Source organism: Allokutzneria sp. A3M-2-11 16 (genome assembly GCF_024213555.1).
Classification (GTDB): Bacteria; Actinomycetota; Actinomycetes; order Mycobacteriales; family Pseudonocardiaceae; genus Allokutzneria.
In genome coordinates this window covers 113,016-169,653 of the sequence record NZ_JANAVO010000001.1, presented here as the reverse complement: position 1 = coordinate 169,653, position 56,638 = coordinate 113,016, and the positions used below count along the sequence as shown (strand labels likewise).

General features: G+C 70.4%; 54 protein-coding genes, 1 pseudogene and 1 riboswitch (2 of these 56 only partly in view). Of the genes and pseudogenes, 34 read left to right on the top strand and 21 right to left on the bottom strand.

Features of this window, described 5'->3' with window-relative positions; translation table 11 throughout:
- Both NLX83_RS00815 and NLX83_RS00810 read left to right on the top strand, forming a co-directional pair.
- Positions 1-392: the 3' portion of a glycine cleavage system protein H gene (locus tag NLX83_RS00815; RefSeq protein WP_254232929.1), read on the top strand. Its footprint begins 34 nt before the window's first position; 392 of the gene's 426 nt are visible here — the last part of the coding sequence; its start codon lies off the left edge, out of view; it ends in the stop codon at positions 390-392.
- Between the two features lie 75 nt (positions 393-467).
- Positions 468-1,730 (top strand): DNA polymerase IV, encoded by a 1,263-nt coding sequence (locus tag NLX83_RS00810; RefSeq protein WP_254232928.1) that lies wholly within the window; start codon positions 468-470, stop codon positions 1,728-1,730.
- 146 nt (positions 1,731-1,876) lie between these two features.
- Here the strand turns inward: NLX83_RS00810 and NLX83_RS00805 are convergent, their stop codons facing one another.
- The 3 genes from NLX83_RS00805 to NLX83_RS00795 form a co-directional block, all read right to left on the bottom strand.
- Positions 1,877-3,022 (bottom strand): peptidoglycan-binding protein, encoded by a 1,146-nt coding sequence (locus NLX83_RS00805; RefSeq protein ID WP_254232927.1) that lies wholly within the window; start codon positions 3,020-3,022, stop codon positions 1,877-1,879.
- Between the two features lie 183 nt (positions 3,023-3,205).
- Positions 3,206-3,892 carry a glycoside hydrolase family 75 protein gene (locus tag NLX83_RS00800; RefSeq protein WP_254232926.1) on the bottom strand — a complete coding sequence of 229 codons (687 nt, stop codon included), beginning with the start codon at positions 3,890-3,892 and terminating at the stop codon, positions 3,206-3,208.
- Between the two features lie 122 nt (positions 3,893-4,014).
- Positions 4,015-4,701 (bottom strand): glycoside hydrolase family 75 protein, encoded by a 687-nt coding sequence (locus NLX83_RS00795; RefSeq protein WP_254232925.1) that lies wholly within the window; start codon positions 4,699-4,701, stop codon positions 4,015-4,017.
- A 229-nt stretch (positions 4,702-4,930) separates the two neighbouring features.
- Here NLX83_RS00795 and NLX83_RS00790 point away from each other — a divergent pair, with 229 nt between their 5' ends.
- Positions 4,931-6,148 carry a cytochrome P450 gene (locus NLX83_RS00790; protein ID WP_254232924.1) on the top strand — a complete coding sequence of 406 codons (1,218 nt, stop codon included), beginning with the start codon at positions 4,931-4,933 and terminating at the stop codon, positions 6,146-6,148.
- Here NLX83_RS00790 and NLX83_RS00785 read toward each other — a convergent pair.
- Complete coding sequence (locus NLX83_RS00785) at positions 6,132-6,659, bottom strand: GbsR/MarR family transcriptional regulator (RefSeq protein WP_254232923.1); 528 nt, start codon at positions 6,657-6,659, stop codon at positions 6,132-6,134. The two genes, NLX83_RS00790 and NLX83_RS00785, sit on opposite strands and share 17 nt — an antisense overlap.
- Before the next feature lie 173 nt (positions 6,660-6,832).
- Here NLX83_RS00785 and NLX83_RS00780 point away from each other — a divergent pair, with 173 nt between their 5' ends.
- Positions 6,833-8,056: a glycosyltransferase family 87 protein gene (locus NLX83_RS00780; RefSeq protein WP_254232922.1), complete on the top strand. Its 1,224-nt coding sequence runs from the start codon at positions 6,833-6,835 to the stop codon at positions 8,054-8,056.
- A gap of 172 nt (positions 8,057-8,228) precedes the next feature.
- On the opposite strand, the gene NLX83_RS00775 is transcribed toward NLX83_RS00780, so the two are convergent.
- Positions 8,229-9,869: a peptide chain release factor 3 gene (locus NLX83_RS00775; RefSeq protein ID WP_308209250.1), complete on the bottom strand. Its 1,641-nt coding sequence runs from the start codon at positions 9,867-9,869 to the stop codon at positions 8,229-8,231.
- A gap of 425 nt (positions 9,870-10,294) precedes the next feature.
- On the opposite strand from NLX83_RS00775, the gene NLX83_RS00770 reads away from it, so the two are divergent.
- Positions 10,295-10,693, top strand: coding sequence for a DUF3040 domain-containing protein (locus NLX83_RS00770; RefSeq protein WP_254232921.1), 399 nt, complete (start codon positions 10,295-10,297; stop codon positions 10,691-10,693).
- A 189-nt stretch (positions 10,694-10,882) separates the two neighbouring features.
- On the opposite strand, the gene NLX83_RS00765 is transcribed toward NLX83_RS00770, so the two are convergent.
- Genes NLX83_RS00765 through NLX83_RS00750 form a run of 4 tightly spaced genes read right to left on the bottom strand, consistent with a single transcriptional unit; the run spans position 10,883 to position 15,752 of the window.
- Positions 10,883-11,446, bottom strand: coding sequence for a hypothetical protein (locus NLX83_RS00765; protein WP_254232920.1), 564 nt, complete (start codon positions 11,444-11,446; stop codon positions 10,883-10,885).
- Positions 11,443-13,410 (bottom strand): transglutaminase family protein, encoded by a 1,968-nt coding sequence (locus NLX83_RS00760; protein ID WP_254232919.1) that lies wholly within the window; start codon positions 13,408-13,410, stop codon positions 11,443-11,445. Before NLX83_RS00760 ends, NLX83_RS00765 begins: the two co-directional genes overlap by 4 nt.
- The gene (locus tag NLX83_RS00755) at positions 13,407-14,675 is read right to left on the bottom strand and encodes a DUF58 domain-containing protein (RefSeq protein WP_254232918.1); all 1,269 of its coding nucleotides are present in this window, start codon (positions 14,673-14,675) and stop codon (positions 13,407-13,409) included. Before NLX83_RS00755 ends, NLX83_RS00760 begins: the two co-directional genes overlap by 4 nt.
- The gene (locus NLX83_RS00750) at positions 14,676-15,752 is read right to left on the bottom strand and encodes an AAA family ATPase (RefSeq protein WP_374118615.1); all 1,077 of its coding nucleotides are present in this window, start codon (positions 15,750-15,752) and stop codon (positions 14,676-14,678) included.
- A gap of 466 nt (positions 15,753-16,218) precedes the next feature.
- Between NLX83_RS00750 and mraZ the strand changes: the two genes are divergently transcribed.
- The 4 genes from mraZ (at position 16,219) to NLX83_RS00730 (ending at position 20,309) form a co-directional block, all read left to right on the top strand.
- Entirely contained in the window at positions 16,219-16,650 is a 432-nt protein-coding gene (mraZ, locus tag NLX83_RS00745) for a division/cell wall cluster transcriptional repressor MraZ (RefSeq protein ID WP_030430829.1), read from the top strand.
- Between the two features lie 220 nt (positions 16,651-16,870).
- A complete protein-coding gene (gene rsmH, locus NLX83_RS00740; RefSeq protein ID WP_254232917.1) occupies positions 16,871-17,836 on the top strand; it encodes a 16S rRNA (cytosine(1402)-N(4))-methyltransferase RsmH in 966 nt (321 codons plus the stop codon).
- Entirely contained in the window at positions 17,833-18,408 is a 576-nt protein-coding gene (locus tag NLX83_RS00735) for a septum formation initiator (RefSeq protein ID WP_254232916.1), read from the top strand. Before rsmH ends, NLX83_RS00735 begins: the two co-directional genes overlap by 4 nt.
- 113 nt (positions 18,409-18,521) lie before the next feature.
- Positions 18,522-20,309: a peptidoglycan D,D-transpeptidase FtsI family protein gene (locus NLX83_RS00730; RefSeq protein WP_254232915.1), complete on the top strand. Its 1,788-nt coding sequence runs from the start codon at positions 18,522-18,524 to the stop codon at positions 20,307-20,309.
- A gap of 7 nt (positions 20,310-20,316) precedes the next feature.
- Here the strand turns inward: NLX83_RS00730 and NLX83_RS00725 are convergent, their stop codons facing one another.
- The 10 genes from NLX83_RS00725 to NLX83_RS00680 all read right to left on the bottom strand — a co-directional run bounded on the left by NLX83_RS00725 (position 20,317) and on the right by NLX83_RS00680 (position 28,709).
- Complete coding sequence (locus NLX83_RS00725) at positions 20,317-20,628, bottom strand: hypothetical protein (RefSeq protein WP_254232914.1); 312 nt, start codon at positions 20,626-20,628, stop codon at positions 20,317-20,319.
- On the bottom strand, positions 20,625-21,083 hold the full coding sequence (locus tag NLX83_RS00720) for an LppA family lipoprotein (protein WP_254232913.1): 459 nt from the start codon (positions 21,081-21,083) through the stop codon (positions 20,625-20,627). Before NLX83_RS00720 ends, NLX83_RS00725 begins: the two co-directional genes overlap by 4 nt.
- A 122-nt stretch (positions 21,084-21,205) precedes the next feature.
- A complete protein-coding gene (locus tag NLX83_RS00715; protein ID WP_254232912.1) occupies positions 21,206-21,721 on the bottom strand; it encodes an LppA family lipoprotein in 516 nt (171 codons plus the stop codon).
- On the bottom strand, positions 21,721-23,469 hold the full coding sequence (locus NLX83_RS00710) for an alpha/beta hydrolase (protein ID WP_254232911.1): 1,749 nt from the start codon (positions 23,467-23,469) through the stop codon (positions 21,721-21,723). Before NLX83_RS00710 ends, NLX83_RS00715 begins: the two co-directional genes overlap by 1 nt.
- Positions 23,469-23,759 (bottom strand): hypothetical protein, encoded by a 291-nt coding sequence (locus NLX83_RS00705; protein ID WP_254232910.1) that lies wholly within the window; start codon positions 23,757-23,759, stop codon positions 23,469-23,471. Before NLX83_RS00705 ends, NLX83_RS00710 begins: the two co-directional genes overlap by 1 nt.
- Positions 23,760-23,824: 65 nt before the next feature.
- Positions 23,825-25,858: a neutral/alkaline ceramidase gene (locus NLX83_RS00700; RefSeq protein WP_254232909.1), complete on the bottom strand. Its 2,034-nt coding sequence runs from the start codon at positions 25,856-25,858 to the stop codon at positions 23,825-23,827.
- 94 nt (positions 25,859-25,952) lie between these two features.
- Complete coding sequence (locus NLX83_RS00695; protein ID WP_254232908.1) at positions 25,953-26,687, bottom strand: ESX secretion-associated protein EspG; 735 nt, start codon at positions 26,685-26,687, stop codon at positions 25,953-25,955.
- 4 nt (positions 26,688-26,691) lie between these two features.
- Positions 26,692-27,756: a PPE domain-containing protein gene (locus NLX83_RS00690; protein WP_254232907.1), complete on the bottom strand. Its 1,065-nt coding sequence runs from the start codon at positions 27,754-27,756 to the stop codon at positions 26,692-26,694.
- A 31-nt stretch (positions 27,757-27,787) separates the two neighbouring features.
- Positions 27,788-28,375, bottom strand: coding sequence for a DUF3558 domain-containing protein (locus NLX83_RS00685; RefSeq protein ID WP_254232906.1), 588 nt, complete (start codon positions 28,373-28,375; stop codon positions 27,788-27,790).
- A 1-nt stretch (position 28,376) separates the two neighbouring features.
- Positions 28,377-28,709 carry a hypothetical protein gene (locus NLX83_RS00680; protein WP_254232905.1) on the bottom strand — a complete coding sequence of 111 codons (333 nt, stop codon included), beginning with the start codon at positions 28,707-28,709 and terminating at the stop codon, positions 28,377-28,379.
- 283 nt (positions 28,710-28,992) lie between these two features.
- Between NLX83_RS00680 and NLX83_RS00675 the strand changes: the two genes are divergently transcribed.
- From NLX83_RS00675 to NLX83_RS00605, 15 genes are all read left to right on the top strand, one after another.
- A complete protein-coding gene (locus tag NLX83_RS00675; protein ID WP_254232904.1) occupies positions 28,993-30,564 on the top strand; it encodes a UDP-N-acetylmuramoyl-L-alanyl-D-glutamate--2,6-diaminopimelate ligase in 1,572 nt (523 codons plus the stop codon).
- Complete coding sequence (locus NLX83_RS00670) at positions 30,561-32,018, top strand: UDP-N-acetylmuramoyl-tripeptide--D-alanyl-D-alanine ligase (protein WP_254232903.1); 1,458 nt, start codon at positions 30,561-30,563, stop codon at positions 32,016-32,018. Before NLX83_RS00675 ends, NLX83_RS00670 begins: the two co-directional genes overlap by 4 nt.
- On the top strand, positions 32,015-33,106 hold the full coding sequence (gene mraY / locus NLX83_RS00665; RefSeq protein ID WP_254232902.1) for a phospho-N-acetylmuramoyl-pentapeptide-transferase: 1,092 nt from the start codon (positions 32,015-32,017) through the stop codon (positions 33,104-33,106). Before NLX83_RS00670 ends, mraY begins: the two co-directional genes overlap by 4 nt.
- Positions 33,107-33,111: 5 nt before the next feature.
- Positions 33,112-34,494, top strand: a complete 1,383-nt coding sequence (gene murD, locus NLX83_RS00660) for a UDP-N-acetylmuramoyl-L-alanine--D-glutamate ligase (RefSeq protein ID WP_374118614.1) — start codon at positions 33,112-33,114, stop codon at positions 34,492-34,494.
- Positions 34,495-34,502: 8 nt separating this feature from the next.
- A complete protein-coding gene (ftsW, locus tag NLX83_RS00655; RefSeq protein WP_374118613.1) occupies positions 34,503-35,987 on the top strand; it encodes a putative lipid II flippase FtsW in 1,485 nt (494 codons plus the stop codon).
- Between the two features lie 40 nt (positions 35,988-36,027).
- Entirely contained in the window at positions 36,028-37,143 is a 1,116-nt protein-coding gene (murG, locus tag NLX83_RS00650) for an undecaprenyldiphospho-muramoylpentapeptide beta-N-acetylglucosaminyltransferase (protein WP_254232901.1), read from the top strand.
- Positions 37,144-37,206: 63 nt separating this feature from the next.
- A complete protein-coding gene (gene murC / locus NLX83_RS00645) occupies positions 37,207-38,595 on the top strand; it encodes a UDP-N-acetylmuramate--L-alanine ligase (RefSeq protein ID WP_254236028.1) in 1,389 nt (462 codons plus the stop codon).
- A 173-nt stretch (positions 38,596-38,768) separates the two neighbouring features.
- Positions 38,769-39,410 carry a cell division protein FtsQ/DivIB gene (locus NLX83_RS00640; protein ID WP_254232900.1) on the top strand — a complete coding sequence of 214 codons (642 nt, stop codon included), beginning with the start codon at positions 38,769-38,771 and terminating at the stop codon, positions 39,408-39,410.
- Positions 39,411-39,866: 456 nt separating this feature from the next.
- Complete coding sequence (ftsZ, locus tag NLX83_RS00635; protein WP_254232899.1) at positions 39,867-41,207, top strand: cell division protein FtsZ; 1,341 nt, start codon at positions 39,867-39,869, stop codon at positions 41,205-41,207.
- A gap of 87 nt (positions 41,208-41,294) precedes the next feature.
- A complete protein-coding gene (gene pgeF / locus NLX83_RS00630; RefSeq protein WP_254232898.1) occupies positions 41,295-41,999 on the top strand; it encodes a peptidoglycan editing factor PgeF in 705 nt (234 codons plus the stop codon).
- A gap of 80 nt (positions 42,000-42,079) precedes the next feature.
- The gene (locus NLX83_RS00625) at positions 42,080-42,799 is read left to right on the top strand and encodes a YggS family pyridoxal phosphate-dependent enzyme (protein WP_254232897.1); all 720 of its coding nucleotides are present in this window, start codon (positions 42,080-42,082) and stop codon (positions 42,797-42,799) included.
- A 70-nt stretch (positions 42,800-42,869) separates the two neighbouring features.
- A complete protein-coding gene (locus tag NLX83_RS00620) occupies positions 42,870-43,499 on the top strand; it encodes a cell division protein SepF (RefSeq protein ID WP_254232896.1) in 630 nt (209 codons plus the stop codon).
- A 19-nt stretch (positions 43,500-43,518) separates the two neighbouring features.
- Positions 43,519-43,803 (top strand): YggT family protein, encoded by a 285-nt coding sequence (locus NLX83_RS00615; RefSeq protein ID WP_254232895.1) that lies wholly within the window; start codon positions 43,519-43,521, stop codon positions 43,801-43,803.
- Between the two features lie 51 nt (positions 43,804-43,854).
- Positions 43,855-44,667, top strand: a complete 813-nt coding sequence (gene wag31 / locus NLX83_RS00610; RefSeq protein ID WP_254232894.1) for a DivIVA-like cell division protein Wag31 — start codon at positions 43,855-43,857, stop codon at positions 44,665-44,667.
- Between the two features lie 18 nt (positions 44,668-44,685).
- On the top strand, positions 44,686-45,231 hold the full coding sequence (locus NLX83_RS00605; RefSeq protein WP_254232893.1) for a hypothetical protein: 546 nt from the start codon (positions 44,686-44,688) through the stop codon (positions 45,229-45,231).
- Between the two features lie 437 nt (positions 45,232-45,668).
- On the opposite strand, the gene NLX83_RS00600 is transcribed toward NLX83_RS00605, so the two are convergent.
- A complete protein-coding gene (locus tag NLX83_RS00600; RefSeq protein ID WP_254232892.1) occupies positions 45,669-46,220 on the bottom strand; it encodes an SRPBCC family protein in 552 nt (183 codons plus the stop codon).
- A gap of 61 nt (positions 46,221-46,281) precedes the next feature.
- Between NLX83_RS00600 and NLX83_RS00595 the strand changes: the two genes are divergently transcribed.
- From NLX83_RS00595 to NLX83_RS00565, 7 genes and pseudogenes are all read left to right on the top strand, one after another.
- Positions 46,282-46,875: a TetR/AcrR family transcriptional regulator gene (locus tag NLX83_RS00595; RefSeq protein WP_254232891.1), complete on the top strand. Its 594-nt coding sequence runs from the start codon at positions 46,282-46,284 to the stop codon at positions 46,873-46,875.
- Positions 46,872-47,012, top strand: a pseudogene (locus NLX83_RS00590) (DUF167 family protein); the annotation flags it as partial. The gene NLX83_RS00595 and the pseudogene NLX83_RS00590, both read left to right, overlap by 4 nt.
- A gap of 127 nt (positions 47,013-47,139) precedes the next feature.
- Positions 47,140-48,618: a potassium/proton antiporter gene (locus NLX83_RS00585; RefSeq protein ID WP_254232890.1), complete on the top strand. Its 1,479-nt coding sequence runs from the start codon at positions 47,140-47,142 to the stop codon at positions 48,616-48,618.
- Positions 48,619-48,743: 125 nt separating this feature from the next.
- Positions 48,744-49,403 carry a M23 family metallopeptidase gene (locus tag NLX83_RS00580; protein WP_254232889.1) on the top strand — a complete coding sequence of 220 codons (660 nt, stop codon included), beginning with the start codon at positions 48,744-48,746 and terminating at the stop codon, positions 49,401-49,403.
- Positions 49,404-49,535: 132 nt separating this feature from the next.
- Positions 49,536-49,650: riboswitch (SAM riboswitch) on the top strand.
- A 37-nt stretch (positions 49,651-49,687) separates the two neighbouring features.
- Positions 49,688-51,031: an aminotransferase class V-fold PLP-dependent enzyme gene (locus tag NLX83_RS00575; protein WP_254232888.1), complete on the top strand. Its 1,344-nt coding sequence runs from the start codon at positions 49,688-49,690 to the stop codon at positions 51,029-51,031.
- A gap of 17 nt (positions 51,032-51,048) precedes the next feature.
- Positions 51,049-51,624: a signal peptidase II gene (gene lspA, locus NLX83_RS00570; protein ID WP_254232887.1), complete on the top strand. Its 576-nt coding sequence runs from the start codon at positions 51,049-51,051 to the stop codon at positions 51,622-51,624.
- Complete coding sequence (locus tag NLX83_RS00565; protein WP_254232886.1) at positions 51,621-52,547, top strand: RluA family pseudouridine synthase; 927 nt, start codon at positions 51,621-51,623, stop codon at positions 52,545-52,547. Before lspA ends, NLX83_RS00565 begins: the two co-directional genes overlap by 4 nt.
- A 92-nt stretch (positions 52,548-52,639) precedes the next feature.
- Here NLX83_RS00565 and NLX83_RS00560 read toward each other — a convergent pair whose 3' ends face one another.
- Positions 52,640-53,608, bottom strand: a complete 969-nt coding sequence (locus NLX83_RS00560) for an AsnC family protein (RefSeq protein WP_254232885.1) — start codon at positions 53,606-53,608, stop codon at positions 52,640-52,642.
- A 290-nt stretch (positions 53,609-53,898) separates the two neighbouring features.
- On the opposite strand from NLX83_RS00560, the gene NLX83_RS00555 reads away from it, so the two are divergent.
- The 3 genes in view from NLX83_RS00555 to NLX83_RS00545 are tightly spaced (at most 1 nt apart) and all read left to right on the top strand, a layout consistent with a single transcriptional unit that may run on beyond the window.
- On the top strand, positions 53,899-55,299 hold the full coding sequence (locus NLX83_RS00555) for an extracellular solute-binding protein (RefSeq protein WP_254232884.1): 1,401 nt from the start codon (positions 53,899-53,901) through the stop codon (positions 55,297-55,299).
- A 1-nt stretch (position 55,300) separates the two neighbouring features.
- Positions 55,301-56,203 (top strand): carbohydrate ABC transporter permease, encoded by a 903-nt coding sequence (locus tag NLX83_RS00550; protein ID WP_254232883.1) that lies wholly within the window; start codon positions 55,301-55,303, stop codon positions 56,201-56,203.
- Positions 56,200-56,638: the 5' portion of a carbohydrate ABC transporter permease gene (locus tag NLX83_RS00545; RefSeq protein WP_254232882.1), read on the top strand. 383 nt of this gene lie beyond the right edge of the window; only the first 439 of its 822 coding nucleotides appear in the window; its start codon is at positions 56,200-56,202; its stop codon lies off the right edge, out of view. Before NLX83_RS00550 ends, NLX83_RS00545 begins: the two co-directional genes overlap by 4 nt.

The window sequence follows — 56,638 nt, the reverse complement described above, 5'->3', positions numbered from 1 at the left end:
ACACCTACGACCACGGTTGGATCGCCTACGAGAGCTGGCCGGTGACGGTCGGCATCACCCCGGTCGCCACGGCCTTCCTCGGCTGTGTCGAGCGGGTGCAGCTCCCGCGTCCCGGCAGCTACGTGACCGCGGGCCTGTCCTGCGGCGAGTTCGAGTCCCGCCAGCTCTCCCGGCCCCTCTACGCCCCGGTCAGCGGCGAGGTCGTCGAGGTCAACACCGATGTCCTGCTCAACCCGTGGCTGGTCGGCCGCGACCCGTACCAGGCGGGCTGGTTGTTCAAGGTGCGGCTGACCGAGTGGCCGGAGCACGCCCTCTCCCCGGCCGAGTACAGCCAGCTCACCGAGGCCGAGCCCGAGTACGACCGCGGGCCGGTTGTCGGACTCCCGCAGTAGTCTCGCTCTCGCCTGTCGAAGACCCGCTTGCGGGGTCGAGCATCAGCACCGACAGGCGGAGACGGAGGCGCGGGAATGGGACGCAGCGGCGACCTGCCACGGGGGTTGCTGGAGCGGTTCCGGGCGCGGGGTGGTCAGTGGACCGATGACTGGCCTGATGATTCCGGCTGCACCGTGCTGCACGTGGACATGGACGCCTTCTACGCCTCTGTCGAGATCCGCAGCCGCCCCGAGCTGCGGGAACGTCCCGTCGTGGTCGGCGGGACCGGCGGCCGGGGCGTGGTGTGCTCGGCCAACTACATCGCCCGCGGCTACGGCATCCGTTCCGCCATGCCCACCGCCCAGGCCCGCAAGCTGTGCCCCCATGCGGTCTTCCTCCCGCCCGACTTCCCCGCCTACCAGCAGGTTTCCGCGGGGATGATGGGGATCTTCCGCGAGCTGACCCCGCTCGTGGAGCCGCTGAGCCTGGACGAGGCCTTCCTCGACGTCGGGGGCGCGCTGCGGAGACTGCGGCGCACCCCCGCCCAGCTCGGCGCCCAGATCCGCGAGCGCGTGCAGGCCGAACACGGCGTGACCTGCTCGGTCGGCGTCGCGGCCACCAAGTTCGTCGCCAAGCTCGCCTCCGGCCTGTGCAAACCGGACGGCATGATGGTCGTCCCGGCCGCCGAGATCATGGACTTCCTCAGCCCGCTGCCGGTCTCCGCGCTGTGGGGCGTCGGCGCGCGCACCGCCGAGAAGCTGACCCAGCAGGGCCTGACCAGGGTGGCCGACGTGGCCCGCACCCCGCTGCCCCGCCTGCGCCGGATGCTCGGCAACGCCGCGGCCGAGCACCTGTTCGCGCTGGCCAACGGCATTGACGGGCGGCGCGTGGTTCCCGAGGTCGCGGAGAAGTCGATCGGTGCCGAGGAGACCTTCGACGTCGACCAGACCGACCGCGAGGTGCTGCGCCGCGAGCTGCTGCGGCTGAGCGAGCGCACCGCGGCGTCGTTGCGGGCCAGGGACCTGCGGGCCAGGACGGTCTCGATCAAGGTGCGCTTCGCCGACTTCACCACGATCACCAGGTCGAAGACCCTCCAGGTGCCGACGAACCTGAGCCAGGAGGTCTACCGCACGGCCGCCCGGCTGCTGGCCGAACAGGTCCCGCCGGGCGCGGTCCGGCTGATCGGGGTGCGGGCGGAGCAGCTCGGCGAGGGGGACGCGATGGGCGAGCAGCTGGTGCTGGACGCCCCGGAACGCGGCTGGCGCGAGGCGGACGAGGCCGCCGATCTGGCGCGCACGAAGTTCGGCACGGCCGCCATTCGCCCCGCGTCGTTGTTGAAGCCCCGTCCGGAGCGCTAGCTCCCACACTTTTCCCACACGGCCCCTCTACTATTCACCGCAGTGGACGAGTGTTATACAAATGTACAAGAAATAATCCTCCATTTCGTACTCCCTGCGGGAATGAAAGCGCTTTCCTTGCTCGGTGGGAGTACGAAATAAGGCGATCAGCGGCCAGCCTGGAAGACCTTCCAGGTGTCGGTGCCGACGACGCCGTCCGCCGCGAGGCCCCGGGCGGACTGGTACTCCTTGACGGCGGCTGTGGTGTCGGGGCCGAACTGCCCGTCGATGTCCAGCTTCGCCGCGACCGCCGCGTTCAGCGCGCGCTGCACCCGGCCGACGGCTTCGCCGGAGGAGCCGTCCCGGACCTGCGGAGTGCTGCCCGCTGACAGCAGCGCGGTCCACGTCCTGGCGTCGACCGCTCCGGTCGCGGGCAGCCCCTTGGCGGTCTGGAACTTCTTCACGGCCGTCGCGGTCGCCTCGTCCAGCGTGCCGGTCGGATCGCCCTCGCCGGTGCTGAAACCGTTGGCGCGCAACACACATTGCGCCGCTTTGACCGCATCGCCGGAGGCTCCGGCCGCGAGGGCCGGGTACGCGGCGAAGTCGATCTTCGTGCCGGTGCAGCCCTTGCGGCCCGCGACCAGGTCCGCGGCGGCGGTCGTGCCGCGCGAGACCGCGCTGCCGTGGTTCTCGATCGGCGTCGCCTTCACGCCGGGGAAGAGGATGTAGTCGACGACCGCGCCGCTGACGCCGCCGGTCTTCGGGTTGGGGTTGATGCCCAGCAGCTCCGCGAGCCGGTAGGAGCCCTCGCCGATCGCGCTGGTCGGGCCGACGTCGCCGACGACCGCGTAGACGACTTTTTCCTTGTACACCACGGCTGCCACGGTTCCGCCGGTGATGTTGGCGCCCTTGAAGTTCCACGTCGTGCTGACGCCGGGGACGACGATGAAGGGCAGCTTGTCGGCGATCAGGTACTTCTTGTCGGACTGGGTCCACGCGGTCTGCGGCTGGAACCACGGATCGGTGGTCTTGTTGCACTTCGCGGTCGGCTGGCCGTCGCAGACGATGTCCATGTCGGCCTTCCAGTGCACCGCGTTGCCGGTGGCGCACACCGGCACGGTCCTGGTGCCGCCCGCGTCGTGGCCGAACTTGCCGTTGGAGAGCTGCTTCGTGCACTTGGCCACGGCGGCCTTGAGCTGTGCCGCAGTGGGGTCGGCCGCGGGCGCCTGCTGGGCGGCCGCGCTGGGGGAGGCGGCCACGAGCAGCAGGGTCGCGGTCGCGAGCTTCGCGATCGTCATTCGCACGGTGATCACTCCCGAAATGTGCAGGGGATGAGGAGGGTAACCGTGCGATTCGGAAAAAGGCCAGCCCCTTGGTAAGAGCTTTTACGAACTCCCCCGAATAGAGCAGCCCCGCAAGGGTGTATGCCCTTGCGGGGCTCTGACCTGCAAGTTTACCGTTTGTTAGGCCATTCTTGGCCGTTGTTCGATAAAGGGTCAGCCCACGAGTTTCGTGGCCGCGGCGGCACCGAGCGTCTGCGCGGAAGTCTGATTCTCGATCTGGCTCGCCTTCACTCCCGGGAACAGCACGAAATCGACGACCGAGCCGCCGATGCCGCCGGTCGACGGGTGCGGGTTGATGCCGAGGAGCTCGGCCAGCCGGTAGGAGCCCTCGCCGATGATCGCGGTCGGGCCGATGTCACCGACCACCGCGTAGACGAGCTTGTCCTTGTAGACCACGGCGGCCACGGTCCCGCCGGTGATGCCCGCCGCCTTCCAGCTCCACCTGCTGCTGATGCCGGGGACGACCACGAACGGCAGGGCGGCGGAGTTGAGGTGCTTGCCGTTGGACTGCTGCCACGCGGTCTCCGGCTGGAAGTACGGGTCGGTCTGCTTGTTGCACTTGGTCGTCACCTGGCCGTCGCAGTCGATGTCGAAGTCGGCCTTCCAGTGCACGGCGTCCTTGGTCTTGCACACGGGCACGGTGCTGGAGCCGCCCGCGTCGTGGGCGTACTTGCCGCTGGAGAGCTGCTTCGTGCACTTCGCCACCGCGGCTTTGACCTGCGCGGCGGTGGGGCCTGCGGCGAGCTCGGCGGGCTGCGCTCCCGCGTGTGCCGTGGTGAACGCGGATGCGGCGGTGACCGCGAGCACGGCCACGGCGAACCTGGTGAGCGTCTTGTTCATGGCGACCTCGTTCTTGGCAGGGGAGAACGGCAGGGGCCAGGGGCAGTTCCCCGCCCCTCGTAAGGGTCATTTACCAATACGTGCGCCCGCTTGTCCGTTGCTGGTCCCGCTGGTGACCCCGGTCAGCCCACCAGCTTCGTGGCGGACTTGGCGCCGAGCGTCCTGACCGCGCCCTGGTCCTCGATCTTGCCGACCTTGACGCCCGGGAAGAGGATGTAGTCGACGACCGAGCCGCCGATGCCGCCGGTCTTCGGGTTCGGGTTGATGCCCAGCGCCTTGGCGAGCGCGTAGGAGCCCTCGCCGATGATCGCCTTCGGCCCGACGTCGCCGACGACGGCGTAGACGACCCGGTCCTTGTAGACCACGGCCGCCACGGTGCCGCCGCCGATCCCGGAATTCTTGTAGTTCCACTTGGAGCTGATTCCGGGAACGACGACGAAGGGCAGCTTCTCGGCGTTCAGCGGCTTTCCGTTGGACTGCGGCCACGCGGTCGCGTTCTGCCAGGACGGGTCCGTGCTCTTATTGCACTTCGGCGTTTTCTGGCCGTCGCAGTCGACGTCGAAGTCGGCCTTCCAGTGCACGGCGCCCTTGGTCTTGCACACCGCGCTCTTGCCGGCCCCGCCCGCGTCGTGGGCGTACTTGCCGGAGGAGATCTGGTTGCCGCACTTGGCAACCGCGGCCTTGAGCTGTCCGGCGGTCGGGCCTGCGGCCAGTTCGGCGGGCTGCGCTCCCGCCTGTGTCGCGGTCAGTGTGAGCGCGGTGGTGAGTGCGAAGGCGGTCACTGCGAGCCTGCGAAGAGTGTTGTTCATGGCGATCCCGTTCTCGGCAGGGAAGGGTTCTTTACTAATTAAATGCCGGATCGCCGCGAAAAAGCAACGACGAGTTTTTCTTCGTACCGCGAGGTGCGCCTTTACCCGGCCGTAGGCCAATCTTGGCGGAATTCTCGTAAAGTCCTTCCAGGGTGCGTCCGCGCCCCTACGGGCAACGCTTCCGTTCACAGTCTTCACGAACTTGTGAACCAGGTGTAGCTTCCGAAGCATGGACCCGAACGCGCCCACCGCCCTGGACGGACTTCCGCTGACCCGGCGCTGCCCGCTGGACCCGCCGGAGGAGCTGAGCCGCGAGCACGAGCAGCGCTCACTCGTCCCGATGACCTACCCGGACGGCCACCAGGGCTGGCTGGCCACCGGCAACGCCGCCGCCCGCGCGGTGCTCGCGGACCCGCGCTTCAGCGTGCGCGCCGACCTCCAGCACTCGCCCATCGCGATGGAGGTGCCCGAGTCCGTGCGCAAGCAGCCCCAGCCCGGCATGTTCACGCGGCTGGACGATCCGGAGCACGCGCGCTACCGCAGGCAGCTGACCGGTGCCTTCACCGTGCGCCGCATCAAGACGCTGGAGCCGATGATCGAGCGGATCGCCGAGGAGCTGCTCGACGCGATGGAGCGCGAGCACACCGGGCAGGGCGCGGTCGACCTCGTCGCCGAGTACGCCCTGCCGCTGCCGTCACTGGTGATCTGCGAACTGCTCGGCGTCCCGCACGGCGAGCGGAGCGGGTTCAACGAGGACAGCCGGGTGCTGCTGGCGTTGGACACCCCGATGGAACGGCGGATGCAGGCGTTCGGCGCGGTGGCCCGGCTGCTCGCGCGGCTGGTCTCGGAGAAGCGGGCCGAACCCGGCGACGACCTGCTCAGCGACCTGATCACGGCGGGCGACCTGACCGACGAGGAACTGGTCAACATCGGCACGGTGCTGCTGGTCGCGGGGCACGAGACCACGGCCAACCAGATCGGGCTCGGCGTCTACGCGCTGCTCCAGCACCCGGACCAGCTGCGCAGGCTCCAGGAGGACGAGGCGATCGCGGGCACCGCCGTCGAGGAGATGCTGCGCTACCTGTCGATCATCCACATCGGACCGCTCAGGACCGCGACCGAGGACGTCGAGGTGGACGGGCAGCTGGTGCGGAAGGGGCAGTCGGTGACCATCTCGGTGCCGGTGGCCAACCGCGACCCGGAGCGCTTCCCCGACCCGGAACGGCTGGACCTCGGGCGCTCGGCCACCGGGCACCTGGCATTCGGCCACGGCGTGCACCAGTGCCTCGGCCAGCAGCTGGCCCGCTCGGAGCTGCGGATCGCCTTCACCGCGCTGTTCCGCCGCTTCCCGTCGCTGCGCCTGGCCGTGCCCGCCGACGAGGTGCGGATGCGCTCGGACATGGCCATCTACGGCGTGCACGAGCTCCCGGTCAGCTGGACTCGCTGAGTCCCGTCCGGGCGCGCAGCTGATCGCGCACCTCGCGCCAGCGGTCCAGCAGGCTGGGCAGCTCACCCTGGACGAACTCGAAGAACTCCAGCGTCTCGGTCATCCGGCGACCGGCGGGGGAGTCGGGGCCGAGCACCTCGATTCCCTCGCGCAGGCTGGTTTCCCACCGGGTCAGGGCGCGGTCCTTGCGCACCGCCGCCTCGTACCAGATGTCGTCGTGCACCCGGTAGACATCGCGCCGGGAGCCCGGATCGCGCTCCCGGCTGAGCAGGTTGACCTGCGTCAGGTAGCGGACGGCCCCGGAGATCGCCGCCGGGCTGACCCGCAGCGTCTCGGCGAGCTCGGCGGCGGTGCGCCTGCCGGAGTCCACCGCGAGCAGGCAGACGAACACGCGCGCGGGCATCCTCGGCCAGCCGCTGTCGGCCAGCACCGAGGCGAAGCGCTCGACGAACCGGAGGAACGCCTCCGCGTCGCGGCCCTCGATCCGGCCTTCGGTCGTCTCGGTGGTCACTGATGCCTCCTCACGCTCGCCCGGTAAGACTAGTCGCCGCTGTTCGAGACCTTCGCATCGCGAAGAACTTCCGAAGCGACTCAACCCCACCCCGTTCCCGGCGGTCTGTGCTATCGGGGGCCCGATCCGCCCCGGCTAGGCTGCACGGACTTCGGCTATCGGGAGGCTTCACGTTGCTCACCACCATCTGGGACCGCTTCCGCACCCTGGTGCTCCGGAACGGGGCGTCGCTGGTCGTCGCGGCGGTGGTCGCACTCGTGGCGGTGGTGCTGTTCCGGCTCGCCGACGCCCGGCACGTCTACGAGGACCTCGACGTCTACCGCGCCGCGGTGCAGACGTGGTGGGCGGGCGGCGACATGTACGGGCTGCTCCCGAAGACGGCCGCGGGCAACCACCTGCCCTTCATCTACCCGCCGTTCGCGGTGCTCGTGCTCGGGCCGTTCGCGCTACTGCCCCGTGACCCGGCGGTCGCGCTGAACTTCGGCATCTCCGTGCTCGCGCTCGCCGCCACCCTGTACGTGGTGGTCCGGCGGTTGTGGCGGTCCGGGGGGCCGAAGGGCGCCTTCGTGCTGACCGCGGTGCTGCTGCCGTTCACGCTGCTGCTGGAGCCGGTGACCGAGACCCTGGACTACGGTCAGGTCAACCTGTGGCTGATGGCCCTGGTCGCGGTGGACTGCCTGGCGCTCTCGCCGAAGTGGCCGCGCGGCATGCTGATCGGCATCGCCGCCGCGATCAAGCTCACCCCGGCCGCGTTCCTGCTGTACTTCTTGCTGCGCAAGGACTTCCGGGCCGCGGTGACCATCGTGATCAGCGGAGCGGCGGCCACCCTGGTCGGGTTCGTGATCGCGCCGAACTCCTCACTGCACTACTGGTTGGAGGGCGGCGCGTCCTCGATGAGCGGCACGCCGTTCTCCGCCAACCAGACCATCACCGCGATGCTCGTCCGGTTGCAGCCGCCCGTGGTGCTGATGGGCGTGCTGATCGTGCTGATGTCCGTGCTGGCGATCGGCATGGGCACGGTGATCATCCGCCGCGCCGACCCACCGATCGCGGTGATGGCCAACGCCATCGTGGCGCTGCTGATCTCGCCGACCTCGTGGTCGCACCACTGGGTCTGGATCGCCCCGACCCTGGTGATCATGATCGCGTCCGCGCTCCGGGTGAACGGCTACGTGTGGCTGGCGGTCGCCGCGGTGACCACGGTGGTCTTCTACGTCGGGTGGCACTTCAAGCTGCCGACCTCGGGCAACCAGGAGATGCTCTGGACGCCGGGCGAGCACCTGCTCGGCAACTCCTTCGTCATCGTCGGCTTCAGCCTGCTGGCCACGGGCGCCTACCTCGCGTGGCGCCGTCCCCGCCTGCTCCTCGCCCGCCGCGACGCCGCCTTCCTTCCCTAGCGCCACAAGGGAAACGCCCGGCTCGCATCCCGGGTTGGCCGGTCTTCAAGTACCACGAACCCCGCCGAAAACGGTCGCTAACCGCCCCCAACCCCGGGTGCCACGAGGGGTTGGGGGCGGTTAGCGGTGATCGAAAGGCGGGTTGGGGGTACTTGAAGACCGCGGAAACGGCCTAGGTGTCGGTGCCCGCGACGAGGGCTTCGAGTTTGAGTTCGGGGTGCAGGCGCTGGAGGGAGCCGACGGCCACCGGGTCGGGGAAGAGGGCCAGGTCGACGCCGTCGCGGTCGCGGCGCAGGACCTCCGCGCGGCCGCTGCGGTCGACGATCGGGCGCTGGTCGGGCCGCACCAGGATGCGCGCGATGCGGTAGGGCAGCCGGTCCAGCAGCAGCTTCACGCCGAACTCCGCCTCGATCCGGTGCGCGGCCACCTCGAACTGCATCGGGCCGACCGCGGCCAGCACGGGCGCGGCGTCACCCCGGCGGTCGGAACGCAGCACCTGGACCACGCCCTCCTCCTCCAGCTGCTGGATGCCCTTGCGGAACTGCTTGGCACGGCCGAGGTCGGAGGGGCGGGCCACCGAGAAGTGCTCGGGGGCGAAGCTGGGCAGCTTCGGGAAGCGCACCGCGGGCTTGCCGACGTGCAGGGTGTCGCCGACCTGGAGCGCGTTGGCGTTGACCAGGCCGACCACGTCGCCGGGGAACGCCTCCTCCACCGTGTTGCGCTCGCGGCCGAACATCTGCTGCGCGTACTTGGTGCTGAACGGGCGGCCGGTCTGCGCGTGCGTGACGACCATGCCCCGCTCGAAGCGGCCGGAGCAGACCCGGATGAACGCGACCCGGTCGCGGTGCGCGGGGTCCATCCCGGTCTGCACCTTGAAGACGAAGCCGGAGAACGGTTTGTCGAGCGCGCGCGTCTTCTCCTCGACGTCCGCGCGCGGGGTGGGCGCGGGCGAGAGCCGGACGATGCTGTCCAGCAGCTGCCGCACACCCATGTTGAGCACACCGGCGCCGAACAGGACCGGGGTCGCCTTGCCGGACAGGAAGGCTTCCTGGTCGAAGTCGGAGCCGCTGAGCGAGAGCAGTTCGGACTCCTCGACGGCGCGTTCCCAGTCCGCGCCCTCCTCCTCGGCGGCCCGCTCCGCGCTCATCGTCTCCTCGGTCGCCAGCGTCGCGCCGCCCGCGGTCCTGGTGAAGCGGGTGAACTCGCCGGTGCCGCGGTCCAGCACGCCGCGGAAGTGCCCGGCCTCGCCGACCGGCCAGTTCAGCGGCATCGGGGTGAGGTCGATCCGGGTGCTGATCTCGTCGCACAGTTCGAGGGCCTCGCGGCCGGGGCGGTCCCACTTGTTCACGAACGTGATCACCGGGATGCCGCGGTGCCTGCACACGTCGAACAGCTTCAGCGTCTGCGGCTCCAGGCCCTTGGCCGCGTCCAGCAGCATCACCGCCGAGTCCACCGCGGAGAGCACGCGGTAGGTGTCCTCGGAGAAGTCGGCGTGGCCCGGGGTGTCCAGCAGGTTGATCACCGTGTCGCCGTAGCCGAACTGCAGCGCCGCCGAGGTGATCGAGATGCCTCGGGCCTGCTCCATGGCCAGCCAGTCGGAGACCACGCCCTTGCGGCCCGCCTTGCCGTGCACCGCGCCCGCCTCGGAGATGACCCTGGCGTGCAGCGCCAGCGCCTCGGTGAGCGTGGACTTGCCCGCGTCGGGATGGCTGATCACCCCGAAGGTCCGGCGACGGCCTGCCTCTTTGGGTACTGCCGCGCTGCCGCCGTTGCCGGGGCTCGCCGCCGCGGTCTCCTCGCCTGTCGCCGTCACCCTGAGCACACTCCAAGTCCTGTGAAAATCGCCCGGTGGATCCTAGTTCCTGCCCGGCCGGTCACGTTCGCGATCACCCCGGCTTCACAAAGGCATCACGCCGCGTACCTCCTCCGGGGTGAGTTCTGCGACCTGTTGTGTCGCACCACCGCCAAACGGAGGACGGCCCGCCCGCAGCCGCCGGAGCGCCGGAAACGCGAAAAAGACCAGTTCAGCAAGGCTGTTCCGGAGAAAGCTCCGGGTATCCGCCGCTCCCCCGAGCGGATGACGCTGACAACAGGCTGGCTTCGGCAGCGTGGACCGGGTAGTCGCAGCGTCCTACGGATCGTATCCTCAAGGGTGACGCTCCCAACGGGGGCGCCCGCCGGGTCCGGCGGCAACCGTGACGCCCGGCGCTAGCGAGAAGATGTGCCGGAGGAGGATCCATGCCACTCTCCGAGCACGAGCAGCGACTGCTCGACCAGATTGAGCGCGCGCTCTACGCCGAGGATCCGAAGTTCGCATCGACGGTGCGCGGTTCCCGGCTACGGCGGCCCTCCAGACGGCGCCGCCTGCAGGGTGTCGCCATTCTGATCATCGGTCTACTACTGCTCGTCGTCGGGGTCGCGCTGCCCGTGGCACGGGTCGCGGAGATCCCGGTGCTCAGCGTCATCGGGTTCCTGCTGATGTTCGGCGGGGCCATGTGGGCCCTCTCGGCGGTCGGTCAACGCGACCAGGCCGCGGAAGAGGGTGGCGACAAACCACAGCAGACGACACCACGCCGGAGTTCGTTCGCCCAGCGGATGGAAGAGCGGTTCCGCCGCCGGTTCGACGACAACGGCTAGGCACTGACACAACCGCAACCACCAAGGGCCGCCACACCGCCTCCCTCTCCCGGGACGGTGCGGCGGCCCTTGGTGGTTTCCGCCCCGAACCCTCCCAACCCCAACGCAGCGGGGTTGGGTGCGGTTGAAGACCGTTTCAGCGGGGGTTCGCAGGACTTGAAGACCGGCGGACCCGGTTGGGATGTGGAGTCAGCGCGAGGGCATGGCCGAGCGGGGGAAGAGCTTCGCGCGCAAGGACATCGGCGCGTTCACCGCCAGGCTCGCCAGCACCTGGTCCAGCGAGCTCCGGAGTTCCGGGCTCGCCGAACCGCCTGCGCCGTACCAGGACCGCTCGACCGCGCCGACGAGAACCCGCAGCCCGGCCCGGCCCGCCTCGTCGAGGCTGTGCTCGCGGGCCAGCTTCGTCGCCGCGACGCGGACCGTGTCGGTCTCGGCCACGTCGGCGCCGCGGTCCGCGCTCGCCGCGACCAGTTCCCGCCACGCCGCGTCGGCCGCGTCATCGCCACCGGCGGCCACCGCGTCCAGCCGTTGCTGCCGGAGCGCGCCGCGCACCCAGGACGGCAGCAACGCGAAATAACCGCCGCCCAACAGGATCAGCAGCAGAACCCACGCGAAACCCGGCAGCGCCCACCACAGGGGCAGCAGGACGGCGGTGACGCCGAGCCCCGTCGCCGTGGCGGCCCAGAACTCCGGCAGCACAACGGTCTTCGACAACCGCGCGCGCCACGGCGTCGCGGCCACTGGGGCGCTCATCGCGCGGCCTCCCGATTCCGCTTCCTCCGCGATCGCATCGCCACGGCCGCTCCCACCGCGGCCGCGACCGCGAGCAGCAGCAGGATCTCCCACCACACCACCGCCTGCGGGACCCGCACCGCGCCGAAGAGCAGCACGTGGTCGTCCCGGTCGCCGGGCGCGACCGGCGGGGTCGAGCTGGTGGGCGCGGACGACGGGTTCGACGGGGGAGTCGTGGTGCGGCCCGCGGACGGCTCGTTGCTGCTCTGGTTGCCGCCGCCGGGCCCCTCGGCCTCGTACGGCGCCGTCACGCCGCGCCCGCCGGCCTGGGGCGTGGGGTCGAACTTGGTCCAGCCGACGCCGGGGAAGTGCACCTCGACCCACGCGTGGGCGTCGCTGGTGGTGATCACCTGGTAGCCACCGGCGTCGTAGCCCTGGCTGAAGCCGACGGCCACGCGCGCCGGGATGCCCACGGCTCGCACGAGGACGGCCATCGCCGAGGCGAACTGCTCGCAGTAGCCGGTCTTACCGTTGAACAGGAAGTCCGCCAGGACGTCGGAGTCGCCGCCCGACACCGTCCGCAGGCTGTAGGTGAAGCCGTTGCCGGGATCGGTGAAGTGCTTGCGCAGCGCGAGGACCTTGTCGTAGTTGGTCCGCGCCCCCGCGGTGAGCCGCTTCGCCAGGTCGGAGATCCTCGGGTCGACGTCGAGCTCCAGGTACTCGGCGCCGATCTCCTCCGGCGTCACCCTGGTGCCCGTCGCGCGCAGGGTGTCCGCGGTCGGCTTCGGCAGCACCGTCTGCTGCGTGTAGCGCTCGACGCGTTCCCGCTCGTCTTTGAAGACCACACCGACCTTCGGGTCGTAGAGCCAGCCGTCGGGAACGCCCTCCAGCGCCACCGGCACCCCGTAGACCGGTAGCCAGTTGTCCGTGAGGCCGATCGTCTCGATGTCGATTTTCTTGGGCCTGCCAAGGCTTTCCGGGTTCGTGCCCGCGGTGACCAGCCTGCCGTTGACCGGGGTGCCGCTGAGCGGGCCGTTGATCGACCAGCCCTCCCTGCGGTCGTACCGGCGCAGCGTCAGGGAACGCAGGTACGTCGACTCGTCGAGGCCGCGGACCCGGAACAGCTCGATGGCGCCCTTGCGCTCCAACTGCCCCCGCAACGACGTGAACGGCTTGATGCCCATGCCCGCCGTGCCCGAGGTGCTGCCGACTCCCGGCAGCCTGCCCGCGGTGCCGACCAGGGTCAGCGTGGCACCACCGACGATCGCGACGACCAGCCCGATGGCGGTCACCGCCGTGGCGCTGAACCCGGCACCACCGCGACGGCGGCCGTTCCTGTCGCCGTTCTGACCGCGCGAGGGCAGGCCCAGCCTGCCGCGCCACAGGCGGTGCCGCTGCGCCTCGTCCACCACCAGCAGCAGTGCGAAACCGCCCGCTCCCAACGCGAACGACCACCACGGCAGCATCTCGTCGGCGAGCGAGGCGGGGACGGCGAACACGCACAGCAGCACGAGTCCCGCGGCCGCGGGGGCCTGCGCCGCGGTGGCCAGGGTGTCCACCGCGATCATCACGATGCCGACCGCGATCGCGGACAGGCACAGGATCGCCATGGTCCCGCTCACCGGGGGCACACCGGTGCGGACCTGTTGCACCGACTCGCTGAGCACCCCGCCCAGCTCCTGCAGCGCCTCCGGTCCCGGAAGGATGCCGAGCAGCCCACTGCGGGTGAACACCGCGGTGAGGAAGAACATCAGCGCGCAGATCTGACCGACCGCCACCACGACGATCGGGGCGCGGATCGCGCGCAGTCCGGTGCCGACCGCGACCACCACCGCGATGGTGACCGCGACGAAGCCGATCCACCGCACGCCCTCGATCACCGCGGACAGCGCGGTCGCCGCGCCCAGCACGGAGATCGACGCGGCGATCGATATCGCCGCCCCGTGCTCCGTCGACGGCGCCAGCACCGCGTGTCGTGAGCTCACCAGGCAGCCCCGCCCTTCCCTACGGCCATCCGGTCCGCGGTGCTGTGGCACAGCCGCGTCCAGACGGTGGTCATCGGCGTCCGCGCGTCCGCGATCATCACGCCCCAGCCCGCGGAGGTCAGCAGCCGCGCGACCTCCGTCGGATCGGCCGCACCCTCCTCGCTGGAGCCCGCCCAGCTCTTGACGTTGAGCAGCACCGCGAGGCTGCGCACCGACCGCTGCCGGTACTTGATCAGCTCGTGCACGGCGGACGGGGTGGTCGCGCCGAGCACGGCGATCAGCTCGCGCCCGGAGCCCGGGTCTCCGCTGCACGCCAGGTCCCTGCGGTGGGACGGGCGCAGCGCCGCGAGCGCGTCCAGCACCTCGGTGTCGCTGTGCCCGCCGTCGCTCTGCCCGCCCACGAGCGCGTGCCCGTCCTCGGTGCTCAGCCGGACGTGCTGGCCGTGGCGGTGCAGGTGCAGGCAGATGCTCGCGGTCAGCGACACGGCCCACTCCAGGCTGGAGCTGGGGCCGCTGCCGCGGTGCGCGGACTCCCGCGCGTCCAGCAGCACCGCGATCCCGCCGCGCCACGGGCGTTCCTCGACGCGCACCATCAGCTCGTCGCGGCGCGCGGTCGAGCGCCAGTGCACCTTGCGCATGTCGTCGCCGTGCCGGTACTGCCGCACGATCGCGTCGTCCTCGCCCTGCCCGGTGCGCAGCCGGATCGCGCCGTCGTCACCGGTGCCGAGGCCCGCGCCGACCGGCAGCCCGGACAGCCCGACGATCTTCGGCGCGACGATCAGCCTGCTGGTGCCGCCGAGCTCGCGCTCGAACTCGGCCAGGCCGAAGGGATCGGTGATCCGCGCCCGCATCGGGCCGAGCTGGTGCACACCGCGCAGCACCGGTTGCAGCGGATAGCGCAGGCCGACGGAACTCTTGCGGGGCATGCGTTCCACGACGAAGCGCGGGCGGCTGCCCAGCGCGTACGGCACGCCGTCCTCCAGCAGCAACCCGCCGGACGGGACCCGGCCGGTGCTGCGCAGCTCGACCCGCACTTCCGCGGAGTTGCCCACGTGCACGCGCTCGGGCACCACGTGCCGCAGCGCGACGAGACCGACCCGTGCGCCCGCCGCCAGCGCCGCGGCCAGCATCGGGAGTGCGACGGCGAAAATGGCCACCCGCAACAGGTCCCGCTCGTTGAGCACCAGCGCGCACAGCGCGGCGGCGATCCCCGCGGCGAGCAGGCAGCGTCCGCGGGTGGTGAGACCGGACAGCGCGCCGCGCATCTACCTGGTTCCCCGCAGACCGTTGCGCTGGTACGGCCCCGGCTGACCGGGCCCGGAACCTCCCTGCGGCACCGGAACCCGTTGCAGCAGACCGCGAACGAGGTCGGCCGGGGAGCGGCGCGCTGCCTGCGCCTCCGCGGTGAGCACGAGGCGGTGCGCCAGCACCGGCACCGCGACCGCGTGGATGTCGTCCGGCACCACGAAATCGCGGCCGACCAGCGCGGCCTGCGCCCGCGCGGCGCGAACGAGCTGGAGGGTGGAGCGGGGGGAGGCGCCCAGGCGCAGCTCCGGCAGGCGGCGGGTGGCGGAGACGAGCTCGACGCAGTACCTGCGGATCTCCGGTGAGAGGTGCACCTGGCGCACCGCGTGCACGAGGGAGCGCACCTGCGCGGCGTCGGAGACCGGCCGCAGGTCCGCGAGCGGGTCGTGCCCGGCGTGCTCGTCCACCATGGCCAGCTCGGCCTGCGGGTCCGGGTAGCCGATGGACACGCGCGCGGTGAACCGGTCGCGCTGCGCCTCGGGGAGGGCGTAGGTGCCCTCCATCTCGATCGGGTTCTGCGTGGCGATCACCATGAACGGCGAGTCCAGGGTGAAGGTCCGCCCGTCCACCGTGACCTGGTGCTCTTCCATGCACTCCAGCAGCGCCGACTGGGTCTTCGGCGAGGCGCGGTTGATCTCGTCGCCGACCACGATGTTGGCGAACACGGGGCCGGGGCGGAACTCGAAGTCGGTGGTCTGCCGGTTGTAGATGGACACGCCGGTGATGTCGCTCGGCAGCAGGTCCGGGGTGAACTGGATCCGGCTGACAGTGCAGTCGATCGACCTGGCCAGAGCCTTGGCCAGCGAGGTCTTCCCGACCCCGGGGACGTCCTCGACCAGCAGGTGGCCCTCGGCGAGCAGGGTGACCAGGGCGACGCGCACCACGTCCGGCTTGCCGACGAGCACCCGTTCGACGTTGCCCGCGATCCGGCGGGCGGTCTCGTGCAGCTCGGCCAGCACCTCGGCGGGGCGCGGGGCACCGTCCGGCTCGGGCAGCGGCTGGCCCGGCAGTGCGGTCGGCTGGGTACTCGGCGTCACTCGACAGACCTCCATGGTGGTGCGGCTTCCGCGGTGCCCGCGCGTCACGGCCATGTCGATGCTCGATCCGCGAGCGGAACGTGGGCGGTCGTCTGGCGAACTGACGAGCAGCGTGACACGCAGTGTGTCAAAACCTGGCGAAGGTCCCCACCCCGTCCGGGCACCCCGTCCACCCCACCCCGCCCCACCTGCTCGTCAGCGACCGGATGGCCGCGGCCACCGCTCACCCTAACGGGGGTATTCCCGTTGCTCCCGTCCCCCGGTCGTGGGAAGCCGGCCGGGCGTGGGGCCGCTGTCACCCCCCACGCGGAGTCACCCCTCCCGAGCTGCGAAAACGTCGGCCGCGCAGCCGGAAAGCAGGCCTTGATCGCGTTGACTGTGGTGGAAAGTGGGGTAGTGTGGCGGCCGGTGGGGAGAACGGGGTCCCCGCCGCCGGTCCGCACGGGTCGGTGGGGAGGTGAAGCCGGTGTTTCTCGGTACCCACAACCCAAAGCTGGATGACAAGGGCCGGCTCACGCTGCCGGCCAAGTTTCGCGACGCGTTGGCGGGGGGGCTGATGGTCACCAAGGGACAGGACCACTGCCTCTACGTCTTCCCGCGCGCGGAGTTCGAGCAGATGGCGCGCAAGGTCGCCGAGGCCCCGTTCACCAACGAGGCCGTCCGCGCCTACCAGCGCTACCTCTTCGCCGGGACCGACGAGCAGCGACCGGACTCGCAGGGCCGCATCACCATCGTCCCCGAGCTGCGCCGCTACGCCGGGCTCAGCAAGGAGTGCGTCGTCATCGGCGCCATCACCCGCCTGGAGATCTGGGACTCCTCGGCGTGGCAGACCTACCTCGAGGACAACGAGGAGAACTACGCGAAGGCGAGGGAGGAAGTCCTGCCGGGGATGTTCTGATCCCGGCACGTGGTCGTGGTTCGGGTGCCGTGAGGCCTCGGTCCGCTCGATCTCTCGGTCCTGGTGCACCTTCCCCGGTACCAGGCCCGACGGGCGGGCGGGGACCTGGCGACATCCGGCCACGCGGTTTCCATAGTGGACGTCCACACAGGACAGACAGGGGTAGCGGGGCCGGTCGCGAGAGCGTTGGGCGAAGAGCGTGGGCAAGGGAGGGACCGCCATGGCGGAAGCGGCGCGAGGAGCGCACATCCCGGTCCTGCTCGACCGGACGCTGGACCTGCTCCGGCCCGCGCTGGCTGACGGGCCCGCCGTCGTCGTCGACTGCACCCTCGGCCTCGGCGGTCATTCCGAGGCGCTGCTGAACGCCTTTCCCGAGGCCACCCTCGTCGGCCTCGACCGCGATCCGCGCGCCCTGGAGCTGGCCGGTGCCCGGCTCGCGCCGTTCGGCGACCGCGCCAAGCTCGTGCACGCGGTCTACGACGAGCTGCCCGAAGCGCTGGAGAGCCTTGGCATCGACCGGATCGACGGCGTGCTCTTCGACCTCGGCGTCTCGTCCATGCAGCTCGACGAGGCCGACCGCGGCTTCGCCTACGCCAAGGACGCGCCGCTGGACATGCGGATGGACCCGACCGCCGGGCTCACCGCGGCCGACGTGCTCAACGAGTACGCGCCCGGTGACCTGATCCGGGTCCTGCGCGACTACGGCGAGGAGCGCTTCGCCAAGCGGATCGTCTCCGCCATCGTGCGCGAGCGGACCAAGGAACCGTTCAGCACCAGCGCGCGACTGGTGCAACTGCTCTACGACTCCGTGCCCGCGGCGACCCGGCGCACCGGCGGTCACCCGGCCAAGCGCACGTTCCAGGCGTTGCGCATCGAGGTCAACGGGGAGCTGGAGGTCTGGCGCAGGGCACTGCCGAACGCACTGGACGCGCTGGCCCCCGAGGGCCGGGTGGTCGTGCTGTCCTACCACTCGCTGGAGGACAAGATCACCAAGCGCGAGCTGGTCGCCAGGTCCACCTCGCGCACCCCGCAGGGCCTGCCGGTCGAACTGCCCGGCCACGGCCCGGAGTTCAGGTTGATCACCCGCGGCTCCGAGCCCGCGACGGAGGAGGAGATCGCGCAGAACCCGCGCGCGGCCTCCGTCCGGCTGCGCGCCGCAGAGCGAATCGGGGAGGCGACGTCATGACCGCACCGGCACGTTCCGAACCGCCGACACCGCGCGGTCAGGGCGCCCAGCAGGCTCGCGATCGCGCGGCCGAGCACGCCGCCCAGCACCGGCGCTCCGCCGCCGCCGAGCGCGCCTACGCCCGCCGCGCGCAGCGCACCGGCGCCGCCGCGCCCGAGCGCCGCACCGCGCCCGCGCCGAGGGCACCCTTCGTGCTGCTGGTGATGGGCCTGCTCGGCACCGGCATCGTCGCGTCGCTGTGGCTGTCCACGGCCGCCGCCACCGACACCTACAAGTTGGAGCAGACCCGGCGAGAGGTCCGCAGGAGCGCCGAGGACGTGGAGCGGCTGCGCCGCGAAGTGTCCACTTTGGAGTCTCCGATCGAGCTGGATCGCCGCGCCCGCGAACGGGGCATGGTCCCCGCGGGTGATCCCGCGCGCCTGCAGGTGAAGCCGGACGGCTCCGTCGACGTGGTCGGCGACCCGAAGGCGGCCGAGAAGCCGCGTTCCAGCGTTCGGCAGCACACGCCCCCCGCCGAGCAGCCCCCGGCTCCGCCCGCGGGCCAGCAGCCTCCGGCAGGTGGAGGCGGCTGATGCAGGGCCCGACCCGGCGGACCGGTCGGCCGCGCCCCGCTCCGAGATCGGCGCGGGCCGCGGCCCCGAGACCCCAGCCGCCAAGGACCAAGCCGAAGCGCAACCCGAACGGCATGGGTGACCACCGCGTCCGCGTGGTGGTGGGGCGCGCGTTCCTGGTGCTCGCGCTCGTCGCCGCCGGGCTGCGGCTGGTGCAGGTGCAGGGCTTCGAGGCCGAGGCGCTGTCGCAGAAGTCGCTCAAGCAGCGGGTCACCGTGCAGAACATCCCCGGGCAGCGCGGCTCGATCATGGACCGGGACGGCAACCTGCTGGCGTTCAGCGTGGAGGCGAAGGCGCTCTACGCGCTGCCGCAGCTGATCGTCGAGGAGCAGCGCAAGGCGGGCAAGGACCCCGACGAGCGCAAGCGCAACATCGCCGCCTACATGAAGCAGGTGCTCGGCGACCAGGTCGACGAGCAGGAGCTGCTGCGCAAGCTGTTCTCCGACAGCAAGTGGCTCTACCTGGTGGACCGGGTGGAGCCCGCCAAGGCGCGGATGATCCGGGAGAAGTTCCGCGAGATCGGCGCCGAGTACCGGCAGATCCGGCAGTACCCCTCCGGCAAGGTCGGCGCGGACATCGTCGGCTTCGCCAACTGGCGGATGGAGGAGCGCAAGGCCGCGGGCCTGGAAGGGCTGGAGACCTACAAGAACAACCTGTTGTCCGGCAAGGACGGCAGGCGCGTGGTGGACACCGCGGCGGGCAGCGCCGACGTGACCATCCCCGGCTCCGAGCGCGAGGTCGAACCCGCGACGCCCGGCTCCGACCTCCAGCTGACCATCGACACCGATCTGCAGTTCACCGTGCAGAACATGCTCACGAACTACGTGCAGCGGGTGGAGGCCAAGGGCGGCAGCGCCGTCGTGCTGGACGCGAAGACCGGCGAGGTCATGGCGCTGGCCGACGACAAACCGTTCGACCCCAACAACTTCGCCGACTCCAAGCCGGAGCAGCGCAACAACCGCGCGGTCACCTCGCCGTTCGAACCGGGCTCGGTCAACAAGGTCGTCACCGCGGCCACCGCGATCGAGCTCGGCCTGGCCACCCCGCAGACCGTGCTGTCGGTGCCCGGCAGCATCAAGGTCGCCGACCGCGAGATCGGCGACGCGTGGAACCACGGCACCGTCCCGATGACCTTCACCGGCGTGATCGGCAAGTCCTCCAACGTCGGCACGCTGATGATGGCGCAGCAGATCGGTCAGGACCGCTTCGCCGAGATGCTGGCCAAGTTCGGTCTCGGCGAGCGCACCCGGCTCGGCCTGGCCGGTGAGACCTCCGGCCGCGTGCCGCCGCGCGCCCAGTGGTCCGGCTCCACCTTCGGCAACCTGCCCATCGGCCAGGGCCTGTCCATGACCGTCGTGCAGATGGCGGGCATGTACCAGGCGCTCGCCAACGACGGCCTGCGCATCCCGCCGCGCATCATCAAGGCGGAGATCGGCCCCGACAAGGCCCGCAAGGAAGAGCCGCGCCCCGAGGGCGTCCGCGTCGTCAGCCCCGAGACCGCCCGCACCGTCCGCGACATGATGCGCGCCGTCGTCCAGGACGTGCCCGGCCAGCGCGGCACCGGCCCCGCCGCGTCGCTGCCCGGCTACCAGATCACCGGCAAGACCGGCACCGCGCAGCAGGTCGACCCGAACTGCGGCTGCTACAGCAACTCCTCGTACTGGATCACCTTCGCCGGCATCCTGCCCGCCGACAAACCGCGCTACGTCATCGGCATCATGCTCGACGCGCCCAAGGCCGGTACGTCGGAAGCCACCTCCGCCGCCCCGCTGTTCCACGACATGGCTGACTACGTGGCCCAGCGCTACCGCGTCCCGCTGTCACCGGCAGCCCCCTCGCTGGAACTCCTGCCGAAGCACTGATTCCCTTTCACACCAACGTGATCAGGTGGGTAGTCAGAACGACCAGGTAGAGCGGCGCCCATGCGGCCCACAACCACCCACCGATCGCCCGCTGCCTTGCCAACGCCCTCGTGCCGCCGATGAGCCCGAGCAGCAGTCCCACCACTGCCGCGCCGATGGTTCCCCAGATGACCAGGTCCGGCCTGTCGTCGACCAAGGTCCGGACGCGGGCGTGGTCAGCCCTGCCCGCGTAGAAGATGATCTGCCAGACCGTCGCGACGAAACCAGCGAAGGCCAACAGGCTCATGTGGACGGTGAGTCGGTGCTTCTGGTCTCTCACGGCGTCTTCCCGGCGTTCGCTGGATGTGCCTTCGCTTCCAGGTGGCACCCGGTGTGCAGCATCAGCGTCGTGTTGACGTACGTCCCGAAGGTGTAGGAGGCACCGTAGGCGTCCATTGCGATGACGTCGTGCTGACCCGGGCTGTTCGCTCTGGTGGCGGGCGGTCCGAAACCGTAAGCGCCGGTGACCTCGGTGGCGATCGCGACAGCCCTGTCCCAGTTCTTGTCGGGGATATTGCCGAAGTGGACCCACAGGGCCAGGGTTCGGCTTTCGACGCCGCGAATCTCCGAGTAGCCGGAGCACCCCGCTCTGCTCATCGGATCTTGTTCTTTCCAGTGCAGGGGGCCAAGCTCTGTCGAGAGGCGGTTCCGAAGTTCCGTCTGCATTTTTTCGTATCGCGTCGTCATCGCGTCGATGTCCGGTCGCTGGGTCAGCTCCTGGAACTTGTCCTTCATGCTGGGGCCTCCACAGCCGACGAGGATCACGAGGCAGAGAGTGAGCGCGGCAGCCCGTTTCATCGTGACGGTCCTATGCGGATAGCGTGGCGAATCGCCTGGATCACTCCTGCCCTCCAGGTCTAACCAGCCTCCTTGGGCTGTACGCCAGCCATGCGATGGCAGCCGGTGTGGATACTCAAGATCGTGTTGACGGAGGTTCCGAAGATGAGCGTGGCGTCGTAGGAATCCTTCGCGATGACTTCGTGGTCGCCCGGCTTGTTGACGACGATGCGTGGTGGACCGAATCCGTATGGTTTGGACACCTCGGCCGCGAGGACGACAGCCTTCTCCCACTTGTCGTCCGGAACTGCTCCGAGAGCGCCCCAGTGACCCAGTGTGCGACTCTCCACTCCGGAGATTCCCGAAAATTCCGAGCAGCCGCCTCGGCTCGTCGGGTTTCGCACCGTCCAGTCCAGTGGTGTCAGCTCCGCTGAGACGCGTTGCCGGATCTCTGCGGCCATCTTTTCGTAACGTGCGGTAATTTCCTCGATGTCGGGCCGCTCCGACAGAATCTTGAGCTTGTCGTTCAAGTCAGGCCCTCCGCAGCCGGCGAGAAGGAACACGGATGTGAGCGTTGCGATGATCGCGTTGCGCATCAGTACAGTCCTGGGATCGGTGTCTGGAGCAGGTCCCCGATGCCCATGCCCTTGTCACGCGCGAGCTTGTCGTGAAGTCCGGCGATGACGAGGCTCATGTTGTACTGGCTCGTACTGTCAGGGGCCAGGTAACCGACCTTCTTCGCGGTCGAGTCATGACCGACCGACTCGGTGAATTGCCGTCCGTCGGGCAGAGACATCTCTTTCGCGGACAGGCCACCCACACCCTTCATCTGGTTGGGGTCGATGCCGAAGGCAGCGAAGTCCGCGACGGGGTCCTTGCGCGCTTCCACCGTCCACGCGTGGCCGGCGGGTACCTTCAGCTCCTCGACGTGAGAGGTGCCGAGTCCAGGCGAGCCGAAGAAGACGGCATCGTCGACGCCTGTTCCCTTCTGCAAGGCCAGACCGGTTGTCAGTGAACCGTAGGAATGGCCCAGGGCGGTCAGGTGTGGATCAGTTGTGCGCGAGGCATCGATTCCGTTGAGAAATCCGGACAGTTTGTCTGCGCCCTGTCGCGCGAGAGCATCGGTGGCCACGGACCGGTTCGCGTTCGGGATCTCGGAGAGCTGTGGTGCCTCGTAGCCGATCCACGTGACGGCGGCCACGCTGGACGGTTTCTCCGCACGGAATGCCTCGGCTTCCGCCCGTGACTTGAGATCTTTCATGTGGTCGTCAAACTCGCGAATACTGCCCGCCACCGTTGTCGAGAAGCCTGGCGTGAACACTGAGACGTGTTCGGCGGTGTCCACGTTGCCCACCGCGATGGCGGCCTTGGGTTGCTTGCCAGTCGGATCGAATACCAGAAGCTGTCGGTCGCCGCGAGCCAATGTCTCGTCGATCGCATCCAGCGAGGCGAGTTTCGCTTTGATAGTTGCCAGTTCGGCGGCGGGTCCGGCGAGTTGGCGGGCGATCGACAACTCGCCGATTTCGCTGGTGGACGCGCCGAGCCGCTTGGTGAGAGAGTCGACCAAAGGCTCCAGCTTCGCGGCCTCGGCCAGGAGTCTGGCGCGTTCGCCCGGGATCTGGGCGCGGTTGGCTTGGTCGCGGACGACGGCGGGCAGGCCGTCGAGGTTGCCGATCCAGCCGGGATGGTCCTTGAGCATCGCGGCTCGTTCGGCATCGGAGAGCGAAGACCACCAGCCCGCGTTGTCGCCGGGGGAGCCGCCCTGCGGTGGGCCGATGGTGGAGAGCCCGCCAGCTCCTTGTCCCGCAACGGAAGCATCGGTGAGCGAAGCTCCGGCGCCGTCGTCGATGCGGTCGAGTGCGGCGCGCTCAAGAACGGCGGCGAGGTCGGCGTCGATGTCGTTGGCGCGCCGCAACACCTGCTCGACGCGGTCGACCAGCTCCACCTGGATGGCGGCGCGTTCACGGACCTGGGCCTCGTCGGTGGGGCGGGGATGCGCGGTGTCGACGATCTTGCCGTCGTCGGCGATGGAGAAGCCGTACCGGCCGGCGAGGTGTTCGGCATCGCCGAGGGCGCGCTGGACGGCCTTGACCGCGTCGGCCGCTTCGCCGACAGCGCGGCGCACGGCGGAGATGCCCGCGACGAGGCGGCGCATCCGTTCGGTCAGCTCGCCGTGGTGCTTGGTGGCCGCCTCTGCGGCGGGGCCGGTCCACCCGGCCGGTGACCTCGTCGCGTGCAGCTCGTCGTCGAAACCGACGAGCGTGTCGCGGCGAGAACCGAGTGCTTGAAAGGCGGTGTCGAGGGCGGGCTGCCGCCATCGACGCACATCGCTGACGGAAACCATCAGAACGCCTGGCGCATGTCGTCGCGGGCCTGGGTGTCCTTCTTCTCGTAGAGCGCCGCGCTCTCCTCCAGGCGCTTGGCGTGCGACTGGACGTCGGTCGCCCACGAAGAGACGCTCGACTTCCAATGCCCGGCGAGCTTGGCGGCAGCCGCAGCCGCGGCACCTCCTGGCATCGCCGCCGCGATCTGGTCGGCTTCGGCGGCGACGTTGACCGCTCCCGCGCCTTCACCGGCTGTGCGTGCCGTCCGAGCAGCCTTGCGAAGCGCATCAGTGACAACAGTGAATCCCACGATGTACCTCCCCCGGCGGCCTACGCTACTGCGTCCGGTGCAGCCGCGCGGGGGAAACAGCGCAGCTAGGTCACGGTGAATGCCGGAGAAGTCCCGCTGATCGGGCTCACCGCGCCCGCCAGGTTCTTCGCGTCTCCGCGGTAGACGATGCGATAGCTACCGGGCTGCGCGGTGCTGGGCACGTCCCACGACACGGTGACCCGCGACGCCGCGACTCCCCATCTCGCCCAGCGGAACTTCGTCGACCAGTCGCCGTCGTCGGCGACCCGCTTCCACGTGTTCCCTTCCTGGCGCTGCACTTCGACGAAGGTGCCGTTGCGGTGCAGGTCGTTGTTGGGGTGCGCGCCCGCGAACTCCACGACGACCTGTTGTCCCTTGGCGTAGCTCGGTTTCGGCGCGGTGACCACGTCGCCGAAGTTGCCGCCGATCGGCGGCGCGTCCAGCACCACGCCCGGCTGCAACGTCCACACCGAACCCGACATGTCCGGCGGCGTCGGACCCGCGGCGCTCGCGCGCCCGGCCTTCATGTCCGCGGCGATGCGGGCGAATTCCTGTTGGTAGGCGGGCAGACTCCAGCGGCCGAACATGGTGTGACCGGCCTCGTAGTCCTGCTGGTCGTACTCCTCCGGCGTGGTCAGGTACCCGGCGTAGTCGTTGGCGTAGCCCGCGACGATGACGTTCTGCAGCGGGGCACCGACCTGCTCGGCGACCGTGCGGCGCAGCCGCAGGCCGGTGACGATCGTGGCTTCCTGCGGCAGTCCGATCAGGTAGAGCTGGCCGACGCGGACGAGCTGGACCGGCAGGATCTTCGGCGTCAGGTTCAGTGCGCCGGTGTCGAGCAGGATGTCCTTGGGAGCCTGGCACGTCCGCAGTTCGGGCGAGGCGACGTAGCGCGCTTTGGTGACGAGTTCGATGAGCGGGTTGTTGCCGACACCCTCCTTGAAGATGTCCGGCCCCGGACCGTCCTCTGTGGACCCCGCGGCGAAGCTCGCGCCGAGCGCGGCCTGACAGGTCTTGTGCGCCGCGCCGTCCCCGGTGAACTCGGGGCGGACGGTCGTGCCGCTCATGTCCACATAGGACAGACGAGAGTCGACGCCGCCGGTGAGCGCGCGGCCGGGCGTCGTCGCGAGGGCGCGCGCCGCGTCGGCCTGCCGTTTGCCGAGGATCTGGGTGTTGGCGAACTCGTCCTCGGTGGGGCCGCTGCCCGGCTTCAGGTTGAGGTTGGGCGACATGTCGCCCGCGTTGGTCTGCGCGAAGGCGGTGACCAGGCCGGGCTGCCCGGCGAGGTAGTCGGCGCCCGCGATCTCGCGTTCCCAGTGGTAGGCCGCGTAACCCTTGTTGTCGCCGTTGATCAGCGTGTTGTTGCCGGTCATGCTCGTGTTGTGGGTGGCGAACCAGTTGATCGCGCCCACCGTCCTGCCGCCCCGGTCCATCCGCAGCAGCGAGGTCATCGGGTCGATGCCGTCCGGGAAGGCGGCGCGGTCCTGCGCGGGGTTCTTGTCGAAGGCCCGCCGCGAGCGGTTGGCGCTGGCGTTCTTCAGCTCGCCGTTGGCCAGCGACAGCGAACCGGGCACGAGGTCGTCGTGCGCTCGGTTGATCGACTCGACGATGCCGTCGACCGCCGCGTCGAAGGTCTTGCCGTGGTAGCCGAACGTGGTGATGTTGTAGAGCGAGTAGTGCGACTGGCCGCCAGGTCCCGCATGCGTGTGCGTAGCGGTGAGCAGCACGTTGTCCGGTGAGTACAGCGATCCGTGTTTGGCGGCGAGCTTGCGCAGCACCGCCTGCCGCACGCTGCCGAAGATCATGCCGAGGTCGGCGGTCACCAGTGCGACCCGCTTGCCGCTGGCGGGATCGGCGACGACGAACGCCCGCGAGCGCTGCCGTTGGTGGATCCCGGAAGTGCGCTGGTCGAGCTTGGCGTAGCCCATCATCCCGCGTTCGGCGGCCTCACCGGTGACGTCGGCGATGCCGCGCCCCACCAGGTAGGGGGTGTCGGCGCTGGCGGGTGCGCCGAGCTGGACGAGAGTGGTGGCGCCGACGACGGCAGCGAGTGTCGCGCCGAGCACCCCCCTGAGCCGATCTCCGGACAACCAGTGCACAACGACCTCCCGGGTGCCGATGCTTGGTGACCGTCGTCGCAGCTCACCGGCCCCGACGTTAGCGAGGCCACGGGCAAATGTGAATGCTTCTCGCTTAATTGGCGGTACTGGTCAGCCGGTCGATCTGGCGCACCAGCACCCGCGCATCGGCCGGGCTGACCGTGGTCCACCCGCGGGAGTCCTCCATGAGGTACCGGCCTTGGGCGGTGTCGAAGTAGGCGACGACGTGATCGGCCCGCTTGCGCCCGGTGCTCGCCCCGAACTGGCCGCGCTGACCGGGAGCCTTGATCATCTGGGCCAGCTGTTCCGCGTCCTCGCCGGAGATTTCGCCGCGCAGCGCGGCGGCCAGCGCTCGCGGGTCGCTCCCGGCTCCGCGTGCGGCCCTGGCAAGGACCTCGTTGGGCACCGACACCGAATGACCGGGACCTGGTCCTACCGCGGGGAGCAGTTCCGTTGCCGCGCGCGCCAACCCCGTCGCGTAGATCGGCCGCATGATCAGCCGCCCGCCGCGGAGCACCGCCAGGACTCCTTCGTCTTCGTCCCGAGTCGCCGCGGCGACCGCGCGCACCTCTTCGCCCAGCCACAGCCGGGCGTCGACGAGCCGGTCCGGCGCGGCGAGCATCATCAGCCACCGCGTCAGCCGCTCGTCCAGGTCCGGCCCGGCCACGAGCCCGTCGCTGCGCAGTTCCTGCCACGCCGCCGCCACGACGGCGTCGCGCTCCTCGTGGTGTGCTCCACTGGGATTGACGAGCAATGCCAAGGGCATCTGTTCGAGTCCGAGGTGCTCCCACGCCATCTGATAGGCGGTGTCGGAGATCGTGATCGTCATCGAATCATTCGCCGATCACGGGTGGGGCGACCATCGGCAGTTCGCCGACGATGTCTTCGGTGATGTCGTACTTGCGCTCGTGTTCCTGGTCTTCCTCGCGCTGGCTGGTGCCGAGCGCGGGTTGCATGAACCCCGGCCGCGCTGCCGTTGTCGGCTTGACCGGGGACGGCGTCGGCCTCGGCGGGACCGGCTGGCTCGGCGTGCTCAACGGCCCACCCGCGCGCGGCACCAGCGCGCCAAGCGCCGCACCCGAACCGCCACCGACCGCTGCCCCGCCAGGTCCGGCGACCGACCCCAGACTGCCCCCACCGCCGAGTGCGGGGGGAGGCGGCGTGTAGCCCGCCTGCTGCACCTCACCCAGCTTGTTGTCCGGCAACTCCAGGCCCTGCTCACCGCGCTGATCCGGGATCGGCGGCACTGGGACACCTTCGGCGTCACCACCGATGTCCTGACCCGCGCCGATATCCCCGCCCCTCGGCCGCGTGATCGCCCGCCCGCCGCCGATCGGACCTGGGCCGGGGCGAGGCCCGCCTGGGTCTCCGCCACCGCCGATGCGGGGTGGCTCGTCGTAGTCGGGCACGGGCTTGTTCACCGCATCCGCATACGCCTGCATCACCGCGGCGGCTTGCAGGTGCGCGTTGTGGGCGGAGCGCTCCAGGAGTTCGTGGTCTTCCTTCAACTGGAAGAGATCAGCGAGCGCGTTGCTCTTGCCCAGGTCCTCGAGCGACGGCACCTTCTTCGGCTCCGGCATCGAATTCCGCGCATATACGAACGCGTCCATCCCGCTGAGGATGCTTGTGGTTCGCTCATTGGTGCGGTTGCCCGCCGCGATCGTCCACGTCTGCAACGAGCCGATCTTCCCTGTCGCCAGGTCAGCGGCCTCGCCCTCCCACACCGCGCCCAGCTTGCGCAGCGCGTCGCCCATCGACCGGTAGACGCCGTCCAGCTTCCACGCGAACTTGTTGGTGAAATCCGCTGCGGGTTGATGCCCCGTCGGTCCTGCTCCTCGATGGATCGCGTCGAACAGTTCTTGGTGCGAGTAGTTCATCCAGTTCCGGTTAACGTCCACGTCGTCCCCCCGTGTCGTTCGGCTTGTTGAATCAACTTTGTGCGAGAATATTCCCGAGTGTCAGTTCTGCCCCCCGTGTTGCCCGACGGCATACCTCATTTGTGGGCAGGAAGTGCTGCTCACCCAGCGTCGCGTACGCCACCCGCAGTACTTGGCCGACTGACACGCCGACATTCACGGAGCAGTGCGCTGACAGGGGGTCCTGAGGTTCTGGATTGATCTGAAAACCGGGAAAGTCCAGTATGCGAACGGGGTGAACGGTTCCGGTGGCCCTTTTGGGAGAAAATTGTTCCAGGTCATGCTTTGTGATGACGAAGGTGGTGAGGATGGTGCCCTCTGTGAGATTACTGAAATTGCATGAGTCGGATTTTAGGATTGGGTCATCTCGCTGGCGTGGAGGTCGGGTGATCTTGAGTTCGACCCGCTGCGATTCGCTCAGCAGTTCGCAAGCCTTGAACCGGTCGATCTTCAACTGGCGAGGTCGGTCGACACTGTTCGGGGTGGTGCCGTTCACCGCCTGTGGGTTGGCCGTGCCGACATGAGTGGCCGTGCAGCCGAAGAGCAACGATGCTGTGGCGGCTGCTGTGACAGCTTTGCTGGAGAAGGTCAGGAACCCCACGTCACTTCCCGGAGATACTGCTGCGGTTGGCGTCCTCGATCTTTCGGTAATGTCGCTGTGCCGCCTCCAGGGTGCTGACCGCTTTCGTCAGCTCGCCCTGTAGCTGGGTGAGTGCCCAGATGGCGCCGCGGCCTCCCAGGTGGCGCTCGCTGACCTGTTTGGCGAGCGTTTGGCTGACGTGGTCATCTCCCATCGGCCGGATTTCCTTGGCCACATGGGAGTCCGGCACGAGGTCGTTGATGTCTTCCAATGCGTCGTTGAAGATCTTGATGGCGGCGGGGACCTGGTCGAGGTCGATGCGCCATCCCCCGGCGCGCACGTACTGGTTGGACATGTGAAAACGCCTCCCCTGCGTCACTGGCCCGCGGAGAGCTTAACGAACGCGGTGGTGCGCGGGACGGCTTCGGTGCGCCTCACCGGATCGGACGACACGAGATCGAAGGACCTGATTCCGGCAATTGCCTAGGCGCATTAGGGGTGATTACGCACGGGGTGCGCGCGGCCGGTTGGCGGAGTGGAGTGCAGGGCGCGTCCACGGACCGGGGGATTGACAGTGCGGCGGGGCAAACGCACGGGGGTGGGAGGGCGCGTTCCGAGCGCCGGTAGCCTTTCGCGACGTGTCTCCGGTCGTCTCGCCCAAGACGGCGTCAGCGCCGCCGCGTCCCAGCCACGTCGAGCCCGTCGGCCTGTCCGAGCTCGCCGCGCTGGCGGACGCGCGGTTGGTCGCCGAAGAACCGCTCGTGGTCTCTGGCGCCACGCTGCGCGCGCAGCACGTGCGGCCGGGGGATCTCTTCGCGGCGCTACCGGGCGCGAACGCGCACGGCGCGGACTTCGCGGAGCAAGCGCTGGCGGCCGGGGCGGTCGCGGTACTGACGGACGAGGCGGGAGCGGCCCGTCCGACCCTGCGCGACGCGGGCGTCCGGCTGCTGGTGCACGAGGACCCGCGCGGGGTGCTGGGCGCCTTGGCTGCGCGGATCTACGGGGACCCGTCGAGCAAGCTCGCGATCGTGGGTGTCACGGGCACCTCCGGCAAGACCACGGTCACGACCATGATCGGGTCCGGGTTGCGGGCGGCGGGGCGCACGACGGGGCTGATCGGCACCGTGCAGACGGTGATCGCGGGCGAGCGCCTGGACAGCGCGTTCACCACGCCGGAAGCCCCGGACCTGCAGGCGTTGTTCGCGGTGATGGTGGAGCGTGGGGTCACGCACGTGGCGATGGAGGTCTCCAGCCACGCGCTCGCGCTCGGGCGCGCGGCGGGGACGCGGTTCGCGGTCGGGGCGTTCACGAACCTCTCGCAGGACCACCTGGACTTCCACGCGGACATGGAGGACTACTTCCAGGCGAAGGCCGCGCTGTTCGACGGGCGCGCCGCCAAGGAGGTCGTCTGCGTCGACAACGAGTGGGGCCACCGCCTGGTCAAGGACGGCACCATCACGGTGTCCCTCGCAGAAGCCGCGACGTGGCGGGCCGAGGACATCACGGTGGCGGCGAGTGGGGCGCAGTCCTTCCGCGTCGCCGGGCCGGACGGGATCGCGCTCGACGCGGTCGTGCGGCTGCCGGGGATCTTCAACGTGAGCAACGCGGTGCTGGCCATCGCCTGCGCGCACGCAGCCGGGGTCGCGCCGGAGGACACGATCCGCGCGATCGGTGAGCTGGACGTGCCGGGGCGCATGGAGCGGGTCAACCGCGGGCAGGACTTCGTCGCGCTGGTGGACTACTCGCACAAGCCCGCCGCGGTCTCCGCGGTGCTGGACACGGTGCGGGACCAGATCGACCGGGCGGGCAACGACGGCAGGGTGATCGTCGTGCTCGGCTGCGGTGGTGACCGGGACCGGGCCAAGCGCCCGATCATGGGCGAGGCCGCCGTGCGCCGCGCCGAACTGACCGTGGTCACCGACGACAACCCGCGCGGTGAGGAGCCCGCCACCATCCGCGCGGCCATGGTGGAGGGCGCGCTGGCCGTGCCTGAAGCCCAGCGCGGCGAGGTGGTCGAGATCGGTGACCGCCGCGCCGCCATCCAGGAGGCGGTGCGCCGCGCCCGGCCCGGCGACGTGGTCGTGGTCGCGGGCAAGGGGCACGAGACCGGGCAGGAGATCGCCGGGGTCGTGCACCCCTTCGACGACCGGCATGTTCTCGCCGACGCGATCGACGAGCGCTTCGGCATCTTCGGGAAGGACCACGCGTGATCCCGCTCAGTTTGGCCGAGATCGCTCACGCGGTCGGCGGCCGGCTGCACAACACCGACGGCAGCCCGGTGGTGACCGGCTCCGTCGAGTTCGACTCCCGCCAGCTCTCCTCGGGCAGCCTGTTCGTCGCGCTGCCAGGGGAAAAGGTCGACGGGCACGACTTCGCCGCGAAGGCGGTGGTGGACGGAGCGGTCGGAGTGCTCGCGGCCCGCGAGGTCGACGCGCCCGCGGTGATCGTGCCGCCGGTGAGCGAGGCCCACCACGGCTCCGTCGCCCTCACCGGGGACACCGACGGCTCCGGCGCAGCGGTGCTGGCCGCGCTGGCGGCGCTGGCCCGCCACGTGGTGGACCGGCTCGACAAGCTCAACGTCGTCGGGGTGACCGGTTCCTCCGGCAAGACCTCGACGAAGGACCTCATCGCGCAGGTGCTGAGCCCGATGGGGCCGACCGTGGCGCCGCCGGGGTCCTTCAACAACGAGCTGGGCCACCCGTGGACGGCGCTGCGCTCCGACCCGGACACCCGCTTCCTGGTGCTGGAGCTCTCCGCGCGCGGCGTCGGGCACATCGCCCAGCTCTGCCGGGTCGCCCCGCCGCGGATCGGCGTGGTGCTCAACGTCGGCAGCGCGCACCTCGGCGAGTTCGGCACGCGGGAGGACATCGCCCGCACCAAGGGCGAACTGGTCGAGGAGCTGCCCGCCGAAGGCGTCGCGGTGCTCAACGCCGACGACCCGCTGGTGGCCGCGATGGCCGGGCGCACCAAGGCGAAGGTCGTCCTCGTTGGACAGTCGCCGAACGCCGACGTGCGCGCGGAGGACGTCGAGCTGGACGAGCAGGCGCGGGCGCGGTTCCTCTTGGTGACGCCGAAGGGCAGCGCGCGGGTGGCGCTCGGACTGCACGGGGAGCACCACGTCGGCAACGCCCTCAGCGCCGCGGCGGTCGCGCTCGAACTCGGTGCGACCGTTGAGGAAGTCGCCAAGCGGCTCTCCGGCGCGCAGCGGGTTTCCCAGCGCCGCATGGAGGTCACCACCCGCGCTGACGGCGTGACGGTGGTCAACGACTCCTACAACGCCAACCCGGAATCGGTGCGCGCCGCGCTCAAGACCCTCGCCGCGATGACGCACGGGGAGCAACCCCGGCGCGGCTGGGCCGTCCTCGGAGTGATGGGCGAGCTCGGTGACGATCACATCGCCGCCCACGACGGGATCGGCCGGTACGCCGTGCGGCTGGACATCGGCCGCCTCGTCGTCGTCGGAGAGCAGGCGGCCCCGATGCATCAGGGCGCCTACCTGGAAGGCTCGTGGGGAGAGGAGTCCGTTCTCGTGCCGGACGTCGACGCCGCCATCGCGCTGCTGCGCGACCAGGTTCGCCCTGGGGACGTGGTGCTGGTCAAGGCTTCCAAGGTCGCAGGACTGTGGCGGGTCGCGGACGCGCTGCTTGAGGGGGCTGGCAAGTGAGGAACATCCTCATCGCGGCGGGCATCGCGCTCGTCGTCTCGATCCTGCTCACCCCGTACCTGATCAAGGTCTTCTCGCGGCAGGGCTTCGGCCAGGAGATCCGCGAGGAGGGCCCGCAGCACCACAAGACCAAGCGCGGCACGCCCACCATGGGCGGTGTGGCGATCATCGTCGCCATCTGGGCCGGGTACGGCGGCAGCCACCTGTTCGTCCAGCTCACCAACCCCAAGCCGGAATCGGGTCCGACCGCCTCCGGCCTGGTGGTGATGCTGTTGACCACGGGCCTGGCGCTGGTCGGCTTCCTCGACGACTTCATCAAGATCCGCAAGCAGCGCAACCTGGGGCTGAACAAGACGGCGAAGCTGGTCGGCCAGTTCGTCGTCACCATCGCGTTCGCCCTGCTGGCCCTGCAGTTCAAGGAGGCCAGGACCGGGCTGACGCCCGCGTCGGTGCACCTGTCGTTCACCCGCGACATGGCCATCGTCTCGTTCGGCACCGTCGGCTTCGTGGTCTTCTGCTACCTGCTGGTCAGCGCGTGGTCGAACGCGGTGAACTTCACCGACGGCCTCGACGGCCTGGCCGCGGGTTCGTCGGCGATGGTGCTCGGCACCTACGTCGTCATCTCCTTCTGGCAGTTCCGCTCGGACTGTTCGGTCAAGTACGACCCCGGCTGCTACTGGGTGCGCGACCCGCTGGACCTCGCGGTGATCGCCGCCGCCGCGATGGCGGGCTGCGTCGGCTTCCTCTGGTGGAACGCCGCGCCCGCCAAGATCTTCATGGGTGACACCGGTTCGCTCGCGCTCGGCGGCCTCGTGGCTGGCCTGGCGATCAGCACCCGCACCGAGCTGCTGATGATCATCATCGGTGGCCTGTTCGTCATCGAGGCGATGTCGGTGGTGCTCCAGATCGCGATCTTCCGCACCACCAGGAAACGGTTGTTCCGGATGGCGCCGTTCCACCACCACTTCGAGCTGGCGGGCTGGGCGGAGACCACGGTGATCATCAGGTTCTGGCTGATGGCCGGGATCTGCTGCCTGCTCGGGCTCGGCGTGTTCTACAACGACTGGCTCTCGCTCACCGGAGGCTGACCGTTATGTCCGTTGGGGAGAACGCCGTGGACGGTATGTACGCGGGGAAGTCGGTCCTGGTCGCCGGAGCCGGTATCTCCGGCCGCTCGGCCGCCGCGGCGCTGCTCGCCGAGGGTGCGACGGTCACGGTCACCGACTCCGCCCCGGACCGCTTCGGCGGGCTGGACACGGGGATCGGCACGGCGGTCGGGCTCACCGCGCCGCCGGAGGGCACCGACCTGGTGGTGACCAGCCCCGGCTGGCGGCCCGCCGCGCCGCTGCTGGTCGCCGCGGCCGAGCGGGGCGTCGAGGTGATCGGCGAGGTCGAGTTCGCGTGGCGGCTGGCGCAGCGGCGGCCGAACCCGCCCGCGTGGCTCGCGGTCACCGGCACCAACGGCAAGACCACCACGGTCACCATGCTGGCCTCGATCCTGCGCGCGGCCGGAGTGCACGCGGTGGCCTGCGGCAACGTCGGCCTGCCGGTCGTCGCCGCGGTCCGCGCGGGCTACGACGTGCTCGCGGTCGAGCTGTCCAGCTTCCAGCTGCACTGGTCGTCCTCGTTGCGCATGAACGCCTCGGTGGTCGTCAACGTGGCGGAGGACCACCTCGACTGGCACGGCTCGATCGAGGAGTACGCGGCCGCGAAGGGCCTCATCTACGCGGGAGACGGCGTCGCGGTCTACAACGCCGACGACGAGTGGTCGACGCGGTTGAGCGAGGGCAAGGACCGCCGGGTGGGCTTCACCCTCGGCGAGCCCGGTCCGGGACAGCTCGGCGTGCGCGGGGATTCCTTGGTGGACCGTGCTTTCGAGGACGGCGCAGTTCTGGCGGACCTCGCCGACGTGAACCCGCCCGGTCCGCACAACGTCGCCGACGCGCTCGCCGCGGCCGCGCTGGCCAGGGCGCACGGCGTGCCCGCCGAGGCGATCGGCAAGGGCCTGCGCGACTTCACCCCGAACCCGCACCGCTCCGTGCTCGTCACCGAGCACGAGGGCATCCGCTGGATCGACGACTCCAAGGCCACCAACCCGCACGCCGCGGCCGCGTCCCTGGCCACCCACGACCGGGTGATCTGGATCGCGGGCGGACTGCTCAAGGGCGCGGTGGTCGACGACCTCGTCGCCGGGGCGGCCGATCGGCTGGCCGGGGTGGTTCTGCTGGGCGCCGACCGCGCGGTGATCGCGGACGCGCTCGCGCGACACGCACCCGAGGTTCCCGTGCACGAGGTGACGGCGGGGGACCATGGGGCCATGACCGAGGTGGTGCGCGCGGCACGCGCAATGGCTCGACCGGGTGACGTCGTCCTGCTGGCGCCCGCGGCCGCGTCGATGGACATGTTCGAGGACTACCCGCACCGCGGACGGGTGTTCGCCGAGGCCGTCAAGGATCTGACCGACCGGGCCGGGTGAGCGACGCGATGCCGCGAAGCGCCAAGGAGAACACAGCGAACACAGCGAACGCGACGACGGCGACGGCGAAGAAGACCCGCTCGATCCGGCGCGAGCGGCAGGGGCGGGCCTCGTCGATGCGCGGCGCGCTCACCGCGTGGCTGAGCCGCCCGCTGGCCTCGTTCCACCTGATCCTCGCCGTGTTCGGCCTGCTGACCGTGCTCGGCCTGATCATGGTGCTGTCCGCCTCCAGCGTGGAGTCCTACAGCAAGGAGGGCTCCTCCTACTCGGTGTTCGTCAAGCAGCTGGCCTACACCCTGGTCGGGCTGGTGCTGTTCTGGCTGATCCTGCGGATGCCGCTGCGGATGATCCGGCGGATGACCCTGGTGTTCATGGGGATCAGCGTGGTGCTGCTGGTGCTGGTGCTGCTGCCGGGGCTCGGCGCGAAGCTCAACGGCGCGCAGAGCTGGTTCAAGATCGGCCCGGTGTCCTTCCAGCCGGTGGAGCCCGCCAAGATCGCGCTCGCGCTGTGGGGCGCGCACGTCCTGGCGACCAAGCGCGCGCTGCTGCACCAGTGGCGGCACATCCTGGTCCCGGTGATGCCCGCGGCGCTGCTGATGTTCGCGCTGCTGATGCTCCAGCCGGACCTCGGCAGCACGGTCACGCTGGTGATCATCGTGCTGGCCCTGCTGTGGTTCGCGGGCGCGCCGATGCGGCTCTTCGGCGTGCTCGCGCTCGGCGCGGCGACCGGCTTCGGCGTGCTCGCGGTGACCGCCGGCTACCGGCTGGACCGGCTGACCTCGTTCTTCGATCCGGAGAACGCCTCGGGCGACTCGGTCTACCAGGCGTCCCAGGCGCTCTACGCGCTCGCCGACGGCGGGCTGTTCGGCGTCGGGCTGGGCCAGGGCAGCGCCAAGTGGCGGTACCTGCCCAACGTGCACAACGACTTCATCTTCGCGGTGATCGGCGAGGAGCTGGGCCTGGTCGGCTGCCTGCTGGTGCTGACGCTGTTCGGCCTGCTGGCCTACTCCGGCCTGCGCATCGCCATGCGCAACACCGACCCGTGGATCCGCCTGGTGTCGGCGACCTTCACGGTGTGGCTGGTCGCCCAGGCCGCGATCAACATGGGCTACGTGGTCGGCCTGCTCCCGGTCACCGGCCTCCAGCTGCCGCTGATCTCCTCCGGCGGCACCTCGCAGGTGATGACGATGGTGGTGTTCGGCCTGCTGGCCAACTACGCCAGGCACGAACCCGAGGCGGTGGCCGCACTGCGTTCACTGGGACCTGGCAGAGTGGGCCGCCTCCTGCGGCTGCCCGCACCGGAGCCGTACCGGCCCCCGGCCCGCCGCAGGACCGCCAGGGCGGGCGTCCCGCCCAAGCCGGCGGGCAGGCCCGCGGTGCACCGCGGCAGCGCGACGCACCAGCTCGACGACCGCCGCAGGACGCGGCGCAACCCGGCGGCCGCGGACGCCAGGCGGCGCGGGAACTGGCGGCAGGGGCAGGACTACCGCTGACCGCACCGGTCCGGCGGCGACAGACAGGAGAGCACCACTCGTGAACGGGCAGGACGACGGCACCATCAGCACCACGGGCCCGTGCGTGGTCGTGGCGGGCGGCGGTACCGCCGGGCACATCGAGCCGGCGCTGGCGCTGGCCGACGCGGTGCGCAGGCTCCGCCCGGACGTGCGGGTGGTCGCGCTCGGCACGGCGCGCGGCCTGGAGACGAAGATCGTTCCCGCCCGTGGTTACCAGCTGGAGCTGATCCCGCCGGTGCCGCTGCCGCGCAAGCCCAGCCCCGACCTGCTCAAGCTGCCGCTGAAGGTGCGCGGCGCCATCAAGCAGACCCGGGAGATCTTCGAGCGCCACCGCGCCAGCGTCGTGGTGGGCTTCGGCGGCTACGTCGCGCTGCCCGCCTACCTCGCCGCGCGCGGCCGCGTGCCGATCGTGGTGCACGAGGCCAACGCCCGCTCGGGCCTGGCGAACAAGGTCGGCGCCAAGTTCGCCGCCGCCGTCGCCGCCGCGGTCCCCGGCAGCGGCCTGCCGGACGCGCAGGTGCTCGGCATCCCGCTGCGCCGCTCGATCACCTCGCTGGACCGGATGGCGCTGCGCGCGGAGGCCCGCCGCCACTTCGGCCTGCACCCGACCGCGCCGACGCTGCTGGTGGTCGGCGGCTCGCAGGGCGCGCAGTCGCTGAACAACGCCGTCTCCGGCGCGGCCGTCGCGCTCGGCCAGGCCGGGATCGGCGTGCTGCACGCCCACGGCCCCAAGAACACCCTCGCGGTGCAGGGCGTGCCCGGCGCCCCGATCTACCAGCCGGTTCCGTACCTGGAGCGGATGGACCTCGCCTACGCCGCCGCCGATGTGGTGCTCTGCCGCTCCGGCGCGATGACCGTCGCCGAGGTCTCCGCGGTCGGGCTGCCCGCGGTGTTCGTGCCGCTGCCGCACGGCAACGGCGAGCAGGCGCTCAACGGCCAGCCGATCGTGGACGTCGGGGGCGCGCTGATGATCAACGACGCCGACCTGACGCCGCGGTCGGTCACCGACACCGTGATCCCGCTGCTGCGCGACGCCGAGCGCATCGCGAAAATGGGCGCGGCCGCGCAGGGCAGCGGTCACCGCGAGGCCGACGAGGCGCTGGCCCGCATGGTTTTCGGCGTCATGAAGGGCTGAACAGTGACAGATCTCGACCTGAGGCTGACCAGGACGCACCTGGTCGGCATCGGCGGCGCGGGGATGAGCGGGATCGCGCGCATCCTGCTGGCCAGGGGCGCCCAGGTGTCCGGCTCCGACGCCAAGGACTCGCGCACCGTGCTGGCGCTGAGGGCGCAGGGCGCCCACATCGGCCTCGGGCACGAGGCGTGGCACCTCGACCAGGTGCCCGGCGGGCCGACCGCCGTGGTGGTCTCCACCGCGATCCGCGCCGACAACCCCGAGCTGGTCGCGGCGCAGAAGCGCGGGATCACCGTGCTGCGCCGGGCGGAGGCGCTGGCCGCGCTGATGTCCGGGCACCGGGTGGCCTGCATGGCGGGCACCCACGGCAAGACGTCGACCACGTCGATGCTGACCGTGGCGTTGCAGCACTGCCGCCTCGACCCGTCCTTCGCGATCGGCGGTGACCTCAACGAGTCCGGGGCGAACGCGCACCACGGCTCCGGCGGGATCTTCGTCGCCGAGGCCGACGAGAGCGACGGCTCGTTCCTGGTGTTCTCGCCGTCGGTGGCGGTGGTGACCAACGTGGAGGCCGATCACCTCGACCACCACGGCACGGTCGAGAAGTACGTGGCGGTCTTCGACTCCTTCGTGGAGCGGATCACCCCCGGCGGCGTGCTGATCGCCTGCGCCGACGACGCGGGTTCGGCCGCGCTCGCCGACCGGGCCGAGGCCGCGGGCGTCCGGGTGCGTCGCTACGGCCGCGCCGCCGCTGGCGAGAACGACGCGCAGATCCTGGGCTACGAGCCGGCCGACACCGGCGGCAAGGTCACGCTGCGGCTGCCGAAGCAGTTGGCGGACAACGGTTCCACCGATCCGATCACCGTGGACGTGGCGGTGGCGGGGGAGCACATGGCGGCCAACGCGGTCGCCGCGCTGCTCGCCGGGCTGGAGCTGGGCGCCCCGCTGGACGGGCTGAGCGCCGGGTTGGCCGCGTTCGGCGGGGTCCGGCGGCGCTTCGAGTTCAAGGGCCAGACGCGCGGCGTGCGGGTCTACGACGACTACGCCCACCACCCGACCGAGGTCGCCGCGCAGCTCACGGCGGCGCGCCCGGTGGCGGGCGAGGGCAGGCTGATCGTGGCCTTCCAACCGCACCTGTACTCCCGGACCCGGTTGTTCGCCAAGGAGTTCGCCGAGGCGCTGGCCCTGGCCGACCACGTGGTGGTGCTGGACGTCTTCGGCGCCCGCGAGGAACCGGAGCCCGGCGTCAGCGGGGCGACGGTGGCCGAGCTGGTCCGGCTGCCGGAGGGCAGCGTGCACTACGAGCCCTCGATCACCGACGCGCCGAAGCACCTGGCCGGGGTGGCCCGGCCGGGTGACCTGGTGATCACCATGGGCGCGGGCGACGTGACCATGCTCGGCCCCGAGGTGCTCGCCCGGCTCGACCAGGAGTCCGAGGAGAACGCTGAGTGAGCTCGCCGACGCGCGGGGCCAGGGGAGCCCGGGAGGGTGAGCCCCCGGCACGGGACCGTTCCGCCGCCCGGCGGGGTGCTCCCCCCGCGCGTGGCGGGCGCCGCCCACCTCCCCGAGGGGGCCGGGGTGGGCGCCGTCCGGTCCGCCGCGTCCGGTCCCGGGTCCGCCCGTGGATGGTGCTGCTGGTGGTGCTGGTCCTGCTCGCGCTCGGCTACGTGGGCCTGTTCACCTCGGTGCTCGGCGTCCGCACGGTAGAGATCGCCGGGACGAAGACGATCACCGCCGAGGAGGTCCGCGCCGCCGCCGCCATCCCGGACGGCCACCCGATCCTGCGGCTGAGCAGCGCCGATGTCGCGGCGCGGGTGAAGGCGCTGCCGGTGGTGGAGTCGGCCGAGGTGGACTGGTCCCTGCCGTCGACGGTGACGATCTCGGTGGTCGAGCGCACCCCGGTCGCGGTCTTCCCGGCCGAGGACGGCACGAAGCTGGTCGACCGGAGCGGGACGCCCTACGCCACGGTGCCCGCCGCGCCGCCGGGACTGCCCCTGCTCAAGCTGGCCCGCATCGCCCCGGACGACCCGACCACGCTCGCCGCAGTCGGCGTGCTCACCGCGCTGCCCGAAAAACTCCGCACGGAAGTGCAGGTGATCAGCGCGGAGAGCCCCGGTGACATCCGGCTCGCGCTCTCCGGGGACCGCGAGGTCCGCTGGGGCGGCACGGCCGACTCGCCGCGCAAGGCCGAGGTGCTGCTGGTGCTGCTGACCCGGCAGGGCTCGACCTACAACGTGTCCAGTCCGGACCTGCCCACCGTGTCCTGAATGGGCGGACTGATTCTACTGTCTACAAAGGACATCGTGGAGCAACTGCATGAGCTGCAAGAACTTTCCTACCGGTCGGTCGGTCTGCTGGGCGGTGGCGAAAATCCGGACCGACCGCGAACCCCGCACCGCGCCGCTCGGTAACGTATGGGGTGGTTGGGATCTGGTTCGCGCCTACCGAGGGGGTCTCGGGCTTCTCGATCTCCGTGGGGAATTGCCCTCCGGAGTGACCGTCGCGTGACCCTCCGTGGCCCGGGCCAGGGATTTTCGTCAGGCTGGTCACGGGTGTGGACACACGCGGCGTGGCTACTGGACCTCGCGTCGAGGCGTGCTTAACGTCCGGACGGAGGGACATGGGTTGACAAGTGTCCGGGCTTGGCGCCGGGTGGCGAGGAGTCCAGCCCGCAACCACCGAAGTACTCCATGCACACGAGCCACGATCAGGAAGGCGGACCGATGACGCCCCCGCACAACTACCTCGCGGTGATCAAGGTCGTCGGCATCGGCGGCGGCGGGGTCAACGCCGTCAACCGCATGATCGAGGTTGGCTTGAAGGGTGTCGAGTTCATCGCGGTGAACACCGACGCCCAGGCACTGCTGATGTCCGACGCCGACGTCAAGCTCGACATCGGCCGCGAGCTGACCAGGGGCCTCGGCGCGGGCGCCAACCCCGAGGTCGGCGGCAAGGCCGCGCACGACCACAAGGAGGAGATCGAGGAGGTCCTCAAGGGGGCCGACATGGTCTTCGTGACCGCGGGCGAGGGCGGTGGCACGGGCACCGGCGGCGCTCCGGTGGTCGCCTCGATCGCCCGCAAGCTCGGCGCGCTGACCATCGGTGTGGTCACCCGGCCGTTCTCCTTCGAGGGCAAGCGCCGCGCCAAGCAGGCCGAAGAGGGCATCCAGCAGCTGCGCAACGAGTGCGACACGCTGATCGTGATCCCCAACGACCGGCTGCTCCAGCTCGGCGACGTCGGCGTGAGCCTGATGGACGCCTTCCGCTCCGCGGACGAGGTGCTGCTCTCCGGTGTCCAGGGCATCACCAACCTGATCACCACGCCCGGTCTGATCAACCTGGACTTCGCCGACGTCAAGAGCGTCATGTCCGGTGCGGGCAGCGCGCTGATGGGCATCGGCTCGGCCCGCGGCGAGGGCCGCGCGGTGCAGGCGGCGGAGAAGGCGATCAACTCGCCGCTGCTGGAGGCGTCGATGGAGGGCGCGCACGGCGTGCTGCTGTCCATCTCCGGTGGCTCCGACCTCGGCCTGTTCGAGATCAACGAGGCGGCCTCGCTGGTCCAGGAGGCCGCGCACCCCGAGGCCAACATCATCTTCGGTACGGTCATCGACGACTCCCTCGGCGACGAGGTGCGGGTCACCGTGATCGCCGCGGGCTTCGACGGCGGCGGACCCACGCACAAGAAGCTCGAACCGACCACGATCGTCAGCCGTCCGATCGCCTCCGGCCAGGCGGGACACGTCGGCCAGCACCAGGAGCCGGTGCAGCAGCCACCGCCGCAGCCCGCCCCGATCCAGCAGGCGCCCGTGCAGCAGCAGCCGATCCAGCAGCAGCCGGTCCAGCAGGCACCCGTCCAGCAGCCGGAGCCGCAGGTCAGCACCTACCAGCCTGCCAACCCGACCCCGCCGGTCGAGCCGCAGGCGCAGCAGCGGACCAACCCGACCCCGCCGGTCGGGCTGCCCGGCCACGGCCTCGGCGGGCACGGCCTGCCGTCGCGCTCGGTCCCGGTCAGCGACGACCCCGAGGACGACGAGGTCGACGTCCCCCCGTTCATGCGCCGCTGAACCACCCGTCACGTTGCCGGCCGGACTCGCTTCGAGTCCGGCCGTTTTCGTGGTGGAGAATGAGGTTTCCTCGTGGAAGGAGCGGGTGTGCGGGTTCGTCGGGTGATCACGACCAGGCAGGGCGGCGCCTCCGTCGCGCCCTACGAGTCGTTCAACCTGGGTGATCACGTCGGCGACGATCCGGGCGCCGTGCGGGCCAACCGGGTGCGCCTCGCCGAGGGGATCGGCCTGACCCCCGATCGGCTGGTCTGGATGGAACAGGTGCACGGCCGCACGGTCGGCGTGGTGAAGGGCCCGGTCGCCGAACCCCTTGAGGCCACCGACGCGCTGGTCACCACCGAACCCGGGCTGGCGCTGGTCTCGCTCGTCGCGGACTGCGTTCCCGTGCTGCTCGGCGACGCCGAGGCCGGGGTGATCGCCGCCGTGCACGCCGGGCGCGTCGGCGCGCGGATCGGTGTGGTCCCCGCGACGCTGGAGGCCATGCGCGAGCAGGGCGCAGAGCCGGGCCGGATCGAGGCGCTGCTCGGCCCGTCGGTGTGCGGCGAGTGCTACGAGGTGCCCGCCGCGATGCAGGCCGATGTCGAGAAGCACCTGCCGGGCAGCGCGTGCAAGACGCGGTCCGGCACCCCCGGGCTGGACCTGCGCGCCGGGCTCTGGCAGCAGCTCGCCGACGCCGGGGTGGGCCGGATCGGGCTCGACCCCCGGTGCACCGCCGAGGACCAGACCCTGTTCAGCCACCGCAGGCAGGCCCCGACCGGCCGACTGGCCGCCGTCGTCTGGATGGAGCAGTGAGGTCTTGACCGTTCGGCGCAGCAGCCGCGCGGACGGACGATCACGATCTTTGTGACCCGAACCACGACAGGGGGTGGAGCATGACCGACGACCGCCGGGCCGAACTCGCGGAGGCGCTCGCCGGGCTGCGCGCGCGGATCGACGCCGCCTGCGCGGCGGCCGGGCGCCGTCCCGGCGAGGTCCGGCTGCTGCCGGTCACCAAGACCTTCCCGGCCGCCGACATCGCCCTGCTCACCGAGCTCGGGATGACCGAGTTCGGCGAGAACCGGGACCAGGAGGCCCGTGCGAAGGCCGAGGAGCTGCGCGAGCTGGCGCCGCGGCTGCACATGATCGGCAACGTCCAGCGGAACAAAGCGCGGTCGGTCACCCGGTGGGCCTCGGTCGTGCAGACCGTGGACAGCCCCAGGTTGGCCGACGCGTTCGCGAAGGCCGTCGCGGCCGCCAGGGAGGCGGGGGAGCGGGACGGGCCGCTGGAGGTGCTGATCCAGGCCAGCATCGACGGAGACCCGGCGCGTGGTGGCTCTCCGTTACCGGAATTGCCCGCGCTGGCTGACCATGTAGCCCGTTCGGAGCAACTGCAACTGCGAGGTGTGATGACTGTCGCACCACGTTTCTGGGAGCCCGAGCGGGCCTTCGCCGCACTGGCCGAGTCGGTCGCGAAAGTGCTCCTCGATCACCCGAATGCCGTGGAAGTCTCGGCCGGGATGAGCCAAGATCTGGAAGCGGCGATAGCTCACGGCTCGACCTCGGTGCGTGTCGGAACCTCCCTGCTCGGAGGTCGGCGGTTAGCCTCGCTCTAGCAAGTCGACGGGGCGGCGCCGCTGCTCTCGGCGGTGAGGAGTCGCGTCTGACGACGGGGAAGGGCTGGCGATGAGCGGGCTGCAGAAGCTGAAGGCCTACTTCGGGATGGTCCCCGCCGACGAGGTGGACTACGACCGGGACTACCGGCGCGGCGACTACTCCGACGATCACAGCGCCTACGCCGACGACGACTACGAGCCGTACCCGGAGCGGTCCTCGCGCCGCCGCCGGTTCGGCCGCTACCAGCCCGAGCTCGCCGACGACTACGCCGACGACGCGGGCGACTACGACGTCGAGCCGGACCGCACGCGGAGTAACCGCTGGGCGGGCAGCCCGCCCACCCGCGGCGCGCTCGCGGTGGAGCCCGAGCACGAGCCGGTCGGCCGCGTCCGGCCGCCGATCGAGCACCCCGCGCACCCGCTCAGCCGCATCACCACGCTGCATCCGCGCAGCTACAGCGAGGCGCGGACGATCGGTGAGCACTACCGCGACGGCATCCCGGTGATCATCAACCTGACCGAGATGGACAACGCCGACGCCCGTCGGCTGGTGGACTTCTCGGCCGGTCTGGCGTTCGCCCTGCGCGGTGCGTTCGACAAGGTCACCAACAAGGTGTTCTTGCTCTCACCGCCCAACGTGGACGTCACTGCGGAGGACCGGCGCAGGATCGCTGAAGGCGGCTTCCTCAACCGCGGCTGAGAAGTGGCAGAGTAGAAGCGTGAATCCGGTCTTTGTCGTCCTGTACTACCTGCTGTTCTTCTTCTGGTTGTTGCTCACGGCGCGGGTCGTGGTCGAGCTCGTGCGCGCGTTCGCGCGGGAGTGGCGACCGGCCGGCGGGGTTGCGGTGACGCTGGAGACCATCTACACAGTGACCGACCCACCCGTACGAGCGGCCCGTCGAGTGATCCCGATGGTCCGAATCGGGGGTGTCGGTCTGGACTTGTCGATTATGGTGCTGCTGCTGGTCGTGTTCATACTGATGCGACTGGTAAGCCCCGGGTAACGGGGAACCCGAGGCTGACCAGCAGCCAGGAGTGCGTGAGGTGATCTGAGGATGCCGTTGACCCCCGCCGACGTTCATAACGTCGCGTTCAGCAAGCCGCCGATTGGTAAACGCGGCTACAACGAGGACGAGGTCGATGCCTTCCTCGACATGGTCGAGAGCGAGCTCGCCCGGCTGATCGAGGAGAACAACGACCTGCGTGCCCAGGTCGAGGAGCTGGACGCCCAGCTCGGCTCGACCCGGTCCGAGCTCGACGACGCGCGTTCGCGCTCGGCGTCGGTCCCGGCCGCGCGCTCGATGGACGAGCCGCGCCGCCTGGCGCCGGTCCCGCCGCCCAGCGTGATGGAGCAGACCTCCCCGGGCAGTGGCGACCACCACGTGCAGGCCGCCAAGGTGCTCGGCCTGGCCCAGGAGATGGCCGACCGGCTGACCGCCGAGGCCAAGGCGGAGTCCGACGGCATGCTGTCGGAGGCCCGCACCAAGTCCGAGCAGCTGCTCTCCGAGGCCAGGGCCAAGGCGGACAGCATGGTCAACGAGGCGCGCACCCGTGCCGAGACGATGCTCAACGACGCGCGCACCCGGTCGGACACCCTGGAGCGCAAGGCGCTGGAGAAGTCGACCGCCCTGGAGCGCGACGCGCAGCGCAAGCACGCCGAGGTCATGGGCAACATCACCCAGGAGAAGAACACCCTGGAGAAGGAGATCGACCGGCTGCGCACGTTCGAGCGGGAGTACCGCACGCGGCTGACGACCTTCCTGAAGTCGCAGCTCGGTGAGCTGGAGGGCCGTTCCTCCGCAGCACCGTCGGAGGGTCGCTCCGGTGGGGGCTACACCTTCGGCAGCCGTGCCGCGGAAGCCGGCTGAGCCGGTCTGCCCTGAGAAGTGCTCTACGTAGTCCTGCTGTTGGTTCTGGCCGCTTTCGGCCTGTTGGTCCTCGCCCTCGCCTCCGGAACGACCGGATGGGCGTGGGGTTCGGTGGCGCTGAGCGTGGCCGCCGCGGTGGTGCTGGTCCTGGACTGGGCACGCCGTAGGCGCCGTGACGCGACCGCTGGGGCGGACGAACGGGCCGGGGAGGCGAAGACCGCCGACACCGTGTTCGATGCGGTGGCGGGCGCAGGGGCGAACTCCGGCCCCGATGACGCCGCCGCCGAGGCGGTGCCGGAGAGCGACAGCGGACGATCTCGGCGGGAGCCCGCCGAGGAGGACACCGACGCGGCCGACCTGCTGGTCGTGGCGGGCCTGACCGATGAGGTCCTGGTGGTCGACGAGCGGCCCAGGTACCACTTGCCCAGCTGCGAGTGGGTCCGGGGACACGCGACGATGCCGTTGCCGGTGCGTGAGGCACGCGAGCTGGGGTTCACCCCGTGCGCGCTGTGCACCCCGGACGCGGTACTGGCCACCGTGCACCGGACCTCGCGGGCCAGGTAGGGAAGAAGACGTGCGGTGGGGTGGGACTGCCCAGGAGAGGCGGCCCCACCCCACTGACTCGTTCCCGGCCCCGGCCCCGGCTCGTTTCCAGTCGTCGCGCCCCCGCCCCCGACGCGTTTCCCAGCCCCGGCTCGGTCCCAGCTCTGACGCTTTCCGGCCCTGGGTCACCTTCCAGCCGGGGTTCGGCCGTCTTCAAGTACCGCGAACCCCCCTCTGGCACATCGCCAACCACCCCCAACCCCCGCAGGGCCGTCCCAATCGCGCCCCAAAGCGCACGTGATCGCGGCCGTGCGCCCTGAACGACCCGTTCAGGGAACCTAACGCCCCGAATGCGGCTTTCGTTGAGTGCGGCGGAGGGGGCAGAAACGGGGTCGTTCCGGGGTTCGGTTGGGCGGGGCGGTGTGTGTGGCGGGCCGTCACGCGGGGGTTGGGGGTGGTTAGCGGTCGTTGGGGGTGGGGTTGGGCGTGCTTGAAGACTGGGCAACTCGGGCTGGGGTTGTGGGCTTGGGCTCGATGAAGCGGTAGCAGAGGCGCGTCCAGAGGGGCCAGCGCGCGGGCTGCGCAGGGGGATGGCCGACGGCCGTGGCGGCGCGGTCGAGGAGGTCCTCCAGGAGCGCGTCGTGCAGCCAGCGGATCGCCAGCGGCCACAGCAGGCGCATCAGGCCGACGGTCCGGCCTGTTGCGGTGTGCCGGAGTAGAGACGTTCCCGGGCGCGGGCCGGGCAGCACCTCCAGCGCCTGCGTGCCCTTGAGCCCCATCTTCGGCGTGAACGTGAACTCGACCAGCCTGCCCGGCTCGTAGGCGGTGCAGTCGTAGCGGATCGGGCCGTGGCCGCCGCGGGCGCCGACGCCGAGCGGGCGGTCCATCGCCATCGGGGCCCATCGGTCGACCGGCCAGATCGTGCGGTCGAGATCGAGCAGGTCGTCCAGCAGTGCGCCCGCCGTCGCCGTGTCGACCGGCAGTTCGCGCTCGTGCACGTTGTGGATCATGTGCCACCTCCACGTTCCATACGCTACCGTATGGTGTTGACCGTACGGTAGCGTATGGAACGTGGTCGTGGAGCGTGACGTGGCACCCAGGAAGCGGCTGGGGCGGCAGGATTGGACGGCGGCGGCGCTGCGGGCGCTGGGCGAGGGGGGCCTGCGCGCGGTGGCCATCGAACCGCTCGCCGCGCGGCTGGGCGCCACCAAGGGCAGCGCCTACCACCACTTCCCGAACCGGGACGCGCTCGTCGCCGCGATGCTGGAGCGCTGGGAGGACGAGCACACCGACGCGGTGATCACCGCCGTGCGCGACGAGCCGGACCCGCTGCGCAGGCTGCGGCTGCTGATCACGAAGGTGATCACCGAGGACGAGGACCCGTCGATCGAGCTCGCGCTGCTGGCCGCGGCCGACGATCCGCTGGTGGCACCGGTGCTGCGGCGGGTCACCGAGCGGCGGGTGGACTACATCGCCGAGATCGTCGCCGAGCTCGGCCTCTCCCCGGCGAAGGCGCGGCGGCGGGCGCTGGTGGCGTACTCCACCTACGTCGGGCACACCCAGCTCGCCAGGATGAGCGCGTCGATGTTCCCGGAAACCCGTGCGGCGCAACGGGTCTACCTGGACGAGATGGTCGACGTGCTGAGCAGTGGGCTGCCCGGATGAGGTTCGCCGTCCGGGTGAAACCGGGCGCCCGCAAGGACTCCGTCGGCGGGCGGTGGGACGCGGGGGAGCGCCCGGCCCTCGTGGTGGCCGTCGCGGCGCCCGCGGTTGAGGGAAAAGCCAATGAGGCCGCGCGGCGGCTCGCCGAACTGCTCGGCTGAGGGTTACACCGCTTTCGAAACCCGAGAGCGCAGCGCTGTCAACTCCGGATTCTTGCAACGAGCGGCGACAATGGTGTCTCAGGACGCTTGATGAGCTGGAGGCGGAGTGGCGGAGCTGTCGCTGGGACTCGGGATCGGCGCACTGGTCGTGCTGATCGCCGTGCTCGCTGTGCGGGCCTCAGTGCGGCTTGGTTTGCCGTCCCTGTTGCTCTACCTCGGGATCGGGCTGTTACTCGGCGAGGCGGGCTTCGGCATCCTCTTCAGCGACGCCCAGCTGACGCAGTACCTGGGCATCGCCGCCCTGGTGGTGATCCTCGCCGAAGGTGGCCTGACCACGCGGTGGCGCAACGTCCGGCCCGCGCTGGGGCTGGGCATCGCGATGTCCACTGTGGCCGTCGCGGTCAGCATCGGGGTCACCGCGACCGGTCTGCACTACCTGCTCGATCTTGAGTGGCGGACCGCCTTGCTGTGGGGCGCGGTGGTTTCCTCGACCGACGCCGCGGCGGTGTTCAGCGTCCTGCGTGGACTGGGCGTGCACCGGAGGATCTCCGGCACCCTGGAACTGGAGTCGGGGCTCAACGACGCTCCGGTGTACATCGCGGTCGTCCTGCTCGCCAGCCCCGATCCAGCCAGTTGGTGGACACCGGCGCTGGTGGTCTACGAGTTGGCCGTCGGCGCGGTCGTCGGCATCGCGCTCGGGTGGATCGGCAGCCAGGCGCTGCGCCGCGCCGCGCTCCCCGCGACCGGTCTCTATCCACTTGCGACGGTCGCGGTCTGCGTGCTCGCGTACTCCGCGGGCCAGGAGCTGCACGCCTCCGGACTGCTCGCCACCTACGTCGCGGGACTGGTGCTGGGCAACGCGAAACTCCCGCACCGCGGCGACACGCTGTCCTTCGCGGAAGGGCTCGGCTGGCTCGCGCAGATCGGGTTGTTCGTGCTGCTCGGGCTCTACGCGTCGCCGGGGCGGCTGCCGAGCGTGATCATCCCGGCGTTGATCACCGGCGCGGTGCTGGTGCTGGTGGCCCGCCCGTTGTCGGTGTTGGCTGCGGCGCTGCCGTTCCGGGTGCCCTGGCGGGAACAGGTCTTCCTGTCCTGGTCCGGGCTGCGCGGCGCGGTGCCGATCGTGCTCGCGCTGATCCCGGTGACCCGGGACTTCCCCGGCGCCCAGCAGCTGATCGACGTGGTGTTCGTGCTCGTGGTGGTGCTGACCCTGGTGCAGGGCACCACGCTGCCACTGGTGGCGCGGATGCTCGGGCTGGTACGGCGCGGTGAGGCGCAGGAGATCGAGGTCGACTCCGCGCCGCTGGACGAGCTCGGCGCGGAGCTGTTGCAGGTGCGCGTTCCCAAGGGGTCGAAGCTGCACGGCGTCTACATCAGCGAGTTGCGGTTGCCGGTCGGCGCGACGGTGAGCCTTGTGGTGCGTGACAAAGCCGGTTTCACCCCGCAGCCCACCACGCGCGTCCAGGTCGGCGACCAGTTGCTGATCGTTGCCACCGAAGAGGTGCGCGCGGACGCGGAGCGGCGTATCCGCGCGATCGACCGCGCGGGCCGCTACGCCAGGTGGAAAGGCGAGCTGGGCGAGTGATTTCGGCCGTTCGGTCGACGTCGTTCGCCGCTTTTCTCGATCTCCGCACGGGTGGATTCTGTGCCGTGCGGCGCCGTACGACCCCTGCCTGAGGCGCCGCGCCCCTGCGGATCAAAGGAGCTCCGATGGAGCTGAAGCATGCGCTTTTTTCCTTACGCGCCAAGGTGATAGGCGTCCTTATCGGATCGGTTCTGCTGTCCTCGGTCCTCGTTGTTCCCGCCCAGGCCGCGGCGATGCCGTCGATGGCGCTGCCGTTCTCCGCGGGACAGCGCGCGTATTCGGCCGGTGTGCACTCGGACAACGGCCAGAGCGGTGTGCGCAACGCCCTGGACTTCTCGCCCTCGGACGGGCTCGCCCGCGCCGCGGCGCCGGGCACCGTGCGTATTCAGCGGTGTGCGCGCGGCAACTGGGTGACCGTCGACCACACGGACGGTTGGCGCACCGGGTACTACCACCTGGAGGGCATTCGAGTCAGTGACAACCAGCAGGTGGCCGCGGGTGCCGTACTCGGTCGCACCGGCAACGCCCTGCCTTGCGGTGGAAGCAGTTCCGGCGCGCACGTGCACTTCACGCTGTGGCAGCTCGGCGCCTTCGACGCGGACGACTGGAGTGGACTGTCCTATGAGGACTTGAGCACCCGGGTCGCGGCGGCCAACGGGGTCGCCGTGCACGGCAAGGTCTTCGGCGGCTGGCGGGTGAGCCAGGGTGCCTCGCAGTACTCCGGCAGCCTCACCAGAACGCGTGACGGATTCACCGTCCGACTGCCCGCCTGGTTCCAGAGTTAGTTGTACACCTTGGTGTTGCGCGTTGTTTCCCTTGGCGCGCAACACCTTTTGGCCACTGTGGCGCAGGTCGCGTTCCAGAATCTGGACAGGGGGCTGGCGTGCCGGTGCCTCCTCGGCTACTTTCGGTCGCAAGGTCATGAGTGCCAGCGACAAGCCCTAGCTAGCTGGTCGGCAACCCTCCAACCGCGGTGGGGTGCCCTAGGTGAGGACCTGGTTCGCCGCGAGGTGCGGCGGGCAAGCGCGGGCTCCCTCCAGGCGAGTCCCACGGACTCACGGAGATCGCAATGTCGCTCGCGTTCGCCCCCATCCGCTCCTCGGTTCCCGCCGTCGTGGGCGCGCGGCTCACGGTTCCGCTGGTCACGGGCGAGTTGGTGCCCTACGCCAACCTCGACCACGCGGCCAGCGCGCCCTGCCTCGAGCAGGTCCGCGACGCCGTTGACGAGCTGCTGCCCTGGTACGCCAGCGTGCACCGCGGCGCGGGCTTCGCCTCCCAGGTCTGCACCCGCATCTACGAGCAGGCCCGGCACGCCGTGCGCCGCTTCGTCGGGGCGCGGCAGACCGACGCCGTCGTGTTCACCCGCAACACCACCGACTCGCTGAACCTGTTGGCGCGCAGCCTTCCCAAGGGCACCAGCGTTTTCGTCTTCGACACCGACCACCACGCCGCGCTGCTGCCGTGGCGGGGTCCGCGCGTGAACCGATTGCAGACCCCGGCGACACCCGCTGAGGCCGTCCGCGTGCTCGACGAGGCGCTCAAGTCCGCCCCGGTCGGCCCGCGCCTCGTGGTGATCACCGGGGCCTCCAACGTGACCGGCGAGGTGTGGCCGGTCAACGACCTGGTCCGGTGCGCGCACTCGCACGGCGCGCGGACCGTGCTCGACGCCGCCCAGCTCGCGCCGCACCGGGCGGTGAACGCCAGCGCCGCCGAGGTGGACTACGTCGTGCTGTCCGGGCACAAGCTCTACGCCCCGTTCGGCGCGGGCGCGCTGGTCGGTCGCTCCGACTGGTTGCAGCAGTCCGAGCCTTACCTGATCGGCGGCGGCGCCACCCGCAACGTCGTGGACTGGGGCGACCACCTCGGCGTGAGCTGGTCGAAGGTGCCGGAGCGGCACGAGGCCGGCTCGCCCAACGTCGTCGGCGTGCACGCGCTCGCCGTGGCCTGCGGGGTGCTCGCGCGGCAGCGCTGGGAGGACGTGAAGGCGCACGAGGACAAGCTGTTCACGCAGCTCAAGGCCGGTCTGGCGACGGTGCCCGGGTTCCGTGAGCTGACCCTGTTCGGCGACGACGCCCCGGACCGCGTCGGCGTTGTCAGCTTCACCGTCGACGGTCACGACGCCGGGCTGCTCGCCGCGATCCTGTCCGCGGAGTACGGCATCGGCGTGCGCGACGGCGCGTTCTGCGCGCACATCGCGACCAAGCGGCTGCTGTCGACGAGCGGTTCCGACGGTGTGCGGGCACTGCGCGTCAGCCTCGGGCTGGGCAACAACGCCGAGCACGTCTCGCGCGTGGTCGGCGCGCTGCGGCGGATCGTCGCGGACGGGCCGAAGTGGGAGTACGAGCTCGTCGACGGCCGCTGGACCCCCAGGAACGACCCGCGGCCGCTGCCGCCGTTCCTGGCCGATCTCTGATCAGGGACAATGGCCGGGTGAGCGACAATGACCCGGTGAGCCCCGAGAGCAGCCCCCCGCTTCCACCCCGCAGGCTCGGCCTGTTCGCCGGGCTGGCCGTGGTCGTGCTGGCGCTGGACATCGTCACCAAGCTGTGGGCGGTCGCCGCGCTGGAGGGCCAGGAGCCGGTGCGGCTCCTCGGCGGCGGGCTCTACCTGGTGCTGGTCCGCAACCCCGGCGCCGCGTGGTCCATCGGCGCCGACTACACCTGGGTGCTGTCGCTGATCATGGCGGCGGTGGTGCTGGCGATCCTGTACTTCGCTCCGCGCCTGCGCTCCGGCGGCTGGGCGGCCGGGCTCGGGCTCGTGCTGGCCGGAGCGCTCGGCAACCTCGGCGACCGGCTCTTCCGCCCGCCGGGCTTCCTGCACGGGCACGTGGTCGACTTCCTGTCGCTGTTCGCCCCGGACGGCTCGGTGTGGCCGGTGTTCAACGTGGCCGACTCCGCGATCTGCGTCGGCGGCGGGCTGATCGTGCTGATGGCGCTGCTCGGCCGGGAGTACGACGGCACGCTGATCGAGAAGAAGTCCAAGTCGAAGAAGGAGACCCAGTCGTGAGTGCGCGCACCCTGCCGGTGCCGGACGGCCTGGAGGGCATGCGCGTCGACGCGGGCCTGTCGAAGCTGCTCGGCCTGTCCCGCACGGTCGTCGCCGGGCTCACCGAGAAGGGCGACGTGCTCGTCGACGGCCAGCCCGTCGGCAAGTCCGACCGGCTCACCGCGGGCTCCTGGCTGGAGATCACGCTGCCCGAGCCGGAGCGCCCGATCGAGATCCAGGCGATCGCCGTCGAGGGCATGGTCGTGCTGCACGAGGACGACGACATCGTCGTGGTGGACAAGCCGGTCGGCGTCGCCGTGCACCCCAGCCCCGGCTGGAGCGGCCCCACGGTGGTCGGCGGGCTCGCGGCGGCGGGTGTGCGCATCGCGACCTCCGGCGCCGCGGAGCGCCAGGGCGTCGTGCACCGGCTGGACGCGGGGACCACGGGCGTGATGGTGGTGGCGAAGAGCGAGCACGCGTACTCGGTGCTGAAGCGGGCGTTCAAGGAGCGCACCGTGGACAAGGGCTACCACGCCCTGGTGCAGGGGCATCCCGACCCGTCGCGCGGCACCATCGACGCGCCGATCGACCGCCACCCCAAGCACGACTACAAGTTCGCGGTGATGAACGGCGGCAAGGACTCCGTCACCCACTACGAGGTGATGGAGGCGTTCCGCGCGGCGTCCCTGGTCGACGTGAAGCTGGAGACGGGGCGGACGCACCAGATCCGCGTCCACTTCTCGGCGTTGAAGCACCCGTGCGTCGGTGACCTGACCTACGGCGCGGACCCGGTGCTGGCGAAGCGGCTCAAGCTCACGCGGCAATGGCTGCACGCGCGCACGCTCGGCTTCGACCACCCGGCGGACGGCCAGTGGGTGCAGTTCGTCTCCGAGTACCCCGCCGACCTCGCCGACGCCCTGGCCCTCCTCCGCTCAGAGTCCTGACCCCCGCGCCTTGTACCCAATGTGGCATTGGTTTCGTCAGACGTAACCAATGCCACATTGGGTACTTCAGTCGGCGCTGAGGGGGTTGAGGGTCAGTCGAGGGTGGACCAGGTGAGGCTGCGCTTCTCGTCGTCGGAGCGGGCGCTCCACTTGACCGCGACGACGTCGGTCGACTCGGGGAGCACGTAGACGGTGTGGCCGCCCGCGGTCTCGCCCGGGTTGACGCCGATGCGGTGCGGCGGCCGGGAGGACAGCGAGACCGGGGCCTTGGAGATCTGCCTGCCGTCCTTGGAGATCAGCACCAGGTAGAGGTCGGGCAGCGAGGCGAACGGGATCTGGCCCCGGTTGGTCAGCTCGGTGTGCACCACGACCGCGCGCTCGCCTTCCTGGAGGCGGTAGCCGGCGGCAGTGAACAGGAAGTCGGCCGGGTCCACCACCTCGACCAGCTGGATGCCGAGCTGCTCGCCTTCGAGGCCGATCGTCTCCAGCGTGGTGCCGATCTTGCCGGTGCGCGGGCCGGTCGGGGTCGCGGGCTGCTGGTCGCCGCGGGCCCAGGACGAGCTCTGCGGCACCCCCCACGTGCTCAGCACCGGGTCCGCGGGCGCGGGTGGCTGGGCGGGGAAGGGCGTGCTCGGCGGGTGTTGCTGCACGGGGAACGGCGTGCTCTGGGGGAACGCCTGCGGCGGGTGCGCGCCGGTGTGCCCGGGGTGCGCGGGATAGGGGCCGCTGTGCACGGGATAGGGCCCGCTCTGGACCGGGTACGGCCCGCTGGCGCCCGGGTAGGGGCCGCTGGGCGTGCCGTGCACGGGTTGCGGCCCCGGGTGTCCCCAGTGCTGCTGTTGCGGCGGTGGGGGCGGCGGGGCGAGGGCGGCGCGCAGGCCGTTGGGGTCGCACTCGACGCCGACGAGCAGCGGGAGACCGGTCGCGGAGAGCGCGACCAGCCGGGAGGCCACCTCTCGGGCGTCCATCCCCGCTCTCGCGGCGATTTCGTGCACGGCCGCACGGCCCACCTCCGCGACCAGGGCGAGCAGACGGGCATCGACGGGATCGGGCACAGCCACGCACGGCACGCTACCCCGTCACCGAGATCAACGCGCCGACGCCCACGCCGGGAAACGCCGGGCAGAAGTAGAGCGCGCTAATGGATTCGGTCTTCCGCCCAGGCCGAAGTGTGCGCGTGCAGATACCTGTCTTGCCTGGTAGAGGCCCCTTGAGCAATCAAGTCGGATGCCGCGACAGCACAGGAAACGGTCTGGGAACAGCCCTTGTCATCGTTGTCGTACTGGCCCAGGATGACCGACCTCAGGGGTGTGAACGCCCAGGCCCACTCAGTGACGAGGAAGGTCCGAGGATGCGACGGAGAGCCGCGCTCGTGGCCGTGACCGCCATGACCATGGTGCTCAGCGGATGCCTCGGGCAGCCGCAGAACGCCGACACCGCCCGCAACGCCGACGCCAAAGAGGTCACGCTGACCATCACCGGCAACGCGGTCGCCGGTGGCAAGAACTCGGCCAAGGCCGCGTGGATGACGGACTGGGTGATCCCCCGCTTCGTCGAGGAGCAGAAGCGCAAGGGCGTCACCGCCACCGTCCGCTTCGACGGCAACGGGGCGGGCGACGAGGACTACAAGACCAAGATCGCGCTGGACCTGAAGACCGGCGGCGGCGCCGACATCATGGCCATCGACGGGATCTGGATCGGCGAGTTCGCCGGCGGCAAGCAGATCAAGTCGCTCGACGAGATCGTGGGCAGGTCCAAGGTCGACGCGTGGGAGGGCTGGAAGCAGATCCCGCAGGCCGTGCAGAGCGTCGGCGTCTTCGAGAACCAGCGCTACGGAGTCCCGGACGGCACCGACGGCCGCGTGCTCTTCTACAACAAGAAGCTCTTCGCGCAGGCGGGCCTGCCCGCCGACTGGCAGCCGCGCAGCTGGGACGAGCTGCTCTCGGCCGGTGAGGCGCTGAAGCGGCTGCCCGGCGTGACGCCGATCCAGCTCAACGCGGGCACCGCGATGGGCGAGGCGACCACCATGCAGGGCCTGCTGCCGCTGCTCGCCGGTACCGGCAAACCGCTGCTGACCAACGGCAAGTGGCAGGGCGCCACCAGCAACCTGAAGGACGTTCTCGGTCTGTACCAGCGGGTCTACGGCGGTGGCGGGCTCGGCGACCCGCTGTTGCAGCAGGAGGCCAAGGGCCGGGACAAGTCCTTCGCCCAGTTCGCCGAGCACAAGATCGGCATCCTGATGGAGAGCGACTACCTGTGGCGCGCCGTCCTGGAGCCGACCAAGGGCGCGGTGAAGATGGCCGACCGGGACAGCTCCGTCGGCTGGGCGATGATCCCGGCCCAGCGGCCCGGGTCGGGCGTGCGCGGGCAGGACTTCGTCAGCATGTCCGGCGGCGCGCTCAACCTGATCAACTCCAACACCAAGTACCCGGCGCAGGCGTGGGAGTTCCTGCAGTTCATGAACTCCGCCGACGCGGTCAAGGCCAGGCTCGGCGGCGCCGCCCAGATCACCCAGCGCACCGATGTCAACAACGAGGTGCTCGCGGGCGACCCGATGCTCTCGTTCGTCGCGCAGAAGGTGTTGCCGCTGACCGAGTACCGGCCCGGCGTCGCCAACTACACCAGGGTGTCCTCCGCGTTGCAGCAGGCGACGGCGGACGTGGTGAGCGGCAAGACCGCGCAGGACGCGCTCAACGCCTACCAGGAGGCGCTGAAGAAGATCGTGGGAGAGAACGAGATTGTCTCCGGCTGAGGTGACCGAGCGCCGGGGCCGCGCCAGGCGGTTCGCCACCGATGTGGCAGGTCTCGGTGTCTCACGGGCCATGGGGTTCGTGGCGCCCGCGCTGCTGTTGATCGCGGTCTTCCTGATCTTCCCGGCGCTCTGGACCATCTACATCGGACTGACCAACTACGAGCTGACCGGGCCGAACGCGGTCGCCCCGCAGCTGGTCGGGATCGACAACTTCGTCAACGCGCTCAACGACGCGCTGTTCCAGAACTCCTTGTGGCTCACCGCCTTGTTCGTGCTCGGCTCCGCGGTGATCGGCCAGAACATCCTCGGCTTCGTGCTCGCGTGGACGTTGCGCAAGGCCAAGCCCGGACTGCGCCGCACGGTGGAGTCCTTGGTACTGCTGGCATGGATCTTGCCGAGCACGGTGGTGGCCTACCTCTGGTTCGCCGTGCTGGACCGGGACGGCGGGACGCTGAACTCGCTGCTCGGTTCCGAGGGGACCGCGTGGCTCGTCGAGTACCCGATGCTGTCGCTGATCGTGTTCAACACCTGGCGCGGCACGGCGTTCTCGATGCTGCTCTACAGCTCGGCGCTGGCCGCGGTGCCGCCGTCGCAGCTGGAGACGGCGCGCGTGGTCGGGGCGAGCGGCTGGCAGACCGTGCGCGACATCGTGTTCCCGCACATCCGCGGGCACGTGCTGACGAACACGCTGCTGATCAGCCTGTGGACGGCCAATGACTTCTCGCCGTTCCTGCTCACCGCGGGCGGGCCCAACCACGCCTCCGAGACGCTGCCGGTGTTCATCTACCGCCAGGCCCTCGAAGGCGGTCAGCTCGGCTACGCGTCGGCGATCTCGTTGTTGTTGCTGCTGGCGAACCTCGTGGTCGCCGCGGTGTACCTGTGGTTGCTGCGGAGGAAGTCATGAGTCCGCTGATGATGGTGCGGCGCATCGGTTTCTACGTGGTGATCGCCGTGCTGATGGCGTTCTTCGCGGTGCCGATGCTGTGGCTGGCCAGCGCTCCGTTCGACAGCAAGCCCGGCCTCGGGCTGCGCTGGCCTGACTGGACGCTGGACAACGTCAAGACCACGTTCGAGCACCCGTACGCGTTGGCCTCGCTGTGGAACTCGCTGGTGATCTGCGTGGTGGCGACGGCGATCACCGCCACGTTCGCCGCGCTCGCCGCCTACGCGCTCTCCCGCGTCCGGATTCCCGGCCGGGACCTGATGCTCTACGTGCTGCTGCTGCTCTCCAGCGTGGTCACCGGGACCGCGGCGATGGTGCCGATCTTCGTGATGATGTTCCAGCTGGGGCTGATCAACTCCCAGTTCGGCACGGCACTGGTGATCGCGGGCGGCATGC

Bases quoted from the DNA above. Each gene is read 5' to 3' on its own strand.
- NLX83_RS00810 (WP_254232928.1), top strand. From the start codon at position 468: ATGGGACGCAGCGGCGACCTGCCACGGGGGTTGCTGGAGCGGTTCCGG.
- NLX83_RS00800 (WP_254232926.1), bottom strand. From the start codon at position 3,892: ATGAACAAGACGCTCACCAGGTTCGCCGTGGCCGTGCTCGCGGTCACC.
- NLX83_RS00795 (WP_254232925.1), bottom strand. From the start codon at position 4,701: ATGAACAACACTCTTCGCAGGCTCGCAGTGACCGCCTTCGCACTCACC.
- NLX83_RS00790 (WP_254232924.1), top strand. From the start codon at position 4,931: ATGGACCCGAACGCGCCCACCGCCCTGGACGGACTTCCGCTGACCCGG.
- NLX83_RS00770 (WP_254232921.1), top strand. From the start codon at position 10,295: ATGCCACTCTCCGAGCACGAGCAGCGACTGCTCGACCAGATTGAGCGC.
- NLX83_RS00765 (WP_254232920.1), bottom strand. From the start codon at position 11,446: ATGAGCGCCCCAGTGGCCGCGACGCCGTGGCGCGCGCGGTTGTCGAAG.
- NLX83_RS00755 (WP_254232918.1), bottom strand. From the start codon at position 14,675: ATGCGCGGCGCGCTGTCCGGTCTCACCACCCGCGGACGCTGCCTGCTC.
- rsmH (WP_254232917.1), top strand. From the start codon at position 16,871: ATGGCGGAAGCGGCGCGAGGAGCGCACATCCCGGTCCTGCTCGACCGG.
- NLX83_RS00735 (WP_254232916.1), top strand. From the start codon at position 17,833: ATGACCGCACCGGCACGTTCCGAACCGCCGACACCGCGCGGTCAGGGC.
- NLX83_RS00730 (WP_254232915.1), top strand. From the start codon at position 18,522: ATGGGTGACCACCGCGTCCGCGTGGTGGTGGGGCGCGCGTTCCTGGTG.
- NLX83_RS00720 (WP_254232913.1), bottom strand. From the start codon at position 21,083: ATGAAGGACAAGTTCCAGGAGCTGACCCAGCGACCGGACATCGACGCG.
- NLX83_RS00715 (WP_254232912.1), bottom strand. From the start codon at position 21,721: ATGCGCAACGCGATCATCGCAACGCTCACATCCGTGTTCCTTCTCGCC.
- NLX83_RS00710 (WP_254232911.1), bottom strand. From the start codon at position 23,469: ATGGTTTCCGTCAGCGATGTGCGTCGATGGCGGCAGCCCGCCCTCGAC.
- NLX83_RS00695 (WP_254232908.1), bottom strand. From the start codon at position 26,687: ATGACGATCACGATCTCCGACACCGCCTATCAGATGGCGTGGGAGCAC.
- NLX83_RS00680 (WP_254232905.1), bottom strand. From the start codon at position 28,709: ATGTCCAACCAGTACGTGCGCGCCGGGGGATGGCGCATCGACCTCGAC.
- murD (WP_374118614.1), top strand. From the start codon at position 33,112: ATGTCCGTTGGGGAGAACGCCGTGGACGGTATGTACGCGGGGAAGTCG.
- ftsW (WP_374118613.1), top strand. From the start codon at position 34,503: ATGCCGCGAAGCGCCAAGGAGAACACAGCGAACACAGCGAACGCGACG.
- murC (WP_254236028.1), top strand. From the start codon at position 37,207: ATGAGCGGGATCGCGCGCATCCTGCTGGCCAGGGGCGCCCAGGTGTCC.
- NLX83_RS00640 (WP_254232900.1), top strand. From the start codon at position 38,769: ATGGTGCTGCTGGTGGTGCTGGTCCTGCTCGCGCTCGGCTACGTGGGC.
- ftsZ (WP_254232899.1), top strand. From the start codon at position 39,867: ATGACGCCCCCGCACAACTACCTCGCGGTGATCAAGGTCGTCGGCATC.
- NLX83_RS00625 (WP_254232897.1), top strand. From the start codon at position 42,080: ATGACCGACGACCGCCGGGCCGAACTCGCGGAGGCGCTCGCCGGGCTG.
- NLX83_RS00620 (WP_254232896.1), top strand. From the start codon at position 42,870: ATGAGCGGGCTGCAGAAGCTGAAGGCCTACTTCGGGATGGTCCCCGCC.
- wag31 (WP_254232894.1), top strand. From the start codon at position 43,855: ATGCCGTTGACCCCCGCCGACGTTCATAACGTCGCGTTCAGCAAGCCG.
- NLX83_RS00600 (WP_254232892.1), bottom strand. From the start codon at position 46,220: ATGATCCACAACGTGCACGAGCGCGAACTGCCGGTCGACACGGCGACG.
- NLX83_RS00580 (WP_254232889.1), top strand. From the start codon at position 48,744: ATGGAGCTGAAGCATGCGCTTTTTTCCTTACGCGCCAAGGTGATAGGC.
- NLX83_RS00575 (WP_254232888.1), top strand. From the start codon at position 49,688: ATGTCGCTCGCGTTCGCCCCCATCCGCTCCTCGGTTCCCGCCGTCGTG.
- NLX83_RS00555 (WP_254232884.1), top strand. From the start codon at position 53,899: ATGCGACGGAGAGCCGCGCTCGTGGCCGTGACCGCCATGACCATGGTG.